52 protein-coding genes and 2 pseudogenes (1 of these 54 cut by a window edge) are annotated in these 52,575 nt (G+C 62.4%); 29 read left to right on the forward strand and 25 right to left on the reverse strand.

What is annotated here, in order from left to right:
• The 11 genes in view from RT282_RS14685 to RT282_RS14735 are tightly spaced (at most 50 nt apart) and all read left to right on the forward strand, a layout consistent with a single transcriptional unit that may run on beyond the window.
• Positions 1-589, forward strand: the 3' portion of a protein-coding gene (locus RT282_RS14685) for a lipid-transfer protein (protein ID WP_313315439.1). 599 nt of this gene lie to the left of the window's left edge; the window shows 589 of its 1,188 coding nt (coding positions 600-1,188); its start codon lies off the left edge, out of view; the stop codon is at positions 587-589.
• Between the two features lie 10 nt (positions 590-599).
• A complete protein-coding gene (locus RT282_RS14690) occupies positions 600-1,409 on the forward strand; it encodes an SDR family NAD(P)-dependent oxidoreductase (RefSeq protein WP_313315441.1) in 810 nt (269 codons plus the stop codon).
• Between the two features lie 37 nt (positions 1,410-1,446).
• Positions 1,447-2,643 carry an ABC transporter substrate-binding protein gene (locus tag RT282_RS14695; protein ID WP_313315443.1) on the forward strand — a complete coding sequence of 399 codons (1,197 nt, stop codon included), beginning with the start codon at positions 1,447-1,449 and terminating at the stop codon, positions 2,641-2,643.
• A gap of 50 nt (positions 2,644-2,693) precedes the next feature.
• Positions 2,694-3,551: a branched-chain amino acid ABC transporter permease gene (locus RT282_RS14700; protein WP_313315445.1), complete on the forward strand. Its 858-nt coding sequence runs from the start codon at positions 2,694-2,696 to the stop codon at positions 3,549-3,551.
• On the forward strand, positions 3,548-4,510 hold the full coding sequence (locus RT282_RS14705; RefSeq protein ID WP_313315448.1) for a branched-chain amino acid ABC transporter permease: 963 nt from the start codon (positions 3,548-3,550) through the stop codon (positions 4,508-4,510). Before RT282_RS14700 ends, RT282_RS14705 begins: the two co-directional genes overlap by 4 nt.
• Positions 4,507-5,259 carry an ABC transporter ATP-binding protein gene (locus RT282_RS14710; protein WP_313315451.1) on the forward strand — a complete coding sequence of 251 codons (753 nt, stop codon included), beginning with the start codon at positions 4,507-4,509 and terminating at the stop codon, positions 5,257-5,259. The genes RT282_RS14705 and RT282_RS14710 overlap by 4 nt, the downstream gene beginning before the upstream one ends.
• Entirely contained in the window at positions 5,256-5,963 is a 708-nt protein-coding gene (locus RT282_RS14715; RefSeq protein WP_313315454.1) for an ABC transporter ATP-binding protein, read from the forward strand. Before RT282_RS14710 ends, RT282_RS14715 begins: the two co-directional genes overlap by 4 nt.
• Before the next feature lie 41 nt (positions 5,964-6,004).
• Positions 6,005-6,598, forward strand: coding sequence for a carboxymuconolactone decarboxylase family protein (locus RT282_RS14720; protein ID WP_313315456.1), 594 nt, complete (start codon positions 6,005-6,007; stop codon positions 6,596-6,598).
• 45 nt (positions 6,599-6,643) lie between these two features.
• On the forward strand, positions 6,644-8,245 hold the full coding sequence (locus tag RT282_RS14725) for an AMP-binding protein (protein WP_313315459.1): 1,602 nt from the start codon (positions 6,644-6,646) through the stop codon (positions 8,243-8,245).
• A 15-nt stretch (positions 8,246-8,260) separates the two neighbouring features.
• Entirely contained in the window at positions 8,261-9,094 is an 834-nt protein-coding gene (locus RT282_RS14730) for an SDR family NAD(P)-dependent oxidoreductase (protein ID WP_313315461.1), read from the forward strand.
• 9 nt (positions 9,095-9,103) lie between these two features.
• Positions 9,104-10,153, forward strand: a complete 1,050-nt coding sequence (locus RT282_RS14735; protein WP_313315463.1) for an MBL fold metallo-hydrolase — start codon at positions 9,104-9,106, stop codon at positions 10,151-10,153.
• 147 nt (positions 10,154-10,300) lie between these two features.
• Here RT282_RS14735 and RT282_RS14740 read toward each other — a convergent pair whose 3' ends face one another.
• Both RT282_RS14740 and RT282_RS14745 read right to left on the reverse strand, forming a co-directional pair.
• The gene (locus tag RT282_RS14740; protein ID WP_313315465.1) at positions 10,301-10,555 is read right to left on the reverse strand and encodes a hypothetical protein; all 255 of its coding nucleotides are present in this window, start codon (positions 10,553-10,555) and stop codon (positions 10,301-10,303) included.
• A gap of 71 nt (positions 10,556-10,626) precedes the next feature.
• Positions 10,627-11,796, reverse strand: coding sequence for a hypothetical protein (locus RT282_RS14745; protein WP_313315468.1), 1,170 nt, complete (start codon positions 11,794-11,796; stop codon positions 10,627-10,629).
• Between the two features lie 104 nt (positions 11,797-11,900).
• Between RT282_RS14745 and yjjJ the strand changes: the two genes are divergently transcribed.
• Together yjjJ and RT282_RS14755 are read left to right on the forward strand one after the other, a co-directional pair.
• Positions 11,901-13,310 (forward strand): type II toxin-antitoxin system HipA family toxin YjjJ, encoded by a 1,410-nt coding sequence (gene yjjJ, locus RT282_RS14750; RefSeq protein ID WP_313315471.1) that lies wholly within the window; start codon positions 11,901-11,903, stop codon positions 13,308-13,310.
• A gap of 96 nt (positions 13,311-13,406) precedes the next feature.
• Positions 13,407-13,844 carry a hypothetical protein gene (locus tag RT282_RS14755; protein ID WP_313315474.1) on the forward strand — a complete coding sequence of 146 codons (438 nt, stop codon included), beginning with the start codon at positions 13,407-13,409 and terminating at the stop codon, positions 13,842-13,844.
• Positions 13,845-13,920: 76 nt separating this feature from the next.
• On the opposite strand, the gene RT282_RS14760 is transcribed toward RT282_RS14755, so the two are convergent.
• The 3 genes from RT282_RS14760 to RT282_RS14770 form a co-directional block, all read right to left on the reverse strand.
• Positions 13,921-14,679, reverse strand: a complete 759-nt coding sequence (locus RT282_RS14760; protein WP_313315476.1) for a DUF2786 domain-containing protein — start codon at positions 14,677-14,679, stop codon at positions 13,921-13,923.
• Positions 14,680-14,709: 30 nt separating this feature from the next.
• Entirely contained in the window at positions 14,710-15,138 is a 429-nt protein-coding gene (locus RT282_RS14765; protein ID WP_313315478.1) for a hypothetical protein, read from the reverse strand.
• 83 nt (positions 15,139-15,221) lie between these two features.
• Entirely contained in the window at positions 15,222-16,211 is a 990-nt protein-coding gene (locus RT282_RS14770; RefSeq protein ID WP_313315481.1) for a ParM/StbA family protein, read from the reverse strand.
• 746 nt (positions 16,212-16,957) lie between these two features.
• On the opposite strand from RT282_RS14770, the gene mobI reads away from it, so the two are divergent.
• From mobI to RT282_RS14790, 4 genes are all read left to right on the forward strand, one after another.
• Entirely contained in the window at positions 16,958-17,473 is a 516-nt protein-coding gene (gene mobI, locus RT282_RS14775) for a conjugative transfer protein MobI(A/C) (RefSeq protein ID WP_313315484.1), read from the forward strand.
• Between the two features lie 260 nt (positions 17,474-17,733).
• Positions 17,734-18,348 carry a hypothetical protein gene (locus RT282_RS14780; RefSeq protein ID WP_313315487.1) on the forward strand — a complete coding sequence of 205 codons (615 nt, stop codon included), beginning with the start codon at positions 17,734-17,736 and terminating at the stop codon, positions 18,346-18,348.
• A 54-nt stretch (positions 18,349-18,402) separates the two neighbouring features.
• Complete coding sequence (locus tag RT282_RS14785; protein WP_313315490.1) at positions 18,403-18,918, forward strand: hypothetical protein; 516 nt, start codon at positions 18,403-18,405, stop codon at positions 18,916-18,918.
• A 651-nt stretch (positions 18,919-19,569) separates the two neighbouring features.
• Positions 19,570-20,013 (forward strand): hypothetical protein, encoded by a 444-nt coding sequence (locus tag RT282_RS14790; protein WP_313315493.1) that lies wholly within the window; start codon positions 19,570-19,572, stop codon positions 20,011-20,013.
• Positions 20,014-20,241: 228 nt separating this feature from the next.
• On the opposite strand, the gene istB is transcribed toward RT282_RS14790, so the two are convergent.
• Complete coding sequence (istB, locus tag RT282_RS14795) at positions 20,242-21,057, reverse strand: IS21-like element helper ATPase IstB (RefSeq protein WP_313315500.1); 816 nt, start codon at positions 21,055-21,057, stop codon at positions 20,242-20,244.
• A pseudogene (istA, locus tag RT282_RS14800) lies at positions 21,050-22,573 on the reverse strand (IS21 family transposase). Before istA ends, istB begins: the two are co-directional and overlap by 8 nt.
• A 147-nt stretch (positions 22,574-22,720) precedes the next feature.
• On the opposite strand from istA, the pseudogene RT282_RS14805 reads away from it, so the two are divergent.
• A pseudogene (locus RT282_RS14805) lies at positions 22,721-22,915 on the forward strand (transposase); the annotation flags it as partial.
• A 343-nt stretch (positions 22,916-23,258) separates the two neighbouring features.
• Here the strand turns inward: RT282_RS14805 and RT282_RS14810 are convergent.
• The 8 genes from RT282_RS14810 to RT282_RS14845 form a co-directional block, all read right to left on the reverse strand.
• Positions 23,259-26,447, reverse strand: coding sequence for an efflux RND transporter permease subunit (locus RT282_RS14810; RefSeq protein WP_313315503.1), 3,189 nt, complete (start codon positions 26,445-26,447; stop codon positions 23,259-23,261).
• A complete protein-coding gene (locus tag RT282_RS14815; RefSeq protein WP_313315506.1) occupies positions 26,444-27,961 on the reverse strand; it encodes an efflux RND transporter periplasmic adaptor subunit in 1,518 nt (505 codons plus the stop codon). Before RT282_RS14815 ends, RT282_RS14810 begins: the two co-directional genes overlap by 4 nt.
• Positions 27,962-27,973: 12 nt before the next feature.
• Entirely contained in the window at positions 27,974-29,299 is a 1,326-nt protein-coding gene (locus RT282_RS14820; protein WP_313315509.1) for a TolC family protein, read from the reverse strand.
• Positions 29,300-29,374: 75 nt separating this feature from the next.
• Positions 29,375-29,830, reverse strand: a complete 456-nt coding sequence (locus tag RT282_RS14825; RefSeq protein WP_313315511.1) for a hypothetical protein — start codon at positions 29,828-29,830, stop codon at positions 29,375-29,377.
• A 280-nt stretch (positions 29,831-30,110) separates the two neighbouring features.
• Positions 30,111-30,350: a DUF2933 domain-containing protein gene (locus RT282_RS14830; RefSeq protein WP_313315513.1), complete on the reverse strand. Its 240-nt coding sequence runs from the start codon at positions 30,348-30,350 to the stop codon at positions 30,111-30,113.
• 226 nt (positions 30,351-30,576) lie between these two features.
• Positions 30,577-30,756: a DUF305 domain-containing protein gene (locus RT282_RS14835; protein WP_313315515.1), complete on the reverse strand. Its 180-nt coding sequence runs from the start codon at positions 30,754-30,756 to the stop codon at positions 30,577-30,579.
• On the reverse strand, positions 30,753-30,992 hold the full coding sequence (locus tag RT282_RS14840; protein ID WP_313315518.1) for a hypothetical protein: 240 nt from the start codon (positions 30,990-30,992) through the stop codon (positions 30,753-30,755). Before RT282_RS14840 ends, RT282_RS14835 begins: the two co-directional genes overlap by 4 nt.
• Before the next feature lie 31 nt (positions 30,993-31,023).
• A complete protein-coding gene (locus RT282_RS14845) occupies positions 31,024-31,365 on the reverse strand; it encodes a four-helix bundle copper-binding protein (protein WP_246331056.1) in 342 nt (113 codons plus the stop codon).
• 754 nt (positions 31,366-32,119) lie between these two features.
• Here RT282_RS14845 and RT282_RS14850 point away from each other — a divergent pair.
• Complete coding sequence (locus RT282_RS14850) at positions 32,120-32,635, forward strand: DUF4148 domain-containing protein (RefSeq protein WP_313315522.1); 516 nt, start codon at positions 32,120-32,122, stop codon at positions 32,633-32,635.
• A gap of 1,020 nt (positions 32,636-33,655) precedes the next feature.
• Here the strand turns inward: RT282_RS14850 and RT282_RS14855 are convergent.
• The 3 genes from RT282_RS14855 to RT282_RS14865 all read right to left on the reverse strand — a co-directional run bounded on the left by RT282_RS14855 (position 33,656) and on the right by RT282_RS14865 (position 36,995).
• Positions 33,656-34,711, reverse strand: coding sequence for a DMT family transporter (locus tag RT282_RS14855; protein WP_313315523.1), 1,056 nt, complete (start codon positions 34,709-34,711; stop codon positions 33,656-33,658).
• A gap of 221 nt (positions 34,712-34,932) precedes the next feature.
• Positions 34,933-36,312 carry a heavy metal sensor histidine kinase gene (locus tag RT282_RS14860; protein WP_313315525.1) on the reverse strand — a complete coding sequence of 460 codons (1,380 nt, stop codon included), beginning with the start codon at positions 36,310-36,312 and terminating at the stop codon, positions 34,933-34,935.
• Positions 36,309-36,995, reverse strand: a complete 687-nt coding sequence (locus RT282_RS14865; protein WP_313315527.1) for a heavy metal response regulator transcription factor — start codon at positions 36,993-36,995, stop codon at positions 36,309-36,311. Before RT282_RS14865 ends, RT282_RS14860 begins: the two co-directional genes overlap by 4 nt.
• Positions 36,996-37,140: 145 nt before the next feature.
• Here RT282_RS14865 and RT282_RS14870 point away from each other — a divergent pair, with 145 nt between their 5' ends.
• From RT282_RS14870 to RT282_RS14905, 8 genes are all read left to right on the forward strand, one after another.
• Positions 37,141-37,458, forward strand: coding sequence for a hypothetical protein (locus tag RT282_RS14870; protein WP_313315529.1), 318 nt, complete (start codon positions 37,141-37,143; stop codon positions 37,456-37,458).
• Complete coding sequence (locus tag RT282_RS14875; RefSeq protein ID WP_313315531.1) at positions 37,455-38,888, forward strand: TolC family protein; 1,434 nt, start codon at positions 37,455-37,457, stop codon at positions 38,886-38,888. The genes RT282_RS14870 and RT282_RS14875 overlap by 4 nt, the downstream gene beginning before the upstream one ends.
• An 18-nt stretch (positions 38,889-38,906) precedes the next feature.
• Entirely contained in the window at positions 38,907-40,319 is a 1,413-nt protein-coding gene (locus RT282_RS14880; protein WP_313315533.1) for a copper oxidase, read from the forward strand.
• Positions 40,320-40,354: 35 nt separating this feature from the next.
• A complete protein-coding gene (locus RT282_RS14885; RefSeq protein ID WP_313315536.1) occupies positions 40,355-40,834 on the forward strand; it encodes a cupredoxin family protein in 480 nt (159 codons plus the stop codon).
• Positions 40,835-40,873: 39 nt separating this feature from the next.
• Entirely contained in the window at positions 40,874-41,215 is a 342-nt protein-coding gene (locus RT282_RS14890) for a copper-binding protein (RefSeq protein ID WP_008905307.1), read from the forward strand.
• 163 nt (positions 41,216-41,378) lie between these two features.
• Entirely contained in the window at positions 41,379-42,554 is a 1,176-nt protein-coding gene (locus RT282_RS14895; protein WP_313315542.1) for an acetate/propionate family kinase, read from the forward strand.
• A gap of 17 nt (positions 42,555-42,571) precedes the next feature.
• Positions 42,572-44,980: a heavy metal translocating P-type ATPase gene (locus tag RT282_RS14900; protein WP_008905309.1), complete on the forward strand. Its 2,409-nt coding sequence runs from the start codon at positions 42,572-42,574 to the stop codon at positions 44,978-44,980.
• 20 nt (positions 44,981-45,000) lie between these two features.
• Positions 45,001-46,065 (forward strand): type II glyceraldehyde-3-phosphate dehydrogenase, encoded by a 1,065-nt coding sequence (locus tag RT282_RS14905; protein WP_034694474.1) that lies wholly within the window; start codon positions 45,001-45,003, stop codon positions 46,063-46,065.
• A gap of 199 nt (positions 46,066-46,264) precedes the next feature.
• Here RT282_RS14905 and RT282_RS14910 read toward each other — a convergent pair whose 3' ends face one another.
• The 4 genes from RT282_RS14910 to merT form a co-directional block, all read right to left on the reverse strand.
• Entirely contained in the window at positions 46,265-46,486 is a 222-nt protein-coding gene (locus RT282_RS14910) for a hypothetical protein (protein WP_008905311.1), read from the reverse strand.
• Positions 46,487-46,743: 257 nt separating this feature from the next.
• The gene (merA, locus tag RT282_RS14915; RefSeq protein WP_313315547.1) at positions 46,744-48,429 is read right to left on the reverse strand and encodes a mercury(II) reductase; all 1,686 of its coding nucleotides are present in this window, start codon (positions 48,427-48,429) and stop codon (positions 46,744-46,746) included.
• 70 nt (positions 48,430-48,499) lie between these two features.
• Positions 48,500-48,778: a mercury resistance system periplasmic binding protein MerP gene (gene merP, locus RT282_RS14920; RefSeq protein ID WP_008905313.1), complete on the reverse strand. Its 279-nt coding sequence runs from the start codon at positions 48,776-48,778 to the stop codon at positions 48,500-48,502.
• A 15-nt stretch (positions 48,779-48,793) separates the two neighbouring features.
• On the reverse strand, positions 48,794-49,144 hold the full coding sequence (merT, locus tag RT282_RS14925) for a mercuric ion transporter MerT (protein WP_008905314.1): 351 nt from the start codon (positions 49,142-49,144) through the stop codon (positions 48,794-48,796).
• A 74-nt stretch (positions 49,145-49,218) separates the two neighbouring features.
• Between merT and merR the strand changes: the two genes are divergently transcribed.
• Positions 49,219-49,674 (forward strand): Hg(II)-responsive transcriptional regulator, encoded by a 456-nt coding sequence (merR, locus tag RT282_RS14930; RefSeq protein ID WP_055394792.1) that lies wholly within the window; start codon positions 49,219-49,221, stop codon positions 49,672-49,674.
• Between the two features lie 48 nt (positions 49,675-49,722).
• On the forward strand, positions 49,723-50,016 hold the full coding sequence (locus tag RT282_RS14935; RefSeq protein WP_313315555.1) for a hypothetical protein: 294 nt from the start codon (positions 49,723-49,725) through the stop codon (positions 50,014-50,016).
• Positions 50,017-50,038: 22 nt separating this feature from the next.
• On the opposite strand, the gene RT282_RS14940 is transcribed toward RT282_RS14935, so the two are convergent.
• The 3 genes from RT282_RS14940 to RT282_RS14950 form a co-directional block, all read right to left on the reverse strand.
• Positions 50,039-51,229 (reverse strand): MFS transporter, encoded by a 1,191-nt coding sequence (locus RT282_RS14940; RefSeq protein ID WP_008905317.1) that lies wholly within the window; start codon positions 51,227-51,229, stop codon positions 50,039-50,041.
• Positions 51,226-51,885: a DUF6629 family protein gene (locus RT282_RS14945; RefSeq protein ID WP_008905318.1), complete on the reverse strand. Its 660-nt coding sequence runs from the start codon at positions 51,883-51,885 to the stop codon at positions 51,226-51,228. Before RT282_RS14945 ends, RT282_RS14940 begins: the two co-directional genes overlap by 4 nt.
• Before the next feature lie 247 nt (positions 51,886-52,132).
• Positions 52,133-52,575: IS3 family transposase (locus RT282_RS14950; protein WP_313315559.1), on the reverse strand; the 443-nt coding region annotated here is incomplete at its 5' end.

The following is a 52,575-nucleotide window of genomic DNA, read 5'->3' on the forward strand; positions in this document are numbered from 1 at the left end:
TTCGCCCCTGGTGCCCGGCGCCATGACCCGCCTAATGGCCTGCCCGCCGACCTGCGGCGCTGCCGCCGCCGTCTTCGTGAGCAAGAAGTTTGCCCAGAAGATGGGGCTAGCCGCCAAAGTGCAGGTGCTGGCCCAGTCGCTGGTGTCCGACCGCCCCGGTGCGTTCGCCGACAAGTCTGCGATTTCCGTCGTGGGCTTCGACATGACGCGTGAGGCCGCCCGCCAGGTCTACGAGGCGGCGAGCGTGGGGCCGCAGGACATCGACGTGTGCGAGCTGCACGACTGTTTTGCGCAGAACGAGCTACTCAGCTATGAGGGCCTGGGTTTCTGTGCCATTGGCGAAGGGCAGGCCTTCGTCGAATCGGACAGCAACACCTATGGCGGCGCGGTTGTCGTCAACCCCTCGGGCGGGCTGCTGTCCAAGGGCCATCCGCTGGGCGCGACCGGCCTGGCGCAGTGCTACGAGCTGACCCACCAACTGCGCGGCAGCGCCGAGGCACGTCAGGTTGAGGGTGCGCGCCTGGCCCTGCAGCACAACGCGGGCTTGGGCGGGGCCACCGTGGTGACCCTGTACGGGCGCGCGGATTGAGGGCGCGGTCATGGTGAAACGCCTGGAAGGCAAGGTGGCCCTGGTTACCGGTTGTGGATCGTCGGGGCCCGGCTGGGGCAACGGCAAGGCCATGGCCGTGTTGTTTGCCCGCGAAGGGGCGAAGGTCTATGGCTGCGACATCAACCTGGACGCGGCGCGTGAGACCGAGGCGATCGTGCAGGAAGAGGGCGGGGCCATGAGCGTGGCCCAGTGCGACGTGACCGACGCCGGCGCAGTGCAGGCGCTGGTCCAGGACTGCGTCGCTACCTACGGCGACATCGACATCCTGGTGAACAACGTCGGCACCGCCCGCCTGGGGGGGGTCGTCGAGCAGAGCCTGGAGGACTGGCGCTTGGTCTTCGATCTCAATCTCACTTCCATGTTCCTGACCTGCAAGCATGCAATCCCCTCCATGCTCCGGAAAGGCCGGGGGAGCATCGTCAACATCGGCTCGGTGGCCGGCGTGCGCGACAGCGGCGTGGCTTACGTGTCCTACAGCGCCTCGAAGGCCGCGGTACTCGGGTTCTCACGCAGCGTCGCCCTGGAATACGCCAAGCGGGGTATCCGCTCGAACGTGCTGATGCCCGGTCTGATGAACACGCCCATGGTCCGCCAGCCCGTGCTGTCGCTGGCGGACGGATACCGGGAGGCGTCGCTGGAGGAGACGATGGCCAAGCGGGACCGGCAGTGCCCCATGGGCCACATGGGAGAGGCATGGGACGTGGCCACCACGGCCCTGTGGCTGGCGAGTGACGAATCCAAGTACGTCACTTCCGCCGAAATCATGGTCGATGGCGGCATATCCGCCCGCATCGGCTGACCTGGAATGCATGGTGAACAACGACAGGAGACAAATCATGGGTAGCGTTGCGAAATGGTTCAAGAAGAGCATGGTGGTCGCCGCGGCGGCGGCCATGGGGCTGGTGTCCAACGGGTACGCCCAGTCCAAGCCCGAGAAGTTCAAGATCGGCGGCGTATTGGCGCTCTCCGGCCCCTATGGGCTGCTGGGTGAGGACATGCGCCGTGGCGTGCAGATCGCCGTCGAGGAGCGCGGCGGCAAGGTGCTGGGGGTACCCATCGAAGTCACCTGGGAGGACGACGAAACCAAGCCCCAGCCAGCCGTGCAGAAGGCCACCAGGCTGATCTCCGAGGGCTCGCACATGATCTTCGGTGCGATCAGTTCCGCCTCTACGCTGGCGATCATGAACGTAACCAAGCAGCGCAAGGTGCCCCACCTCGTCACCATCTCGGCGGACGACAAGATTACTGTGCCCGGCGGCTCCCGCTACACCTTCCGCACGTCGAACACCTTGGGCATGGAAAACCGCATGGCGCTTGCATACATGCAGGACAAGAAGCTCAAGAAGGTTTACGCCGTCACCGCCGACTACCAGGCCACCCGCGACGGCTACGAGTGGATCAAGCAGCAGGCAGCTGCCAGTGGCTTCCAGATCGTAGGCGAGGACTTCCCGCCACTGGGCAACCGCGACTATTCGTCCATCGTGGACAAGATCGCCAAGTCCGACGCTGACGGCGTGCTGCTGATGCTGACAGGTTCGGACGTGGTCACGCTGCTTAAGCAAGCCGGCCAGGTGAACTTGGGCAAGAGCAAGGTGATTTTCGGCCCTGTGGCTGCCGATGAAACCATGGCGGCGGCCGTGGGGCCGGCTTCGCTGGGCGTCAATTCCGGCTTGCGCTATGACCACACCATCGACACCGCCGCCAACCGCAAGTTCGTCGAGGCCTACCGTAAGAAGTTCGGCATCTTCCCCAGCATGACGGCCGGGGAGGCCTACGACGGCATGGCGTGGTGGCTGGACACGGTGGAAAAGACCGGCTCCTGGGACAAGGAAAAGTGGGTGGATGCTTTCGCCGCCAGCGTCCGCGAGAACTCCGTGGAAGGCAAGAAGACCATGCGAGCCTGCGACCACCAGGCCCTGCAGCCAGGCTTCTGGGGCGAGGTGGTGCAGGGCACCTCACCGGCTCCTGCGCTGACGATGAAGATCACCAAGATCTTTCCCGAAGAAAAGCTGTTCGAGGCCTGCAAGAACTGAAGACCGCAGCGGGGGGGGCTGCCTCGGCCTCCCGCGCTTGGTGAATTGCTATGTCAACTATCGTGATCGGCTTGAGTCTGGGTATGCTGCTGTTTCTGCTAGCGGCAGGCCTGACGCTCATCTTCGGCATGCTGGGCGTGATCAATTTCGCCCATGGTGCCATCTACATGTTGGGCGCCTACGTCTCTTATGAAACGGGGCGTCGCACGGGCTCGTTTCTCATGGGCGTGTTGGCCGCCACGCTCTTTACAGCCCTGGCGGGCGCAGTGATCGAGAAGCTGACGCTACGCCCGCTCTATGAGCGGCCGCACTTCTACCAGCTGATCCTGACCTTCGGCCTGATCCTGATCCTGAGCGACATAGTGCGCTTCGTCTGGGGCCCTGGCTACCAGGAAGTAGCGATTCCGCCGCTGTGGAACGGCACCGTGGACATGCTGGGCAGCACCATCCCGATATACCGGCTGTTCGTGATCGGAGTCGGAGTCATCGTCTCGGCAGGGCTGTACCTGGTGCTGGAGAGGAGTACGTTCGGCATGCTCGTGCGGGCCGCCAGCAGCGATGCGGAAATGGTGCGCATCCTGGGCCTGCCGGTGGGTGCGATCCGCATGGCCGTTTTCGCCACGGGCTGCGGCCTGTCGGGCATGGCGGGTGCGATCGCGGCACCCCTGTTCCCGATCGAGCTGAGCATGGCGACTAACACCATCATTGACTGCTTCATCGTCGTGATCCTGGGAGGGCTGGGGAACATCCGGGGGGCGATCGCCGCGTCAATGCTGATCGGCATGGTGCGCGCTCTGGGTTACGTGTATCTCCCCAGCTGGGTGGACATCATGATCTTCGTGCTACTGATCGGCACTCTTTTGACGCGCCCGCAGGGTCTGTTCTACCGCGCGGCGAGGACAGCATGAAACTCTCCCTGTTCGACATCTGCTTCGGCCTGCTGCTTGCAGCGGCGGGCATCCTGCTGCCCTTCATCCACCCAGGGGAGGCTCTGATCCAACTGGTCACCCTGGCGGCCATCTGGGCGATTTTCGCCATCGGCTTCGACTTCGTCTTTGGAGCCCTGGGCATGGTGTCTTTCGGGCACGCCACATTCCTGGGGGTGGGCGGCTACGCCGTGGCCCTGGCAACGCAGAAGTACGGGCTGCCGTTCTCTGCCGGCATGGGCCTGGCCATCATCGTAGGGGCGGCGTTCGCCCTGCTGTTCAGCTTCTTCGCCCTGCGGGTGTCCGGCATCTTCTTCGCGCTGGTGACCCTGGCGCTGTCCCAGCTGATCTTCATCCTGGCCGACAGCAAGCTGCGAGGCTTCACAGGCGGGTCGGACGGCATTTCGGGTGTGGAGCGTCCCGGCTTCCTGGGTATCGATTTCTACGACTTTGTCCACTACTACTGGTTCGTGCTGGGCGTGTATTTCCTGGTCATGCTGGCGGTGATCTCGCTGCGCAGCTCGCCGTTCGGCCGCGTGATCGCAGCGATCCGTGGCAACGAGACCCGCGCCGACCAGCTGGGCTTCAACGTTAACCGCTACAAGCAGATCACCTTCGTGATCTCGGGAGGCCTGAGCGGTCTGTCAGGGGCGCTGCTGGCCTCCCTGCTGATGTACATGAACCCGCAGATGCTGCATTGGACGACCTCGGGGGACGTGATCATCATGACCCTGCTGGGCGGCTCCGGATCCCTATGGGGTGCCACCGTCGGCGTGATCGCTTTTGAGGTGCTCAAGGAGTGGCTGAGCAGCTGGACTGAATACTGGTACGGCGTGCTGGGTTTGGTGTTCATCCTCGCAACCATCTTCTTCCCGCGAGGCATCGTCGGCGAACTGGAGAAGGGCTTTGCGGCGTGCCAGAAGAACCGAGGTGCCCGATGAGCCAGGCGGCATTGCGATGCGAGGGCGTGACCGTCAACTACGGTGCCCTGAAGGCGGTCAACGACGTCAGCCATGAATTCGAGGAGGGCCGCATCTACGGCCTGATCGGACCTAACGGCGCGGGCAAGACGACGCTGCTGAACGTGCTGGCCGGACGGCAGATGCGCCATTCCGGCAAGGTGTACTGCGGCGGCCGGGAAATCAGTCAGCACCCCGCCTACGAGCGGGCCCGCATGGGCATCGGGCGCAGCTTTCAGATCATCAAGATCTTCGGTGAGATGACTGTGGCCGAAAACCTGCTGGTCGCGGCCCAGTCGCGCAGGCCGGGGTTCCAGCCCTTCTGGATGAGCCGCCACTTCGACCGGCAGTTCCGCGAGCAACTGGATGCCATCCTGGAGCTGACGGGGTTGGAGGCCCACCGCGACGACGTCGCGGGCACGCTGCCCTATGGCCTGCAACGCTCGTTGGAATTGGGCGTGACCCTGCTGCCCGATCCCCGGATCCTGCTGCTGGACGAACCACTGGCCGGCATCGGCCATCACGAGATACAGGCCGCACTGGCCCTGATCCGCAAGGCCGCGCTGGGGCGCACGGTGCTATTGATCGAGCACAACATGGACGCAGTGATGTCGCTGTCTCAGGAAATCGTGGTCATGAGCAACGGCTCGGTTATCGCGTGTGGCGCTCCCGAGGACATTCGCAAGAACGAAGCGGTGCGGTCGATTTACCTTGGGGAGGACGGGCAGTGATCGAACTCGAGAAAGTCAGCGTCAAGTACGGCCAGGCCCTCGCTCTGGAAGAAATCTCCGTGCGGATCGACTTCCACGAAATCGTCGCCATCGTCGGACGCAACGGGGCGGGCAAGACCACGCTGCTCAAGACCCTAGTCGGCCTGATGCCACTGGTGGCCGGCCGACGCCTGCTGGGCGACCAAGACATTTCAGGTCTGGGCGTTGAGGCTATTGCCAAGCTCGGCGTGGCGCTGGTGCCGGATACGCGCCGCATCTTCCCCAACCTGACGGTGCTGGAGAACCTCAAGATCGGTGCGCTGGCCCACCAGCCGGGGCACTGGACTCTTGACCGGGTGCTGGACGTCTTCCAACGCCTGCGGGAGCGGCTGAACTTCGGCGGTGACCAGCTCTCTGGCGGCGAGCAGCAAATGCTGTCCATTGGGCGGGCTCTGTTGGGTAATCCGCGCATCCTGCTGCTCGACGAACCCACCGAGGGACTGGCGCCGGTCATCGTAGACCAATTGGTCCGGGTGTTCAGCGAGGTTCATCGCCAGGGAACCGGCATCGTGCTGGTGGAGCAGAACCTCAAGGTGCCCATGAAGCTGGCCCACCGCCAGTACGTGCTTGACCACGGCCAGGTCGCCTGGTCCGGCACAGCCCAGGAGTTGGACGCGCAGCGCGTCCACGTCGAGGGCCTCCTCACGACGGGTGCAGCGGCGTGACCGCGCCGTGCCCACGCAAACCCCAAAGCCAAGGCATGCCCATGAACGCCCACGCCGCCGCGCGCATCGCGCCCCTGCATGAAAACGATCCGCGCTCCAGCGACCCCGTGCTGGAGGAACTGGTGGATTTTGTCGGCTACCGCCCGAATGCGCTACTGACCATGGCGCGCAAGCCCGGCGTGGTGCCGGCGTTGCTCCAACTGCTGGGCGTGACGCTGCGCGGCGACGGGCTGCTCACGCAGGCGCTGCGCTTTCTAATCGCTGCAGAAACTGCGCGCGGCGCGCGCTGTCGCTATACGACGACGCACCTCGTTCATGCCGCCCACCACCTGGGCGTTGGCTGGGACAAGCTGGCCGCTCTGCCGTCCTACCCGGGCGACCCCCGGTACACCGAGCAGGAGCGCAAGGCACTAGCCATCGCCACCGCAGGCGGCAGCCTGCCGGTGTGCGAACCGGGCCAGGCCATGGAGCAGGCCCGGCAGGTCTTCACCGAGGAAGAAATCGTCGAGATCGTGTCCTGCGTGGCCATGGTCGGCTGGTTCAACCGCTGGAACGGCCTGATGGGTTCGGAACTGGAGCCCGTTCCCTCGGAGGCGCTGGCCCACGTTCCCTGGCTTCAGGATCTCGAAGTCTGAGCCTGCCGCGCATCGAAATTTCCTGCAATGGAGAAAGAGAAGGCCATGTACAGCCGCATCCACGAACCCCACTCTTGCACGCTGACCGATGCTCTGCGTGAGTGGGCCTCCAGCCGCCCCGGTGCGCCCTGGCTCGAAGACAGTCATGGCAACGCACTCACCACCGGACAAGCTTTCGAAGCCAGCCAGCGGTTTGCCGGCTTCCTGCACCGGTTGGGTGTGCAGCCCGAAGAGCGCGTCGGGGTCTTCATGTCCAACAGTTGCGCCATGGTGGCAACCACGTTCGGCATCGGCTACCTGCGAGCCACGGCGGTGATGCTTAACACCGAGCTGCGCTCCTCCTTCCTGCGCCACCAGTTGAATGACTGCCAGCTGGCCATCATCGTAGTAGACGCTGCGCTGGTCGAGCACATCGCCAGTCTGACGGATGAGCTGCCCCACCTGCGCACCCTGATCGTGGTGGGCGATGCACCTGTTGCCGTGCCCGGGCGCTGGCGCCAGGTGGCCTGGACGGATAGCAGCGCTTGCGCGCCGTGGGAAGGCCCCGCGCCCCGGCCCGAGGACATCTTCTGCATCATGTACACCTCCGGGACCACTGGGCCCAGCAAGGGCGTGCTGATGCCGCACTGTCACTGCGCCGTGATCGGGCTGGGGGCGATACGCAGCCTAGAGATCACCGAGGCCGACAAGTACTACATCTGCCTGCCCTTATTCCATGCCAACGGCCTGTTCATGCAGCTGGGGGCGACGGTGCTGGCGGGCATACCGGCCTTCCTCAAGCAGCGGTTCAGCGCCAGCACTTGGCTGGCCGACATCCGCCGCAGCGGCGCGACACTGACCAACCACCTAGGCACGACGGCCATGTTCGTCATCAACCAGCCGCCCACGGAGCAGGACCGCGACCACCGCCTGCGCGCCAGCCTGAGTGCGCCCAACCCGGCCCAGCACGAGGCCGTGTTCCGCGAGCGCTTCGGCGTGAAGGACGTTTTGTCCGGATTTGGCATGACCGAGGTCGGCATTCCTATCTGGGGACGCATCGGGCATGCGGCGCCGAACGCGGCCGGCTGGGCGCACGAGGACCGGTTTGAGATCTGTATCGCCGACCCCGAAACCGATGTGCCGGTGCCGGCCGGGCAGGTCGGCGAAATCCTGGTGCGGCCCAAGGTGCCCTTTGGCTTCATGGCAGGCTACCTGAATGTCCCGGCGAAGACGGTCGAGGCTTGGCGCAACCTCTGGTTCCACACAGGTGACGCCGGAACGCGGGATGAACAGGGGCTCATTACCTTCGTGGACCGCATCAAGGACTGCATCCGCCGCCGGGGCGAAAACATCTCGGCCACCGAGGTCGAGGCTGTGGTGGGCCAACTGCCTGGTATCCACGAGGTGGCGGCCTACGCCGTTCCGGCGCAGGGCGCGGGTGGGGAGGACGAGGTGATGCTCGCCCTGGTGCCCAGCGAGGGCGCGGTGCTGGATATGGCGGACGTCGTCCGCCAGGCCAGCGCTCAGTTGCCGCGCTTTGCCAAGCCGCGTTACCTGCGCCAGATGGACAGCCTGCCCAAGACGGCGACCGGCAAGATCCAGCGTGCCGTCCTGCGTCAGCAAGGCAGCGCTGGTGCCTACGATGCGGAGGCGGTACCCGCCCGGTAAACACAGGAAAACACCATGTCGGAAAAATTGCGCGGCAAGGTGGCCGTGGTCACAGGCTCGGGCCGGGGCATCGGCCGGGCAATGGCCCTCAAGCTCGCAGGCGATGGGGCCCGGCTCGTCCTCAACGATCTCGACGACGAGCCCACCATGGCCGTGCGCGATGAAATCATGGCACTGGGCGGCGAGGCCGTCGCCTGCTGCGGCAGCGTGGCTGACGCCGGCTTCGCCGATCGGCTGATCAGCACCTGTACCGGTGCATTCGGCGGGCTGGACATCCTCATAAACAACGCGGGCTACACCTGGGACAACGTCATCCAGAAGATGAGCGACGAGCAGTGGGACGCGATGCTCGACGTGCACCTGACCGCGCCGTTCCGCATCCTGCGGGCGGCGCGGCCGGTGATCCGCGCGCTGAGCCGCGCCGACGCCGAGGCCGGCCGCCGCGTGGTGCGCAAGGTGGTCAACGTCTCCTCGGTTTCAGGCGTCTTCGGCAACGCGGGGCAGGCCAACTACTCCGCCGCCAAGGCCGGTATCGTGGGCCTGACCATGACGCTGGCCAAGGAGTGGGGTCGCCTGAACACCACCGTCAACTGCGTGGCCTACGGCCTCATCCGGACACGCATGACGGAGGCCACCGCCAATGCCGATGCCGCTATCCAGGTCGAGGGGCGCGAGATCAAGGTGGGGGTGAATGTGGACCTGATGGCTGCGATGGAGCGTGGCATCCCGCTCGGCCGGGCCGGCACGCCCGAGGAGGCCGCTGGAGCTGCTTATCTGTTCTGCATTCCCGAGTCCGACTACGTGAGCGGCCAGACGCTGCTGTGCACGGGCGGTCTCACCGGCATCTGACCCCCCGCCATGGCAAAGCCCGACACCGCCACGCTGACTTACCCGTTCGAGCCGCCCGCGCCGCGCCAAACGGTTGAGGTCGCCACTGGCGTACGCTGGATCCGGCTGTCCATGCCGTTCCGGCTCAACCACATCAATGTCTGGGCCATCGACACGCACGATGGATGGGTGCTGGTAGACACCGGCCTGAACGACCCCGCCACCGTGGCCGACTGGCTGGCCCTCATGGCGCAGGGCCCGCTGGCCCGCCCCCTGCAGGGCGTGTACGCCACGCACATGCACCCCGACCACATCGGACTGGCCGGCTGGTTCACGCGCCGCGCCGGCGTGCCGCTGCACATGAGCCGGTTGGAATACCTGAGCTGCCGCGTGATGCACGCCGACACGAACCGCGAGGCGCCGCCAGACGGCGTGCTTTTCCACCGCCGTGCGGGTTGGTCGGATGCGGCCCTCGAGAGCTACCGCAGCCGCTTCGGTAGCTTCGGCAAGCACATCCACGCGCTGCCCGAGAGCTTTCGGCGCCTGCAGGATGGCAATCTGCTGCAACTCGGCCCGCACGGCTGGCGGGTCATCACCACCGGCGGCCATTCGCCGGAGCATGCCTGCCTGTACTGCCCTGGCCTGAAACTGCTGATAGCGGGCGACCAGGTGCTGCCACGCATCTCGTCGAACGTGTCGGTGTTCGCCACCGAGCCGCAGGCTAATCCGCTCAAGGAGTGGTATGAATCGCTGGACAAGTTGGCTCGCGAGGTGCCCCCCGACGTCCTGGTGCTGCCGTCGCACAACGAACCCTTCTACGGGCTGCACGAACGCCTGGGCTCGCTGCGCGCCGGGCAGGACCGGGCGCTGGAACGGTTGCGCCAGTCGCTGTCGGACGGGCCGCAGCGCATCGTGGATGTGTTCCCCGCCTTGTTCCACCGTGCCATAGGGGAGCAGGACGGGCAGCAACTGAGCCTCGCCACGGGCGAGGCCGTGGCTTGTATGAATTACCTCATCGCGGAAAGCGCCGTAGGGTGCACCGTGGATGGGAGCGGTGTCGCATGGTATGAGCTCAAGTAGTGAAGTCGCTCTGTCTTCAGCTGCAGCTACCTCATTCATTGCGAGAGCAGTCCACGCTGTTGTTTACGACTTTACATAGGCAGTGGCCTAGCTGAGCATTGCGAACAGCCGCATGGATGCTGGGTTGGTGTTTACGACTTTAATTTTTCAGAATAGCCGGTGCGCCACCGTGATGACCTGGCCTTCGCCTGCCACTACCGCGTAGATGTCCAACTCGCGCTCCAGCAAGGGCGCAAGCGGGCCTGCATAGGACTTCAACTGCTTGCGCGCGCGCTGGTCCAAAAACACTTTCTCCGCGCCCTTGCCTGCAGGCTCAGAGACGCCAAACCTCAGCAGTAGATCGATGAGCATGGGCGGGATGCAGCGCTGTTGGCTGCGAACGGCGGCGTGGTGCGTGAGCATGGGAAAGCCTCTTGGGGAGCGGTTGCAAACAAACGAGCGGGGTGCAGCGCCCTGTTGGCGCTGCCGAGCAATCAGCGCTGTGGCTGCTGCATCAACTGGGCGAGCTCTCGCTCGTACTGCGCGGCAAGCTCACGGGAGCGAAGCGCAGCGCTTTTCAAGGCCAGCAGCGCTGCGGGCAAGTCCAGCGCATCGCCTATTTGCTCCATGAAGATGCGGTCGGCGAAGTCGCTGTCCTTCAAGTCCAGGTAAGGCACCTGCGCCGCCTCGCTCCAGCCCACCAGTCCACTGCGAATGGCGTTCAGGCGCTCGCGCACTGCTTGTGCCTGGCTGCCTGCCAGCAAGAAGTGCAGCCGCGCATCGAGCCGCGTGGCCAGCTGCTGGCAGCGGTGGAACGTCTCGTTGTACAGATCTACGGACTCGCCCGTGCGGTCAATGTTGACCAGCGGGACGTACCGGCCCTTGCTGATGAGCCACTGCTTGGCATCCTCGCGCGCAATGAACGTGTTGCGCCCGCTGGTGTGCGTCTTCAAGGCATTGGCGCGCTTGGGGTTGGCCTGCGTGCGCAAACTGGCTTCGGGCATGCCAGACAGACGCTCCATCTGCATAAACGACAACCCTTCGTGCTGCAGCGGCAGGCTCCAGTCCATGAAAGTGTCATCTTCCTGAATGCCCTCCAGCGTGGCGCGCGCCTGCGCTGTCTGGCAGACCTCCACCAGTGCCTTGACCGCTTCAAGGCACGGCGCGTAGTTGTCCATTTCGGCGACGAAGTGCGAACCTGCCAAGTCCACCAAGATGCGCGAGACCCACGATGCGTTGCCCTCGCTGTTGAGCTCGGATGCCGAGCCCTTGACCGCACCCAGATAGGCAAAGTCGTACAACTCTTCCATGGTCTGTGCCAGCGAGGATGCGGACACATGGGCGTAGCTCAAGCCCAGGCCTTGCGCGTCCTCGATGTCCAGGTCCACATCGCCAATGTATTGCCCCATGCTGTCAGGAAGGCCCAGCAGTTGGGCCATCGCTGCCGAATTGGCGCTGCTGTTGCGACCAAGGACAAACTGGATTTGCCGCACCAGCAAGACGCTGACAGTAACGACGTGCCCATGCAGCTGCTCACGGGTCAAAGGGATGGGAAAGGCTTGGGGGGTAGAAAGTTCGGTCATGGCGGCGAGTGCTAGGTTGTTCATATCAACGGCGCGATTGTGCCAGAGATCACCGCTTGTTTTTATCGTTGATACAAACAATTAGTCATGGCGAGCTTTAGCCAGCTTGGCCTTCCTTTCTATCTATTCACCCGCTCAAGATTCGCCACAGGTACAGTGGCAAAAATCCGCTCAAGTATCTATTCATGCAACCATTCACGTTTGACTGGTTCGTCGCGTTTTTTTTGTTGTCCTCAACCAACACACACCGTCTTCATGCGTTAGAACAAGCGTTGCGTGCAGGCCCGCAGACGGCTCAAGCGCTGAGTCACCGCCTGGGTCAGGACAAGCCTGCCAGTCAGCCGACTGTCTCGCGCGCCCTCGCTGCAGCGGGCGCTCAGGTGGTGGCGATCGGCGCGGCGCGCTCAACGCGTTATGCCTGGGCCGACGCGGCGCGCGAGCACCTGCGCGCGGCGGTGTTCCGCGTCAGCGCCGAGGGCACGCTGCACGAGCTGGGCACGTTGGAGCCGGTGCTGCCAAGCGGCTTCGTCATGGTGCAGGCGGGCGGCAAGCGCATTCACAGCGACGGCCTGCCCTGGTGGCTCTACGACATGCGTCCGCAGGGCTACCTGGGCCGCGCGTACAACCAGCGCCACGGCGCGCGACTGCAGCTGCCCGCACGCTTGAACGAGTGGAGCGACCGCCACATCCTGCAGGCGCTGCTGCGCCACGGGGGCGATCTACCGGGCAACTTGCTGCTGGGCCTGGACGCGCACGATGCCTTCGTCAATGGACCGTCCCCGGCGCCTATCGCATTGGCCGAGCGCCCTGGCGCGTACGCGCAGCTGGCGCTGGCCGCGGCGCGCGGAGAGCTACCAGGCTCGTCGGTCGCGGGCGAGCAGCCCAAGTTCACGGCCTTCGCTGAGGTGCAGCCGGGACGCCGCGCGCACGTGCTGGTCAAGTTCACGGCCGCCACGCCGGGCCCTGTGAGCCAGCGCTGGCGAGATCTGCTGCTGGCAGAGCACGTGGCGCTGCAGTTGCTGCACTCGCACGGCATCCCCGCCTCCCACAGCGAACTGCTGGACCATGGCGGCCAGCGGTTCTTGCAGATCGAGCGATTTGACCGGGTGGGCGCGCGCGGGCGGCGCGCGCAGCATTCGCTGGCGGCGCTGGACGCCGAGTTCGTCGGCAGCGGCGAGCGCTGGCCGATCATCGTTCGCGCGTTGGCCCAGCAGCGTGTGGTGGTCCCTGAGTCGGTGCGCGCCACCGAGCTACTCTGGGCCTTTGGCACGCTGATCGGCAACACCGACATGCACACCGGCAACCTGGCGTTCGTGTCCGAGCACGGCAGGCCCTACCAGCTGGCCCCGGCCTACGACATGACGCCCATGGCATTCGCACCGACGGCAGGGGGAGAGGTGCTGGCCCGCACGCTCAGCCTGCAGGTGAGCGATCAGGTGCCTGGCGAGGTCTGGCGCCAGGCGCTACCCCTGGCGCAGGACTACGTGGCGCGCATGCAAGGCGAGCGGGCGCTGAGCGATGCATTCGCGCCATGCATGGAGCAGCTGCAGCTGCACGTGAGCGGCGCCGCGCAGCGCATTGCCCGATTGGCCTGAGGGACGCCGCACCCCAGCCTCGCCCTGTAACGAGATGCATCGGATTTGGATGCTTCTTGACCAGGATAAGAGCATAGCTATTGGGAGACTTCTCCCATGCACAGCTTCTCCACGGTGAACGACGCTCAAGCAGCTGGCTTTGTCTTCGCTGCCAAGCAAAAGGTGTATGTCACCTATCGCGGGTGCCTCATCGTCGGCGCAGATACGAGCGGCCCTCGCCCGATGGGCCTGTCTTTCGCCTTGCGTGTACAAATCAGCGAGGACTACACACGCAACTATCTGGGCGTTACGTCCGACCAGGTGTTCGGCGCCTCCGTGGGTGTTCGGCTCCTGAACACGGGCGGAAGGGCGCTGGGCGGCTTTGCGGCAGCGGGCGAGTCGGGCGGGGTGGTGCAGATGTTCGAGCCCAAGACGTTCTCCGAGGCGCTGCAGGACGCGCAGGGCTGGGCCGACCGGTGGTTCCGCTACAACCCCGACGCCCTCGAACGCTACCTGCTGCGCCGAGCGCAGAGCAGGCAGGCTGCGGCGCGCTGACGCCGGCCGCGAACCCACGCTGGCTGAGCTCTACGCGCGGCTGTCACCGCCTGCGCCAGGCCCAGCCACCGCGGGGTCACTGCAACGCCAGCAGCGCGCCCGTACTGCCCTGAACGGGCCGGTGCAGGCGCTCGCCTTGCGCAGCATCCCTGCCGGCCATGCGCGCCAGCTCGCTGCCGCGTGCGGGCTGGTTCCTGCGCACGAGCTCGTCGGGGGCGTCCTCGGTCACCTTGCCCTGGACATACGCGTCGATGGCGCGGCTCATCTCGTCGCTAAGGGCGAACTCACGCACCAGGCGCGCGATCTGCGCTACCCATCCCATCGCGAACTCGTTGCCCAGCAGCGTGGCCTGGCGCTTGCCTCCGGGCATCTCGGACAGCCCACCAAGCCGCTGGGCGATCCACGCGGCGCGCGCCCGCTTGCACCGCCTTACCAGCACCTGCGCCGTGTAGGCGGCGATCTCCACCTGCGCCTTCAGGCCGACGAAGATGTACCCGCCCTGGTTCAAGACGCGCCCGCGGCGGCCCATGCGCGCGCCTGTGTCCTTGGGCACGAGCGTGTTCACCATGAGCTTGCAGCCAAACGCCGAGCCGACGACCGAGGCCAAGGACGCTTCCCATTGCGCGGGCTTGTTGCGCGCCATCGTGCAGCTGTCCAGCCGCGCTTCGCCAATATCGGAGAGGTGGATTGCCTCGGCGCAAACGCCATGCTTGGCCATGAGCGCGTGGGCCTGGCGTAGCGCCGTGGCCGCCTCATTGGCATTGTCGGAGCTCGCCAGTGCCAGGCACTTCTTAATCTTGTCGAGGATCTTGGAGTCGGGTTGCGCAGACTGCATAGGGCTCAATGCAAGGGGGAGGAAAACCGATCAGCCGATGTTTCCCAGGAAACGGATGAAGCCTGGGCTCTTGGCTTTTTTCTCCAAGGTTGCCGGCGTTTCTTCGGCAAGAAAATCTGCGGGCGAATCGGCGGGAGATTCAGGGGGCAAATCCTGGGCGCTTTCTTGCGCAGTGCCACGCTGATTGCTGGAATGCGGCTCGGGCGCAGGCGAGGGCGCTGGCTTTTGGCGTTTGGGTTTGGCAGCGGGAGCCGCGGCAGATAGGGCGGGGCGCTCTGCAGTGGGAAGCAACGCAGCCTCAACCGAGGGGTATAAGCCAGCGCGGCTCACGCTTAGCCCCATGGTCGCCAAAGCACGCAGGCGCTCTGCGCGGGCTCGAGGACTGGTCTTGTTCATTTCCTCAAGCAGCTCTGGATTGGCGTCGGTCAAGACCACCACGATCCGTACGTCATTGCTCATGGAGCGGACTCCTTAAAGGATTTCCAGGAACGCAAATGGCCGGGAGACCCGGCCTTGCTGTGGATTGTTGCAATGATGGCAATTCAGGAATAGGCGCCCATCAGCCAAAACCCGCGGGCTGGCGAAAACACTGGCGCCTCCGGCATGACCACCTTGAGCTTGCTGAATGCTTCGCGCACTGCCTGCTCAAAGAACGTGGCGCCGCCGCCCACCATCACCACAATATCCGGCGACATGCTTTCCGTGCGAAGCGATTTTTGAATGGCGTCAGCCGTCACCGATGCCATGGCTTGGCTGGCGCGCTCGATATACGGCGCAATCTCCACGCGCTGGCCCATCACGAGAATGGAAGGCTTTTTACTACGCACGGCATTTTCCAGCGTTTCGGTGGTCGGAGTGCCGCCGTGGTCTTCGCCAATCAGGCGCGCCGCGTGCTCCAGCACCACAGAAGAAGCCTTCAGGCTCGTGCCACTGGATTGGCGTTGCAATTCGCCATTGGCCACCAAAACCCAGTCGAGCGAGAAAAAGCCCGGGTCCACGACCAGCACCCGAGCATCTTCCAGTAAAAAGCCATTCTTCTCTTCGTCCTGCTGGTTCATGTAGTCGATGAGCCCGCCCACTGGTTGGGCAATGACCTTGACCTTATTGACCTGCACGGAACGCTTGGGCGTGATCTGGTGCTTGCCCACGAACTTGCCTTCGAGCTCTGCCCGTTTGGCCGGGTCGTTGAATTGAGAAACGGGCAGGCCGGTGACCAATACATCGATTTCGTCCATGCCAGATACCAGCATGCCGGCATGCATCAGTGCTTTATACGAAGGCGTTTTGGAGTAATCCGCGTGCAAAGAGCGCTCCCACATTTGCGCGCGATCTGCACTCACGCCGGCAATGAAGGGCTCGCCATCCACCAGGACATGCAGAAAGTCCGATTGCGCGCCACCGTCGAACCGGCTGCCAAAGCGGTCTGCGGGCGCTGCACCTGCGGGCCGCAGGAGGGTCTGCGCCTCACCATCAGAAGGGCCAAAAGCCAGTTTGAGGTTGGAGTAACCGATGTCGATGCCAAGGATATTCACAAGGGTGCCTGTCTGAAAGAAAGGATTTAGAAAAAAGGGGGAGGGCGGCGCTGCAGGAGCGTCCAGGGCGATCCTCCCAGTGCACCGCTAGTGTACTGCTAGTGTACTGGAGAACGGCACGCTTGGATCAAAGTCGCTGCACCTTGTGTACCGCTAGTGCACCGCTAGTGACTTTCATCGGCAGGTGCCTCGGACCTCCTGGAGGCCTGCATGGGCGCGAAAACGGGGTGGGAAGCGCCACCAGCGAGGGCCTTAAGGGCGCGGGATCAACCCAGACGCTGGGCCTCCTTGCTTGGCTCGCGAGAAAACTCCGAATTTCTCGCTGTAGGCTAGCATAAGCAGCCGCTGACCCCGGTCTAGAGGCTGATGATAGCTCCATCCGGGCGTGAGAACGAACGTGTTTTCTTCTCTTTAGCTGCATATGCAGCTTTTACACCCCGTCTGGAGGCTGATGACGTGCTCGTCGGAGGCTCTTACGCCGCAAAAGACTGCTCAAACATGCCCACAGCGCAGATCGCTCTCGTCTCTTCGGCAGCATAAGCAGCCTCTGGGCACGGTCCAGCGGCCGTACAATTGTCCTGGCCGCCACCCCACCGATTCGCCGTGTTCGAAGGCTTCGCAGCTTGTCTTAGGCTGCATAAGCAGCCGCTGGATAGGGTCCAGTGGCTGACGAATCGTTGAAACCCATGCCGCATACAGCCTCTAGGGGGGGTTGAGCGGCTCAAAGCAAAGCAACCGCTATACCCATGGAACCACCCCACTACCTTGACGAAGCCATGGCCGCACTGCGCAAGTGGCAAGACCTCGTGTTCGCCGAGATGGAGGCACTCAGCACCAACTACCGCATGGAGTGCGAGAGGGTCAACGAGCAGGCGACCAGCTACAAGCAGCGAAGCGTGCTGCGACTGCAGACCTACCGACGCGTGGCCGGACAAGGCAAGAGCAACACCGATGGCAACCACCTGCAGGCCAAGTGGAACCGGGTGAGGTTCTTCAAGAGTGGCGGCAAACCAGTGCGGGAAATGCAGAGCATCAAAAAGTCAGAGGGGCAAGACTGTTACTCCATGACCCAACTAAAGGAATATGCCCAGGATTGGGAATGGCCAATTGTTGAAAAGCTGGAAAAGCAATTGGGATTGCTGCGCAGACAAGCATCCTTTATTGCGCAAGGCATCACGCAATTGCGTTACGCGAAGATGGCCGAGGACCGATACAACGAGCGCTACGTATATAACGACCCAGACGATAGCCCTTCTGAATAATGAGGCGCCTCCCTCGTCGCACCTGAACCCCAGATGGGCGCCCTGTGCGCTGTTCGCCGGCTGGCTGATGTACTGGGCATGCGTACAGTTAGGCGACATTCATACGTGGAACCACTAACAAGCTGATAGGGGTTTTTGCCCACTCCCATGGGGTTTGCCCGAAGTCTCCCTGCACCCCGGCTGTTAAAATTGGTTGCAAACAAGCCCCGCTTCCACGAATGGCTGCTGCTCCTGCATTGGCTGTACTCAAACCTGCTGACATGACCATTGATTCTCTTCCTCCCTACAGCAGCGCCGCTCAAGCCTTTATTGAGCGCGCCACCGCTGCTGCCCGCGGCTGGAAAGTCATCGGCTCCAATCAGCACGAGGTGGATGGCGAGCCCATGTACCTTTATGTGCATGATGTGGACAGCAGTTTTACCTGGATGGCCCGCGTCAACTTCGACGGGTTTATGGCGGCAGCTGCCAAAACCCGGGAAGACGGCGATGAAGTGCAGGCCACAGTGGCTGCACACCTGGGACTGGTGATTGCCGAACTGGTGGAAAAGCGTGCACAAGTTCCCACTCCGCGCAATACCGCTGCCATGGATGCGCTGATTTCTGGCGATCTTTCTGCTGGCCTACCCGGGCTGTTTCAACTCACCACTTTACAGGCTGGCGCTTCGAGCATGGTGTTTGAAGACGGCCTGCTATCAGTCGGCGGACACTTTGTTTTGCTGCGCTATTGCACGCCCCAGAATGTTCACCTGCGCACGCTCGTGCTTCCGCCAGAAGTGGCGGGCGGCAAAGGCATCATGGACACAGATACTCTGACCCAGGCGCTGTCCTCGATTATCCAGTTTGACCAGCAGCATCTGCGAGAACTTGGCGTTTGATTCGTGCCTTGTGCTTGAAGGCTGCCGTGGCCACTCGTTTGTTTTTGCCCTAACATGCATACTGATGCCCCGTATTCCACGGACCGCCTGAGAATGCTCATTGGCTGCATGCGCCAAAGCGGCCAAGCGGTTCCCGTCAACAGCCGCAAGCACGTCGGCTGGCACAGTCCAGAATATTTGTGGCGCGTGCAATTGCCCGCCGTATTTGGCACCCGGCAGGAGTATTTCTCCCCAACAACCTATGGCGGCGCGGAAGAGGCGCTGGTCGAAGCGCTTTTGTTCCGCGATCAGGCATTTGCCAGCGCTGGTCTTGAGCCACCAAACGCCGCTTCTCCCACGCATAGCCAGCAGGCCCGCGGCGTCACGCTCCCTGTTTCTGAATCCATAGACCCCAGACGTGGAGGCCTGTACATATCCGGTTATTGGATTGAAACCATCCACGGGAAAACGCGGCAACGCAGAGTCTCTCGCTCCGTGGAGAAGCACGGGTATGCACAGGCCCGCTCCGAAGTTGAAACGCTGGTGAGAAAGGGACTGGAACGAGAGGCCGATCGATTCAAGCTGTGGTGATGGACTGGGGCCATACGCACCCCTGGTGGATTTCAGGAATGCCTGAGCCAATGCAACATTTCTCGCCGCCCATGTGCCTGCATACCAGACGCAATGCGCACGCCCACCGCCAGCGCCTGGCTTCCCTGGCCCTGACCTGCACGGCTACAATGCGCTCCACCTGGCCCGTCGCCTTGCGCTGACACTGCCAAACCCAGCTGAGGAATAGCAGCAACACAGCCAGTCCGCTGGCACGAACATCTTAGGGATTCGCTCCCGCTTCAAAACGGCCTTCACAGGCCTTCTGCGCCGCAGCAGGGCCATGCGCACTGCCCAGGCAGCTCAAAGCAGATAGCAGCCGTGCTGTCTGCCACCCATCCCCTGTGGTCGCACCCTCTGCGCACAGCCGCTTGGCCTGTGCATGCCTTTGGCGGCTGGCGTACTGAACCTCCCCGTAGGGCTAGTCGTCTTTCCCAAGCTCCGATCTCCAGGCTTCGGAAAGCACGATTCCTGTCCCGCTCGGCGTAACGCTTTGCGGATCTTGAAAGCGGTAGCTGGCCGCGCCCTCGGGCACATCAGCATCCACCATGGCCACCCGGCCTTTTTTGAAACCCTGACGGGCACCTGTTGCCCCACGGGGCCGGGGTCCGTCTCTTCCACAGGAGATAGACCATGCACAACCAACTCGACGCCAAAGACCAGGCATTGCTGGCGGGCGCCGTTGCTGCTCGCGACCTGCAACCGGGGCCGCGCATCGGCGACTACGTGCTGTTCGCAACCGGGCAGCTGGAGCGCTTCAGCCACGACTGGGACGACGCGCTGCAAACGTCTCCGGGCGGATCGTTTTACCTATCCAGCCTGGGCGAGGGAAGTCTCAGTTGCGGCGCGCTCAATCCGCCCACGCCGAAGAGCCGCCTGCAGCTGAGCGAAGCGAGCCTGCCGGGAGCCTTCTGGTTCTTCCACCACGGCCTGGCCGGGGCTGGGCGCGGCATGCACTTCGAGATCGCCTGCAGGGTCTTCAAGACCGACGCGCCGTACACGGGCTTTCTGAGCAAGGACTTCCAGTCCAGCCGCATCGAGGAGCTCAAGACGCACTTGGAGGCACAGCTGGCATAGGCGCCTCAGGCAGGCCTTCCCCGGCCTGCAAGCGCTGCAGCCAGGCCCCGGGCCTGACTCGGCAGCGACAACCCCTGGCGCCACCGGTCACCACCGGTAGCGCTCAAAAGCTCCACCAACCCCCGCGGTGTTGGCGCCGATTGAATCTTGACAGTGTGTGCCGATCCAACTTTGATAGGGGGCGTGTAGCCAGTATCTGCTAGGCTGGCTGTGGATAACTATAGCCTCCTACTGGGCTTGCACCTCCAGACTGGTTTCTGTTTTTCTATTCATTTCTCTGGATTTGATCTTTCCCTTTGCCTCCTTGGAGCTGTGGCGGAAGCGGTAGGACTCATTGCCGGTTTCAACGATGTGGCAGTGATGGGTGAGCCGGTCCAGCAGTGCCGTGGTCATCTTGGCATCACCGAAGACAGCGGACCACTCGGCAAACGTCAGGTTGGTGGTGATCAGAACGCTGGTGTGCTCATAGAGTTTGGACAGCAGATGGAACAGCAATGCTCCACCGGCCTGGCTGAATGGCAGGTATCCAAGTTCATCCAGAATGACCAGGTCCATGCGCATCAAGCTCATGGCTATGCGCCCCGGATTTCCCTTGGCCTTCTCTTGCTCCAACGCATTGACCAGATCCACCGTCGAGTAGAACCGGACACGTTTGGAATGGTGCGTCAGCCCATTGATTCCCAGCGCCGTTGCCAAGTGGGTTTTGCCGGTGCCAGGACCACCAATCCGGACAACGTTCTGCGCATCGTCGGTGAAGCTCAGGTCCGCCAACCTCTTGATCAGCACCTTGTCCACGGGTGAGACCTCGAAGTCGAAGCCAGCAAGATCCCGGTGAATCGGGAAGCGTGCTGCTTTCATCTGGTGGGCAATCGAGCGCATATGCCGATCCACGTCTTCCGCTTGAAGCAGGTGCTCTATCAGCCAGCGCGAGCTCTGAATCGAGGAGCCGCCATCCTGCTCCATAAGGTCAGCCCAGGCACTGACCATGCCATTCAGGCGCAGTGCCTTGAGCCCGCTTTGCACATCGCGTTTGGATTCAGACATGGATGACCCCTTGGTTATCGTTGTGGGTAGGGCGCAAACGGTCGTAGCGCGCGGTATCGGCCAGCGGGAGGTTGGTCAGTTGCAATGTGGTTTTGGCATGCTCCGGCCTGGGTGGCGCATTCAGCCTAGCCAGCACATTGCGCACATGCTCAGCACTGACACTTCCATTGGGCGTGGCACCTTCAAGGACAAGATCAACCGCCACCAGTACTGCGTCCAAGCCCGCCTGCGGCACGCTCGCCAGCACCTGTGCCATGGTGCGGTCACCGCCAGGGTGCCTCAGAAGGGATTTGCGCAAGCGCTGCAAGGGCTCAGGCAAGTCCAGGAACGGCGCACCGTTGCGCAGTGCGCCGGGCTTGCGCTGCACGAGTTCAATGTAGTGCTGCCAGTCATAGGTGACTTGGCCACTGCCCGGCGTGCGGGCGTGGCTGGCGATGATGGTTTGCGCGCAGGCAATGTCCACCCGATTGGGGTACAGACGCGTGCTGACCAGGTGCCCAGCCCATTCGCAAGGAACGGAGTAGCGATTGCGCGCCACCGCCACCAGACATGTACTACTCACCCGCGCGGGCTTCTCCACATACCCATCAAACAGCACAGGCATGGACATGAGGTGGGGGCGCTCCAACTCCAACATCTCTGCCACCGTGAACTGCTTGTGGATCGGATGCACGGAGTCGGACCACACCGAGCGACACCGCTCGCCCAGCCATGCATTGAGTTCGGCAAACGATCCGAAGCGCCTGCTGGCGGCCTCGATCCAGATCCGCCTGCGACTGTCCTGCACGTTCTTCTCCACCACCCCTTTCTCCCAGCCCGAGGCGACGTTGCAGAAGTCCGGATCAAACAGGTAGTGGCTGCACATGGCCGAGAAGCGTGCGTTGACGATGCGCCCCTTGCCTTTCTTGACCTTGTCCACCGCCGTCTTCATGTTGTCGTAGATGCCACGCCTGGCAACGCCTCCCAATGCATGGAAGGAGCGGGTATGGGCATCGAACAGCATCTCATGGCCCTGCCCAGGGTACGCAACAAGCCAGAAGGCACGACTGGCGCAGAGCTTCAGATGGGCCACTTGCAGTTTGTAGAACACTCCACCAACCAGCAGTCCTTCCTCGCTCCAGTCGAACTGGAAGGCCTCGCCCAACTCGAAGCTCAGCGGCACAAAGGCCTTGGCGGGATCCTTGGCGCTATCCACCCGCCATGCTCGAATGAAGTCAGTCACGGCGCTATAGCCACCCCGGTATCCCTGAGCCTGGATCTGGGCAAACAGCGCCTTGCCACTGCGCCTTGCGTTCTTGGCCCGGTGCGCATCCGTGCGCAGGGCCTGCTCCAGCACCGCCACAAATGGCGTGAGCTTGCCATCAGCCTTCTTGCGCTCGTACTTCGGGGGTATGTCTCCGGGGGCCTTGAGTCACTTCTTGACCGTGTTTCTGGCCAGTCCCGTTCTTCTGCAAATCTCTCCGTCAGAGAGTTGGTCGCGCCACTTCATGCGCCTGACCTTGCCAATCATGTCCATGGTGATCACCTCTTACATCCCTGCTGAAAAATTCAGCAGGGCAGTTGAACACCCCTGTCAATTTTGGATCGGCACCAGACCTTTCAGACTGTCAGTTTTCGGTCGGCGACAACACAAAGATGCTTTGGATTCTAAGTAGAGCCTTGCTTGGCCACCACGGCGCTGCAGAGCACCATTGGTTCGGGCGCGACTTCACCTTCGGCAGTCAGCTGCGCGCCCTGGTTGGGCCTGGTGCCCGGCCAATATTGCTCGGGCGGCAAGCAGCACCTGGGGCGCATCACCAAGGCGGATTGTGACCCGGACCTGCGTAGCTCACTGGTGCACGGTGCCCGCGCGGCACTGGCAGCTGGTGCGGGACGCCCGCCTTCTGCTTCTGCTTCGGGTCGGGTCAAGTCGCTCGCTTCGGCGCAATGAGTCGATCTCGGCGGCCGAACTGGCGGTGTTGAGTAGCCGGTCATGGCGATTCAGCGGTCGTTTGACTCTTACATCCTCATTTCAGCTGACTGCGGCGGCCGACATTCAGACGTGCTGGTCACCGACAGCAACCAGACTAAGGCAGACTGATCGGTCAAACACAATGCTGTAGCGGCCAGCGCCTCGCCTGTCAGCTGGTAGATCGTGTTACCCGCAACCTCAGCGGGAATGAGCGCGCTCATTGGACTGCGAGCGGCCAGGTTGGACGGCTTCACCCCCTGTGCCGCGAAGTAGACGCAGGCCGTTGCCAACCACCAGCAGGCTCGCACCCATGCCTTCGCGCTCTTGGCTTTCGCATCAGCACATAGGCCGCAGGAATCACGAACAAGGAAAGCAGCGGCGCAGTTACCATGCCTCCCAGCATGGGAGCGGCGATGCGGCTCATGACCTCAGAGCCTGTTCCGCTGCTCCATACAATCGGCACTAAGCCCGCCAGGATCACCGCCACGGTCATGGCCTTGGGTCGTACGCGCAGCACGGCACCCTCTCGGATCGCGTCCAGCAACTCGTCCAGCGTGGGCGGTCTGCCGTCTGGACATTTCTCTGCCAGTGCTTGTTTGAGGTAGATGAGCATGACCACGCCGAACTCCGCTGCCACCCCCGCGAGAGCAATGAAGCCCACGCCCGTGGCAATCGACAGGTTGTAGTTCATCAGGTAGAGGAACCAGATGCCGCCCGTGAGCGCAAACGGCAGCGTCGCCATGATCAGTCCTGCCTCACCCAGACGCGAGAAGGTCAAGTACAGCAGCACGAAGATGATCAGCAGCGTTGCGGGCACCACCACCTTGAGGCGTGCATTGGCGCGTTCGAGGTATTCGAACTGACCCGAGTAAGCAATGCTGACACCAGGTTCGAGCTTGATCTGGCGACTCACGGCGTCGCGCAGGTCATTTGCCACGGACGCCAGATCGCGCCCTCGCACATCGACGTACACCCATCCCGATGGCCGCGCGTTCTCGCTCTTGAGCATGGGTGGTCCGTCGGTGATGGCGATGCGGGCGACCGTGCCCAGCGTGATCTGCTGGCCCATCGGGGTGGTGATGGGCAACTGGGCCAGCCGTTCCGGAGAGTCTCGCCACTCGCGTGGGTAGCGCACGTTGATGGGGAAGCGCGCCAAGCCCTCGACCGTTTCCGAGACGTTTTCACCCCCGACCGCCCCGGAGATCACCGCCTGCACATCGGACACGTTCAGCCCGTAGCGCCCTGCGGCCTTACGATCGATGGTGACATCGACATAGCGTCCCCCGGTCAGGCGCTCGGCCAATGAAGAAGACACCCCCGGAATGCCTTTGGCGACCTGCTCGACCTGCGCTGCGATCCCATCGATCACCTGCAGGTCGTTGCCAGTCACCTTGACCCCGATCGGACTCTTGATGCCCGTGGCCAGCATATCGATCCGGTTGCGAATGGGAGGGATCCAGATGTTGGACAGGCCGGGAATCTTGACGGCCTTGTCCAACTCCTCGATCAGGCCCTCGGGCGTCATTCCCGGCCGCCACTGGTCACGGGGTTTGAGCATCACCGTGGTCTCGAACATTTCCAGCGGAGCCGGATCGGTGGCGGTCTCCGCCCGGCCAGCCTTACCGAAGACGCGTTCGACTTCGGGCACCGTCTTGATCATTCGGTTGCTCAGTTGCAGCATTTCGGTCGCCCGCTGAGCAGACATGCCGGGGAGCGCTGACGGCATGTACAGCAAATCTCCTTCATCTATCCTCGGCAGGAACTCGCCACCCAATTGAGACATCGGCCAGATGGTGGTCGTTAGAGCCAGCACGGCGATGACCAAGGTGGATTTCGGGCGGTGCAAAACCCACTCCAGGGAAGGCCGGTAAACAGAAATCAGCGCCCGCGTAATAGGGTTCTTCTGCTCGTCAGGGATACGGCCCCGTATCCAGTAGCCCATGAGGACCGGGATCAGTGTGACGGAAAGACCCGCTGCTGCAGCCATCGCGTAGGTCTTGGTGAAAGCCAGCGGCCCGAACAGGCGACCTTCCTGCGCTTCCAGCGTAAAGACTGGCACGAAAGACAACGTGATGATGAGCAGGGAGAAGAACAGCGCGGGGCCTACCTCTTCGGCAGCACCGGTGATCACCTTCCAGCGCTCTTCTCCCACCAGGTTGCGGTCCGGGTTCTTGTGCTGCCAGAGTTCCAGCTTCTTATGGGCGTTCTCTATCATCACCACCGCTGCATCGACCATGGCTCCCACGGCAATCGCTATACCGCCCAGAGACATCATGTTGGCGTTGATGCCTTGATAACGCATCACCAGAAAGGCTGCCATGATGCCCAGCGGCAGTGAAATGATCGCGACCAGCGCGGACCGCAGATGCCACAGGAACACCACGCAGACCAGCGCCACCACAATGAACTCCTCCACAAGTTTGGTGGTGAGGTTCTGGATCGCGCGCTCAATGAGTGCGCTACGGTCGTAGGTGGTGATGATCTCCACGCCCTTGGGTAAGCTGCTTTGCAACTCGCTGAGCTTTGCTTTGACGGCTTTGATGGTTTCCTGGGCATTCTTGCCCGAGCGGAGAATCACCACGCCACCGGCCACTTCGCCCTCACCGTCGAGCTCGGCGATGCCGCGCCGCATCTCCGGCCCGATCTGGATCGTCGCGACATCGCCCAGGCGCACGGGGATCCCAGCGCGCGACACCAGCGGGATAGCGCGAAAATCATCCAGCGTTTTCAGATAGCCGCTGGCGCGCACCATGTACTCGGCCCCGGATAATTCCAGCACCGATCCACCCGTTTCCTGGTTGGCGCCCATGATGGCCTCTCGCACCTGCCCCTGGGTGAGCCCTTGCGCCGCCAGCTTGATTGGATCGAGCACGACTTGGTATTGCTTGACCATGCCGCCGACCGACGCCACTTCCGCGACGTTAGGCAGGCTCTTGAGTTCGAACTTCAAGAACCAGTCCTGCAGGGCGCGAAGCTGAGCCAGGTCGTTTTTGCCGGTGCGGTCCACCAGGGCGTACTGGAAAATCCACCCTACACCCGTAGCGTCTGGACCCAATGACGACTTGGCCGTAGCGGGTAGTCTTCCCTGCACCTGGTTCATGTATTCCAGCACCCGCGAACGCGCCCAGTACAGGTCCGTGCCATCCTCGAACAGGATGTAGACGAAAGAGTCGCCAAAGAACGAAAAGCCCCGCACCGTCTTCGCACCGGGGACGGACAGCATGGTGGTGGACAAGGGGTATGTGACCTGGTTCTCCACAATCTGCGGTGCCTGACCGGGATAGGAGGTGCGGATGATGACTTGGACATCCGAGAGGTCCGGTAGCGCATCCACGGGGGTGCTGCGCACGCCCCACACACCCCAGGCCGTAAGCATCACGGTGGCCAGGATCACCAGAAACCGGTTCGCCACCGACCAGCGGATCAATCGCGCGATCATGGCTTGATCCTTTCCACGGCGGTGATCACGAAGTCCTTGCCTTGCTGCTGGAAGGTGAATTTGACCTGCTGCTCGGGTTTCAAAGCCTTGGCCAGATCAGGTGTCGCCAGCTTGAACGGCATGGTCATGCCGGGCCACTTCAGTTCGGGGACAGCCTCGTGGGTGAGGGTCACCTCGGTCGGCGTCACTTCGTCAACCACCCCTCGCACAGTAAAACTCTTAGGCGCTGATGCAACAGGGTTCGATGCGCCCTGTTCGCCGGCGGCTTGCGCGCCGCTGGCTTGGGGTTGTGCGGGCATGATCCCCCGGAGACTGGCTTCTGAATCAATCAGGAACTGCGCCGAGGCGACCACCTGCTGTCCTGCGGTCAGCCCGCCTTGAACGACGAGGCGGTCGTCGATCTCGGCGCCGAGCTGAACCTGGACTGGGTTGTATCTGCCGGGGCCATCCACAACGTAGACCAGCGCACGCTTGCCCGTGCGGATCACCGCTTCGCTAGGAACCAACAGCGCGAGTCGCGTGCGCCCGGTCAGGACAATCTGCCCAGACATGCCCGCCTTCAGGCGCTGGTTCGGGTTGGGAAGCTCCAGGCGGACTCGCACCGTGCGGGTTTCCCGGTTGGCCTCTGGGAGGATGCTCACGACACGGGCTTTGAGGGTTTCGCCCGGAAATGCGGCCAGGCGCACCTGTGCGTCTTGCCCCAGTTGCAAGGGACCGCTTTGTGCTTCGGGAACGGCGGCTTCGATCCAGACACTGGCCAGTCCGTTCACGCGCACCAGGCTGGCGCCTGCGGAGACCGTCATGCCCTGGCGCACCATGAGTTCGGCCACCATGCCACTCTGGGGGAAGGTCACTGTGTAGCGGCCTTGGGGTTCGCCCGTGCGGTCCACTTGGGCCACGAGCGATGCTGGCATGCCCAAGAGAGACAGCCGCTGGCGTGCTGCCGCTGTCAGCGAATCATCCTTGAGGGCTCGGACCGCGAGGTATTCGCGCTGCGCAGCAACCCATTCGGGCAGCAGCAGGTCCGCCAATGGTGCGCCGGCGGCCACAACGTCGCCCGGGGCCCTGGCATACACGCGCTCCACAAATCCAGCCGAACGCGCCTGAACAATGCTCACGTCCCGGTCATTGAGCTGGACCGTACCCAGCACGTCCACGTCGGACCCGATGTCACGCTGTTCAACCGTGGCGGTACGAAGACCCAGTGCCTGCACCGCCTGCGCGGAGACATTCAAACCGGCGCCTGTTTGTGTGTCCTCATCTGCGTACTTGGGGACCAGGGCCATGTCCATGTAGGGGGACTTTCCGGGCTTGTCGAACTTCTGCGTCGGCACCATGGGGTCGTACCAGTACAGCACCTTTCGCCCGGTCTTCGCAGCTTCTGCCGATGGCGCGCTGTCGCCAGGTGCGTGGCCGCTTGTGAAGCGCCATTGAGAGACACCCCACCCAAGGGCGATCCCTGCAGCAACCAGTGCCACGGCCACAACAGACTTCTTGAAAACGGTATTTTTCATGTGCTTTCCCCTTCAGTCGGCGATCAGGCTGTTCAGCCGGGCAATCACGACGTCCCGCTGTGCCTGCAACTCAATGAGACGCCAGTGGGTCTCCAGCACCTGAGCCCGCGCAGACAGCACAGCGCTCAAGTCGCCCTTGGCTGCCTGATAGTTGCCAAGCGCAAGTTCGGCCCTGCCCTGCGCCAGGCTGATGCCTGCCGATTGCAGCCGTTCGATCTGACTGTTCAGTGCCGCCAGATCTGAGGCACTGTCCTCAAGTTCTTGCAGGTGCCTGCGGGTCACGTCTTCCTGCTCGGCCTCCAGGCGCTGCAGCTCCAATTGCTTAGCCTTGATCTGGGGCGCCTGGCGCCGCTCCTGTTGCCAGGGGAGGTCAAAGGTCACCTGAAAGGACACCATGTCGCCCCATTGGCGAGCACGGCGGCTGTAGGCAATCTCCCAGGACCAGTCGCCCCGGGACTCGGCCTGGGCTCCGCGCGACTCGGCCAAAGCCATGGCCTGCATGGCAGGGTACTGGGCGAGCTCTGCATGGCGATGTAACTCTGAGCGCAGCTGCTCCGGAGCCCGCCTCAACGGCCCGGGTGCTCCTTGCAGCGCCTCGTCGGCACGGGCACCTACCCAGCGCCGCAACATGGCCCTGGCCTTGGATCGATCTCGCTGCAGATCGTCCCTGCGGTCCGACAAGGCGAGTGCCTCTTGCCTAGCCGCGAGGAGATCGCTCGCCTGGGCCGTACCACCCGCGATACGGGCTGGCAGGCTGTCTTGCAGGCGCTGGTTCTGGACCAGCAGATCGGTAAGTACCTGGTCTCGCTGTTCGATGGCTTGGGCCATGATCCAGGCCTGGCTTAGCTCCTGGCGGATCTGAAGACGCTGGACCCCCAGGGCGGCGCGTTCGCGCTCCACCTTGGCCTGGGCACTGGCGATCTGCGCGTCGCGTTTGGCCCGGTTGGGCACTTCTTGCATCAGCGCCAGGCGCTGCATGGTCATGGATTCGCGCGTGAGGCTGAAGCGATCCATACCGCTGATGGGGAGATTCTCGACACCGACCGAGAGCTTGGGATCTGGCAGGGTTCCCGCCGACTTCTGAGTGCTGCTGGCCGCGTCAATCTGCAGTTGCTGGGCCGTGACCCGGGGACTGCGCTGCTCTGCCAGATCCAACGCCTCAGCAAAGCCAAGGGCGTGCGCCTGGCTACCTGCCAAGCCGATGCCGACAAGCAGAAGTCCGAGCGCGCTTAGCCGCGGATTGTTTAGGCTGCGCGCCTGAATGCGCCACGAAACGGGGGAAATGCGCCGGTGCGCGGACAGGCGCCCGCATGGAGCGCCGATGGAGACGATGGGCATGATGGTCCTCGAAATGATGGGGCACGAAGTCAAACTTGCGCACACGCTGCAGGGCAGCACGCACGTCGTGCACCATCAATTCCGAAAGACCTGGTGTGTCAGATAGATGGGAGGAGAGCCCGCTCGTCTGTCCAACTCTGCGTAGACAGCCCGAGGGTCGATACCCTGCTGTGAATCCAGCACAGCGGGCACTACATAGACGATCCAGATGGCATGCGCAGAGATTGCGTGCAGATCGAGACCTTGCAAGGAGGGGGCAGACTGGCTGTCGCCGTCGCAATGGGCCCGGCACAGTTGCGGATCCTGCTCATCCATCGTCCCAGCCATCGCGTGGCATTCGGGCATGGAAGGCATGCCTACAGCCTCCTCTATAGCCATGCCCGCTTTTTGCATCGCTACGGCATGGGCTGCGGAATCCACCTTGGGGCAGGCGTACGCGGCCAGTGCTACCTGCATTAGAAGCAATGCCGCCACCAAGACGCTGGCAACCCAGCGTCTCTGGCGCGATACGGTGCTTCTGGTGAAGATCATGATGCGAATAATATCTAGGGCTGCGCCCACGGACTTAACCTAGATCAAAACCATGCGCGCCGAACAATCTTATCCCTTGCGCAGCCGTAGGGCCGTGGGAATCACCGATGCCGTCTGCGAAAGCAGCGGATCCGCATTAAAGCCCTCCCTTCGCCTCCCCTCGCACTTTTAAGTGTAAAAATTGATAGATGGGGACTTTCTTGCAGTGCGGTGCACTGAGATTGGTCCAACACGTGCATCCCGCGGACAGGATCCTTGTTAGCTTGAGCGTTGCGTGCTCTCACTTGTCGATCGAGCCACTGCCATGCGAGCCGTGTCCCCCATGCCCGTGGAAGAGATGCATCAAAGGACATGCGAGCAAGAGCAGATACGGCCAGTAGCCTGCGATGTGTGACCAGTGTTCTCTGAGCAGGAAGAACCCTGCGATGAGCGCAAGCATGACTACGGCGCTCCGCACGTTCTTGGTCCCTGTGGCGGTGTTAGCCGCATCCGAATGCGCCGTGGTGTGGTCATGGTTCATGGTGTTCTCCTAAAAGGCCCACCGAGATTGTGATGAACCTTGCGGAAACGATAAGGCCTAACACGGAGGGAATGTCAAGCCTGAACATGCGCAGACTACGACTTGTCTTACCTGGACTTCGTGGATTTACTGCAACAAGACCTCAGACGCAATGCTGACGTTGCACCGCCCTGCATCTTGGAGGCACCGCCCAAGATGCAGGGCGGTTTTTATGTTGAACACAACACTATTTGGACGCTGCTGGGGGCGTCGTGCCGCTGCGGGCCAGAAACGCATCCAGCACGGCGATTTCCTTTTTCTGCGCTGCAATGATCTCCTTGGCCATCTTGAGCATTTGAGGATCCTTACCGTCGCGCAACTGGCCCTGGGCCATGTCGATCGCACCCTGGTGGTGGATACGCATCATTTGGCGAAGTCCACATCCGGGTTTCCGGACATCGGCACAGAGGCCATTTTTTTGTTGCCCTCTTCCATCATTGACTTCATGTCCATCTTTCCAGCTGGCATGGACGAGTCTGTGCCAGCGCTTTTCATGCCGCTGTGGGGAGCGGCTTGCGCATGCAAAACCAAGGGTGTGCCCAATGCACCGACAAGAAATGCCGTGGCAGAAAACGTGATCAGGGCGAGTGGTGATCTCTTCATGATGGCCTCCGGGATGTGCTGTCAGTAGCGTTCAGGTTGCCCGCGCCATAGCGGCACATTCCTGGGCGCATTTGTGGCATGCAGTGGCGCAAGCCTTGCAATGCTCGGCCTGGTGCTTTTCGCATTCGTTGCCGCAGGCGCTGCAGATTTCGGCGCACAACGCGCAGATAGCCTTGGCGTGTTCGCTGTTGCGTGCCATGGCATTGGCAGCAAAGCTGCACACTGCCGCGCAGTCCACATCCAGTGCGATACAGCGCGCCATCATCTTGACGTCCTCTTCCTTGAGGCAAGCTGCAAAGCACATATTGCAAGCCGCCGCGCATGACTGGCAAGCCTCAATGCATGACATGTATTGGTTTTGAGTATGGTTCATTGAATCTCCGTAAGGTACGTTGAAGGGCCCGTTAGACGAGCTGTGTCCTGCGCACTTGGATGCGAGGAGCAGTCATCTTTTGCCGTTCGAGACGCGGGTACTGTAGGCCGGCACCGCCGATTGACCTGGCATCGAGAGATATACGCCTGCTCCTGGTCGAAGATTACAAAGAGCTGTCAGGGCCGTAATCAGAACGTCACATATGTGCGAGCAATCGCTGGGCCAAGCGTGAACAGCATGTCAATTCTGGTGATGACCGTCTGTAGCGGCTTGCCAAAGCACTGTTGCTTCGTCGCGGCAATTGCGCGCCTGCACTCTGAAGCTCCGCTGGATTTGATAGAGACGCTCCCCACGCAACAGCGTCGGCGATTGGGTGCGTGTATCGCCACTTGCTGTCAAAAGCGTAATCCGGAAGTCACCTCCATGTGGGGCGGTGATTTCTAGACTCCTCTCCGTGGTGCATAAAAACGCCACCTGGATGGACCATATCGGGCATCTGGCGCCACAGGAGACCACCATGCAAGTTAGTACCCCAAGCTGCCAAGACGCGCCGACAAGTCCTGGATGTGTTGCAGGAGGTCAAGCGCAACTCTGATATCAGCGAAGCCATGCGCGACCTGGATGGCGAAGCGCATTGGGCCGCTGCCCTTTAACTGCCCTGAACCACCTCAACGATCGCCTTCAACCGAGTGCCTCTCCTAGACCGGCATGCGCTTGCAATCTCCCACCGTTTAGCCAAGAAGGAAAATTCATCATGAAAATCAAGTCCACCCTCATCGTTCTCTCTCTCTTCGCCGCCCCCGCATTCGCGTCTGACCAAGGTGTTAGCAAGACGCGTGAACAAGTACGGGCTGAACTGGCGCAAGCAATGCGAAGTGGCGACATGCTCGCCTCTGGTGAGTCGGGTCTGACGCTCAAACAGATCAACCCCGGTGCGTACCCTGTAGACGCCTCCGCGCAGGTCACAAAAACACGCGAGCAAGTGCGCACGGAGCTGGAGCAAGCGATCCGCACCGGCGATATCCTTGCGGGCGGTGAATCAAGCGCCAAGCTGAATGAGCTGACTCCTGGTCGTTATCCTGCAGTGGCCACCGCTCCTTCCAAGACCCGCGGTCAAGTCAAGAGTGAACTGGCGCGCGCTATTCGCGAAGGGGAGATTGTCGCGGGCGAAGACGGCCGCAAGCTCAACGAGATCTATCCCGACCGCTACCATGCCGCGCAGCATGCAGCGGCCAACGCGGGGCAGATCCCTACGACTCCCCGCTTCTGACGTTGCCTCCCGCTCAACCCGAAGCTATCTAATGCCCAGCAGTGGAAACCTACAGAAGCAGGCTTTCGGCACCAAAGCCGAGTGCGCGTTGGTGTCGAGCAGCTGGGTGGGGTGGCCTCAGTTCGATTCTTTTCGGCATAGGCAATAAATGAACTTCTGAACGGTGCCGAACGGCGTGTGGTGTTCTTCATGCTCTTGCTGCAAAAGCGTGAACGGAGCTCCGAACTCTGCATGCAAGCCGTTGGCGCTATAGCGCATGACTGGCAAACCGCTGCACTTCTCCGGACCATCCTCAGCAAATGTCGCCACGATCACATGACCGCCCGGCTTGACGGCGCGCAGAACCGCCAGAACGTAGGCTGCCCGCTCCTGCGGCAGGTGAGGAAATGAAAAACTGCTCTGTCATGCCACACGTCGTAGGCATGTCGTGGAAAATCAACGCCAGTTATATCCCCTACAAGCCAGGATACGCTGGCCCAGTCGGGACCGTGACGCGGCCAATGCGGCCTCGGAGAGGTCAAGGGCCGTGACCTTCGTGTACCCCTCATCGAGCAGATCGTCAACGAGAGTCGAAGCACCTCGTCCGACAACGATGATGCTTGCGTCGTTGACGACGGAAGTCTGCCGAATGAGCTGAACGGATTGCCGGGCGTGGTCCTGGAACCAACTCACACCGGAGGTCTCCTTCGTGGTGTAGTCCTGCTCCTAATGATCCTTTGGATTGCATGCACATCTCCAGTGCGAGTGCCGCATAGTTGCTTTCAAGGAAATATATCGGCTTGCTTCGTCGCATTACGCGAGAGGCTCCGACACGACACTGCGGCGACTGACGCTTGGAGTGCTCGATAAACGGTCGCATACACACTGGGCGCTCGAGCTCGCAAAACGTTAGTCAGCAAGGACTCCCCCGTGTGCCTTGACGTAGTGCCAGCTGCAGCACCGCGATGCTGGGGCCGTGTGGACATGGGATTGGGCACCAGCGCGCCATGGTTGAAACATGCCCCGCCATGAATAGCGCAGCTAGTGCCTGTGCTGATGGTGCGCATCGGGTGCGTGCGCGTGTGCGTGTGTCATCGGATCGTGCGCATGCCGATGGCTATGGCTGCCTTCAGGCATCACGTCGTGCGCGTGTAAATGGTGCCCGTCGTCATGGCGGTGGGCGTGCTCATGTTGTAACGCTTCGTGGGTGTGTTCGTGTCCGTGGCTCTCGGCCAGGTGAAGCACCACCCCCGCCAGCATGAACAAGCCACCCAGCAGCAGCAACCATCCCGCAGAGCGCTCCCCAAGCCCGAAGGCCACTGCCGCACCAATGAAAGGCGCGAAGGCGAACACCGAACCCGTCCGCGCCGCGCCGAATGCCCGTTGTGCCAGAAGATAAAAGCGCAGGCTCAGCCCGTAGCCTGTGGCTCCAATGGCAAGAAGCCCCAGTGCTGCAGTCCAGGAAGGCAAGGGCTCCCCTGTCAAGACGGCCAACGCTGCTGTTGCGGTAGCACCCAGGGTTGCCTTGGCCATCACCACCTGGCTCGGGTCATGCTCAGCCAGTCCTCGCGACAAGGTGTTGTCCACACCCCAGGCCATCGTAGCCACCAGCACTGCAAGCAGCCCAAGCAGCTGTACTCCGCCTTGCAGGCCCTGGTCCAGGACGAGAGCCATACCACCCGCGAGCAGCAAAAGCATGGCAGCCCATACGCGGCGGTCCATGGTTTCGCTGTAGAGCCACAACGCCAGCGTGGCTGTGAACAGCGCTTCCAAGGTGAGCATGAGCGATGCACTGGCTCCGCTGGTGTGCTGAAGGCCCCAGGCCAGGGCTACCGGCCCCAGCGCGGCGCCAAACCCCGCCATGGCAAGAAGTCGCGGGGTGTCAGATTTCTTGAGGCGTGCTTCGTGCGCAGCAGTCCGTAATGACAACGCTCCCACTACAGCGGCTCCCGCGTACAGCAGCGCCGCCGTCGTGAATGCCCCTAGCCCTGCGCCAAAACGCTGCACCAGAGGGGTGCTGATACCGAACAATGCTGCCGCCAGCAGGGCCAACAGACCGCCTCGCAGTGCCGGCAGATGCAGAAATTCGCGCGACAAGGGGGCGCTACTTGAACGTGAAGGGGACAGCGATTGTCGTCTTGTTGTGCATCAAGCGCATTGATAGCTCCCTTCATCTCTATCCAGCGTGTATGCCCAGAACAACTTGTACGACGCCAAGACGTACGGAGCGGAATCTCTTGGGCGCTGATCCCAGCTCGGACCTAACTTTCGGCAATCAACGTGGGTACCGGGAAAAACTTGCATCGGTCGTAAGATGTTCACCTGGGTGTACGGGGGAAGTACATCGAAAAGCAGGTCTTGCCGTTGGCAGAATTCGCAGTGATGCGGCCACGGTGCGCATGAACGATGGCCTGGGTGATGGACAGGCCAAGGCCCGCTCCATCAGAGTCCAGTTGCTTACGCGACTTGTCGGCCCGGAAGAAGCGGTCAAACAGGCGGGGGATCATCTGCTCGTCGATGGTAGGTCCATTGTTGATGACGTCCACCGTGGTTCCATGCAGGTCGCCCTTGATACTGACAACAACGTTCTCACCTGGCGGCGTGTACCGGATGGCGTTGGACAGAAGATTGCTCAGGGCTCGCCGGAGCATCAACCGGTCACCAGAGAGCTCCCCCTCTCCAGCCAGCGTCAGCCGCACCTGCTGTTCTTCAGCAAGTGCCTCATAGAAATCAAATAACGCCCGCGCCTCATCGTGAACCGCGATGATTTCTGGCCTGGGAAGAATGAGCCCGTGATCGGCCTTCGCCAAGAACAACATGTCGGCGATCATGCGAGCCAAGCGTTGGTACTCCTCGGCGTTAGAGGCAAGAATTTCTTGGTACTCCGTTGTAGAACGGGCCTGACTGAGCGTTACCTGCGTCTGAGTCATCAAATTATTGATGGGCGTACGCAACTCGTGGGCGAGGTCCGACGAAAACTCGGAGAGGCGGTCGAACTCCTCTTTAAGGCGCCGGAGCATTTCATTCAGGGTCGTGGCAAGGTCTGCCATCTCCACCGGAAACTCCTGGCTTGGCATGCCCTCGTCCAGCCGCTGAGCCGTAATGGACATTGCCCGGGACCGCATGGCCCGAAGGGGTGCCAGACCCTTCTTGGCGGCCCACCAGCCAAGGAACCCTGCCACCAGCGTTGCCAAAGTCACGTAACCCACGAGCACGCGAATCAGGCCATACATGAAGTGCTTGTGGTGAGCAATGTCGAGGGCCACCCATACCTGTAATGGTGGATCGGAGGATCCCGGCAACGGCACGGATTCGGACATCCCTCGATATTCACCCGACTTGGTTTGCCATGAAGCAACCCCCAAGCGCGCTGTTTGGGTCAGGGCGATCAGGTCCTTTGGAAACTGGAAGTCTGTGGTCGAGTAAAGCGATTCCGCGCCGCGAAGCACACTGACGTAGAGACCCTTATGGCTATGCAAAACATCATCCAGCCGTGTTTGCAGATCTTGTGGCGACTTGGATTTGCTGATGACTTCACGCGTCAGGTGGATTTTGTCGCGCAGGGCATCTCGGTCGAGTTCTACGAAATGCCTGTCAATGGAAACGGCGACAAGGGTCCCCAGGCAAATGAGCACCAGCCCAGATGCCAAGGTAAAAAGAACCGTCAACCGTGTCGTCAGCGAGTACCGGGCTTTCACGCGCCCTCCTGCGGGGCCTCAAGCACGTACCCCATGCCCCGCACCGTCTGGATCAGCTTGATGTCGTAGGCGTCATCGATCTTGGCACGAAGCCTGCGCATGGCCACCTCGATCACATTGGTGTCGCTGTCAAAGTTCATGTCCCACACTTGGGAAGCGATCAACGAGCGCGGAAGAACTTCCCCGTGGCGGCGCATCAGCAACTCAAGCAGTCCAAATTCCTTGGCCGTCAGGTCGATCCGTTTCCCGGCGCGGCTGACACGTCTTCGCAGAAGGTCCAATTCCAGATTGGCCACCTGCAGCACGGTCACCTCCGTGCCATTGCGCCCACGCCGCAGGATCGTTCGCACGCGCGCCAGCAGTTCGGCGAAAGAAAAAGGTTTGACCAGATAGTCATCGGCTCCCAGTTCCAGTCCCTTCACTCGGTCTTGCACTTGGTCCTTCGCCGTGAGGAACAGGACGGCCATCTCCAGACCGAGGCGGCGCAGATTGGTGAGAACCTGCCATCCGTCCATCCCCGGAAGCATCACATCAAGGATCACCAGGTCATAGTCGCCATCCTGGGCCAGATGCAGCCCGTCCACTCCGTTGTGGACCAGATCGGCATTGAAACCAGCCTCGCGCAACCCTTGGCGCAGGTACTCGCCGGTTTTGATTTCATCTTCCACGATCAATATTTTCACGGGAACTCCCAGGCACTGCGCGTGGTTGCAAGTGTGCCCGCAGATCGCTGGCTTTCTTCTAGATGACAAAGATGTAATGAAACTGTTATGTCCGCGGCAGGCATCGGCCCAGACAATGCGATGCATCAAAACAGATGGTGAATCTATGAACAATCGCTGGCTTTCACGACCTACCGCAAGCTTCTGGCTGGCCGCCGCGGTATTGGTTCCATCGCTGTCACTGGCGCAAATGCCTGAGGGTGAAACCGCGAAGGTGGACTATCAGTTTTCGTACCGATCTGCACTGTCGGGCTACGAAGCCTACAAGGAGCAGTCCGTCCAGCCTTGGAAGGCGGCCAACGACAAGGTGGGTGAGATCGGAGGATGGCGCGCCTATGCCAAGGAAATGCGCCAGACAGCACCCGCTACCGATCAGGACCAGCCCGCCCAGGGTCATGACGCACACCACGGGGGCAAACAATGAGCCGCCTCTTGCACTTGCCCCGCGCCAAGTTAGTGATCGCCGTGGCCGCTGTTGCGGTGTTGTCCGGATGCGCCAGCGTGAATCTGGAGCAGAGCCTCTCCAGCGCCAATGCAGCGACAAGCAGTTTCACGGACGGCCAGCTCACCGTGGCCCGGGATCAGAGCGAGCGTGAGGCCTTGCGCCAGCGTGCTTCGGATCTGCTGAGCAAGCCACTGGGGCAGAAGGAAGCTGTGCAACTTGCATTGGTCAACAGCCCGTCCATGCAGGCCATCGTGGCCCAAAACTGGGCGGACGCGTCGACGGCAGCGCAGTCCGGACGCATCGCCAACCCCATTTTGAGCCTGGAACGCGTGCGCTTGGGCAGCGAGACGGAGATCGGACGCCTCCTTTCCTTTGGACTGCTGGACCTGCTGACCTTGCCCACGCGCAAAGGCGTCGCCGAGCGGCGCATCCAGCAGGCTCAATTGCGCCTGAGCAGTGATGTGGTGGACCAAGTCACACAGGTGCGACAGTCCTGGGTACGCGCCGTCGCGGCGCAACAAATCCTGACCTACACACAGCAAGTTTTCGCCAGCGCCCAGGCCAGCGCCGAATTGGCCAAGCGCATGCAGGCGGTGGGCAATTTCAACAAGCTCGATCGTGTACGCCAGCAAGCGTTCTATGCCGACACAGCAACTCAGCTGGCAAGCGCGCAGCACCAGGTCACGGCGGCCCGTGAGGAACTTGTCCGATTGCTGGGCCTGGACGACGGTCAAGCCAAACAACTCAGGTTGCCAGAGCGTCTGCCCGCGCTTCCCAACGAGCCTTTGTCGCCCTTGGACGCAGGCCGCGAGGCGTCCAAGGGTCGGCTGGACCTGCAGATCGCGAAGGCAAACTATGACGCAGCTGCCCGCGCACAGGGCTGGAACACGATTACGACGTTCACGGATATCGAGTTGGGAGTCCGGCGCGACTCGGTCTTCGACGCTGCTGAGAACACCCACTCCACGCGGCGTGGTTTCGAGATCAGCCTGCAGCTGCCCATCTTTGACTGGGGTGGCATGCGGCGCAGCGCTATGAACGCGCAGACCCTGGCAGCAGCCAACCGCTTGGAGGCTACTGCCCGCGCGGCGGGGTCGAACCTCCGTGAGAGCTACTCCGCGTACCGCACAGCGTATGACATCGCGCGCCACCACCGCGACGAGGTGATCCCACTGAGAAAAATCATCTCCGAAGAAAACCAGCTTCGCTACAACGGGATGCTGATCAGCGTCTTCGAGTTGCTGGCCGACTCCCGCGACCAGGTGAACTCGGTGATGGCGGCGTTGAACGCTGAGCAACAGTTCTGGCAGGCGGACGCCGCACTTCAGGCCTCTCTCATCGGCAAGCCCACCAGTGCCGGTGTCTCGGTCGGCGGCGCAGCCGCTGCGGAGTCTGGCGCAGGTCACTGATCCCCAAAGGAAATCTAAATGAGTTCGAGAAGAGACTTTTTTCGCTTTGCTGGCATTGCCGGCGGGGCCGTGGCTGCAGCAAGTGTGAGCCGGGTGGCGATGGCGGCTTTGCCGGAGCCGGTTTTTCAGACAGGTCCCGACACCATGGCGCCGCTGGTTCCCAATTCCGGGCGCCCGTACAACCCAGTGGTCACGCTCAACGGGTGGACGCTGCCTTGGCGCATGAACCAAGGCGTCAAGGAATTCCATCTCGTAGCAGAGCCTGTGGTGCGCGAAATGGCCCCTGGCTTCAAAGCCCATCTTTGGGGTTACAACGGCCAGAGCCCTGGCCCGACCATAGAGGTTGTAGAGGGTGATCGCGTACGTATCTTCGTGACCAACAAGCTGCCCGAGCACACCAGCGTTCACTGGCACGGGCAGCGATTGCCCAATGGCATGGACGGAGTAACTGGCCTCACACAGCCCGCTATTCCAGCCGGGAAGACCTTTGTCTACGAGTTCGTGGCACGCCGACCAGGCACTTTCATGTACCACCCACATGGCGACGAAATGGTGCAGCTGGCCATGGGCATGATGGGTTTCTGGATCACCCACCCGAAGGCAAAGCACCCGCTCATAGACGAAGTGCAGCGGGACTTCTGCTTCCTTTTAAGTGCCTATGACATTGAGCCGGGCGCGGCCACGCCCAAGGTCGCAGAGATGACAGACTTCAACATTTGGGCTTGGAACAGTCGCATCTTCCCCGGTATTGACTCGCTGAATGTGCGTCTGAACGACAAGGTGCGCATTCGCATGGGCAATCTGACGATGACCAACCATCCGATGCATCTGCATGGGCACGAATTCCTGATCACGGGTACTGATGGAGGCCCTACCCCCAAAAGCACCCGCATGTATGAGGTAACAACCGATATTGCCGTGGGCCAGATGCGCCAAGTCGAGTTTCTGGCCGACGAGGAAGGCGATTGGGCGTTTCATTGCCACAAGAGCCACCACACGATGAACGCCATGGGGCACGACATTCCCACCTTGATCGGGGTCGACCACCGTGGCATAGGAAAGAAAATCAACAGCCTCATCCCGGATTACATGGTGATGGGCGAGCGTGGGATGGGGGACATGGCCGAAATGGAAATGCCAATTCCTGACAACACGATTCCGATGATGACCGGCGAAGGCCCCTTCGGCTCGGTAGAGATGGGCGGAATGTTCAGCGTCGTCAAGGTCCGTCGAGACCAAAAGCCGGGCGATTACACCAACCCCGGTTGGTACAAACATCCAGAGGGAACGGTTGCTTACGAGTACACCGGTCCTGTGGCCGAGCCGGCCCGCTTCAAGGCAGAAGGTGGCCAATCCATGCCGCGCAAGAACAGGTCCGCATCGGACACGGTTGTCAAAGTCAAAAAGCCTTCGTCCCACGGCGGTCACTAACAACGGATTCCACAATTTCACTCCACGAGGTACTCATGAAACGCACTCTCTCTCTGATCGCCGCTTCCGCCCTCACCGCCTTATCTTTCAGCAGCTTTGCAGCCGGAAGCCACGGTGGCGGTCACGGCAGCGCGGAATCCGCCATTGGTCAGCCCGGTAAGGCCGGCAAGGTCAGCCGCACCATCAATGTCGATATGGCCGACACCATGCGCTTCACGCCTGCAGCAATTTCCGTCAAACAGGGCGAGACCATCAAGTTCGTGATCAAGAACAGCGGCCAGGTCAAACACGAGTTCAGCCTGGGCACCGACGACGAGTTGAAAGAACATTACGAGACCATGAAAAAATTCCCGGATATGGAGCATGACGAGCCCAGCAAGGTATCGCTCGCGCCGGGCAAGCAAGGCCAGATCATCTGGCACTTCACGAAGGCTGGCGAAGTGAAGTTTGCCTGCCTCTACCCCGGCCATTTCGACGCAGGCATGAAGGGCCAGGTCACGGTGGTCAAAAAGTAAACGCGGAACACCTCCACGCTATTAGGACAAGGAATTCACATGAAAAACGCAAACAACCTTTTGATCGGCGCCGTGTTGTCGCTGACCACCCTCTTGCCGCTGTCGGCCATGGCACAGGCCACGGTTGACGCCAGCAAGCCCGCTGCTCTGGCTGCAGCCTCCATGACGGATGGAGAGGTGCGCAAGATCGATAAGGACGCTGGAAAAATCACCATCAAGCACGGTGACATCAAGCACCTAGAGATGCCGGGGATGACCATGGTGTTTAACGCCAAGGACAAGTTACTACTCGACAAGGTACAGGTCGGCGACAAAATCCGTTTCATGGTGGTCAGCGAGGGAGGAAAGATGTTCGTGACGTCCATCGAGCCTGCCAAGTAGCACGAAAATTGCGTGCAGCGTCTTTCTGAAATGAGGCGCTCTTCGGCATTCAGCAACGCGACGGGCCAGGCCGAGGCAAGCAGCGCCCAGCAGGTGGGCGCCACTTGAGCTAAATCAAGCGAGACCGAACGCGCAGTGTCAAGATGGTTTGGAGAACAAGAACATGACCCTGCTTGCACTGAACGCCGGCTCGACCAGCACTAAACTGGCACTGTACGAGCGCGACCTGCACCAGCTCTGGAGTGCCAGTGTGTCCGGACTTGCCTCGCCGAATGCGCGACTGCTGACCCGCGAACCTGGCGGGGATGCCGACACGCAGGAACTTGGACCCCTGCAATTCCGCTCCGCGACCGAACTATTGTTGGGCGAACTGGCGCAGCGCTGGCCGACGTTGCAGATAGAGGCTGTCGGACATAGAGTGGTTCACGGAGGCGACCTGCCGGTTGACAGCGTAACGATCGATGCACCGACTTTGGCCGCGATCACTCACTGGTCGTCGCTGGCGCCTCTTCATCAGCACCTGAACGTTGCAGCGATCAATGCAGCACGGCAGGCATTCCCGGGGGCGTTGCATGTTGCATGCTTCGACACGGGTTTTCACCGGACTCTCCCTGCGCGTGCGAGCCTCGTTGCTGTGCCGGAGCGCTTTAGATCGCTCGGAGTGCGCCGCTACGGCTTCCACGGCCTCTCATACGAGTCCGTGTTGCAACAACTGGCGGCCAGCGGCGAGCCGGTCTTCTCCGAGCGTGTCATTGCCGCGCACCTTGGTGGCGGTTCCTCACTGTGCGCCATTGCCCAGGGACGTAGTGTGGAAACGAGCATGGGCGTGACCCCGCTCAGCGGCGTCCCGATGACCACGCGCTGCGGCGATCTTGATCCCGGTGCGCTGCTGTTCCTGCTGCAGTCCGGCGAGACGGATGTCCGGCAGTTGCAAGCCGCCCTCTACGAAGAGTCGGGGCTCAAGGCCCTGACCGGCACCTCAGGCGACATGAAGTTGCTGCTCGACATTTCGGCACACTCGAGCGAGGCTCGCAAGGCGGTCGACTACTTCTGCTATCAGGTACGCAGGCATATGGGTGCGCTGGCAGCCGCTATGGAGGGCGTCGACCGGATCGTCTTCACGGGCGGAATCGGCGCCAACGCAGCGTTCGTCCGGCAAGCAGTGTGCGACGGCCTGCGCTTCCTGGGTGTCGAGCTCGATGCCAAAGCCAACCTGGCCAACGCCTCTAGCGTTCACACCTCACACAGCGGAATAAAGGTGAACGTGCTCGAGACCGACGAGGAATCCATCCTTGCCCGCAAGGCCGCTGCCCACGTGGACGGGTCGGGCGGCCATTAAAAGAAGGGACCATAAAGATGATTCAATCCGCAACCTTCGAGGTCGGCAATCTGCTGTCCCCGCTTTCTGCCCGCGGCGTCGAGAAGCGGCTCGCCGCGATCCCAGGCGTGGTGTCGGTGTCCGTAAACCCGGTGCCCGCGAGCGCCACTGTCTCGTTCGATCCGGCGCGGGTCACCCGTGAGCGGATCCGCACGACCATCGAGGACTGCGGCCACCATTGCGCCGGCGAACTGACGCCCAGGCACGTGTGCGAAGCAGCTCCGGACCCAGCAGCCCATGCCGCGCATGCCAATACCGGCCATGGTGCGCACGCGCAGCACGGCGGAAACGCGGCCGCGGATGCGAAGACCGCCAAAACCGGCGGAGAGCATCAAGACATGATGCACGAGATGGGCCACGGGAGCGGGCAGTCGATGGACGACATGGTCCGCGACATGCGCAACCGGTTCTTTGTGGCCCTGTTGTTCGCCGTACCGGTGTTCCTCTACTCCCCGATGGGGGCCATGGTCGGGGACTTCACCGTGCCGTTTGGCATGGACCGCAAGGTGTTCCTGTTCCTGGTCGCGTCGGCGGCGATCATCTATCCCGGCTGGCCGTTCTATGTGTCGGCCTGGCGGGCATTGCGCAATGGCGTGACCAATATGGCGACGCTGGTGGTTCTTTCGGTTGGCACAGGCTACCTCTTCAGCATCGGCGCCACCTTCTTCTACGAGGGCGAAGTGTTCTACGAGGCAGTAGCCACCCTGCTGGTGTTCATCCTGCTCGGGCATTGGCTGGAAATGCGCGCGCGTGCCGGTGCTTCCGACGCGATCCGTTCGCTGATGAACCTGGCGCCGCCCATGGCCACCGTGTTCCGCGACGGTGAGGAACAGAAGGTGCCGACGTCCGAGGTGGTCCTGGGAGACATCGTCGTGGTAAAGCCCGGCGACAGAGTGCCGGTTGACGGGGTCGTCATGGAAGGCGGCTCGCAAGTCGACGAGTCCATGCTGACCGGTGAATCCATGCCAGTGAAGAAGGGCACCGGCGACGAAGTGATAGGCGCGACCATCAACAAGAGCGGTAGCTTCCGCTACAAGGCGACCAAAGTCGGCGCGGACACGGCCCTGGCCCAGATCGTCAAGCTGGTCCAGGAGGCACAGAACTCCAAGGCTCCAGGGCAATTGCTCGCCGATCGGGCTTCGCAGTGGCTGGTGCTCGCAGCGATCGGCATCGGGCTCGCGACCTTCATCGTCTGGTACTGGGTGCTCGGGCAGCCGCTGCTGTTCGCAGTGACGCTAACCATCACGGTATTCGTCATAGCCTGTCCCGACGCACTGGGGCTCGCGACGCCCATGGCCGTGATGGTCGGTACCGGCCTCGGAGCCATGAACGGCATCCTGTTTAAGAACGCTGCGGCCCTAGAGAACGCCACCAAGCTGACCGTCGTGGTGTTCGACAAGACCGGCACCTTGACGGTGGGCCAGCCGGACGTGGTCGACCTCGTGAGCGCCCCGGGCACCGATACCTCCACCCTGCTGGCAACCGCGGCGGCCGTGGAGAAGTTTTCGGAACATCCGCTGGCATTGGCGATCCTGAAGAAGTCGGCCGATCTGCCTGTGGAGCACACGGTGGCGTTCACCAACATCGACGGTCAGGGTGCCCGGGCCGAACTGGCGGGTGACACGGTGCTGCTGGGCAACCGGCTGCTGATGGAAAGCCACGGGGTGGATCTGGCCGGCTTGTCGCAGGAAGCGGCGCGCCTGCAGGGCGCGGGCCGCACCGTGGTACACGTGGCGCGTGCCGGCCGGTTGCTGGGCCTGATCGCCATTGCCGACGCTGTGCGACCGAGTTCCCGGGACACCATCCAGGCGCTCCACAAGCGTGGCGTGAAGGTCGCCATGCTGACGGGGGACAACCAGGCCACCGCCGATCGCATCGGGCAGGAACTGGGCATCGACATCGTGCTCGCCGATGTTCTGCCCGGACAGAAGGCCGACAAGATCAGGGAACTTCAGTCGCAGGGACATAAGGTGGCGATGGTCGGCGACGGCATCAACGACGCTCCGGCATTGACGCAGGCGGACGTGGGTTTCGCCATCGGCGCCGGCACTGACGTGGCGATGGAAAGCGCACAAGTGGTGCTGATGAAGAGCGACCCCTTCGACGTGGTGGGTGCGATCGAGCTGTCGCGCGCCACGCTGCGCAAGATGCACCAGAACCTCTGGTGGGCGGTGGGCTACAACACCGTCGCCTTCCCTCTGGCGGCCGGCGTCTTCTACCCCTTCACCCTGTCGCCGGAAGTGGCGGCGCTGTCCATGTCGGGCAGCTCGGCCATCGTGGCCATCAATGCGCTGCTGCTCAAGCGCACCCGCCTGACCGGCATCCACAGATCACGCCCGGAGCAAGATGCCTCCTCTGGTGGCGCGCTGCCCGGCGCTGCAGGTTGAACCCGAGAGGAAAGGCACCCATGAGAATCCGAACGCCCGAAACCCGTATCCGCGTGGCCGTAGTCGGCTATGGCGTCATTGGAAAGCGAGTGGCTGACGCAGTCGCATTGCAGACGGACATGCAGCTGGCTGGCGTGGCAGACGTCGCCACCGACTGGCGGCTGCAGGTGGCCGCCGCTCTGGGTTTGCCGATCTTCGCCGGCGATGCCGCCTCCCTTGCATCTATGCGCTCGGTCGGGCTTCCGGTGGTGGATACCCTGGAAAACCTCCTACAGCAGGCCGACGTGGTGGTGGACTGCACTCCAAAGAAGGTGGCGGCGGGCAACGTCCCCCGCTACCGCAGCGCCGGCATCCGCTTCATCCTGCAGGGCGGTGAGAAGCATGAAATGGCGGGCCATTCCTTCGTGGCCGAGAGCAACTACGCGCAGGCGCTGGGACATGTCGCTACCCGCGTGGTCTCCTGCAACACCACCTCCATCGTGCGCACGCTGGGTGCGCTGCGCCGGGCCGGCCTGCTGCTGCAGGCGCGCGGCACGCTGATGCGGCGCGCGACCGACCCTGTGGACGGTCACCGTGGCGGGCTAATGAACACGCTGGTGCCGGAGGAAAAGGTGCCCAGCCACCAGGGGCCGGACGCCAAGACGGTCGACCCCGCGCTGGACGTGGTGACCATGGCGGTAGCGGTGCCACAGACCCTGGCTCACGTGCATTGCTGGAATGTGCGCATGACGCGTGCCGCCTCGCTGGACGAGGTTCTTGCAGCCTTTCGCACGTCCAGCCGCATCGCCCTCTTGCGCAGCAGCGACGGCCTGGGTGCGATCAACGTGGTCAAGGAAATGATGGGCGACCTCGGGCGGCCGCGGGCCGACCTGTACGAGGTCGGCTTGTGGGAGGACCTGGTGACACTCCAGGGCGATGAGCTGTTCTTCACGTACATGGTGGACAACCAGGCAATAGTCATCCCGGAAACGATCGACGCCGTCCGCGCGCTGGCCTGCACGCAGCCCGATGGGGCGACGTCGATCGCGGCAACGGACCGCAGCCTGGGCATTCCCCTACCGGCCAGCGTCCGATCGGGGAGCTGAGTCTCAAGACGGTTGGCCCCGGGGGTGCGCCGAATCGCGGCAGCCGCGACCGCTGAACATGACCCGGGGTAATCGTCCAGCGGCTAGGCAGCATCCCTGCGCAGTTTCTGTCGCTTTCTCCTGCCAACCGGCATGCGATTGCGGTTGACGTGTCGCTGCCCGCCTGTACCCGGTCGGGATTGGTACTGCTTTCTTCTCGTTAACGCGACGGCGTGGCGGCGGACGCCGCGGCGCGTTCCTTGTCGCGCTTGGTCACGACCATGGCGTTGGTTGCTCGATCGACCTTGACCATGCCCAGCTTGGGGTGCAGCCCGTAGTAGGTGCCGCTCCTGGACGCCGGGTCGGCGCGAGTGTCGGTGGCGGCGGACGCAACGCCCGCGAAGAGTGCGGCGCCCAGAAGGGTCACTGCGAGCTTGTTCACGTTGGTTCCTTTCGCCAGGGGCTCGAGCCGAACACCATGCGCGGCTTTGATTGCGACCTCTGATGACATCAATTCTGAAGACCACCCTCGGCCGGCCACTGACCGAACCATTACGAACTTGTCATGCGGCGTCGCAGCGCGCCGAAACCCGATGCAAATCCTCCTTGTCGAAAGACGAAACGCGTGCCGCCGATTGCTTGAGGCCGCCTTCGGCGAGCTGGTGTACGAATTCTCCACGATAAGTCACTGGTACAACTTCATCCCGCGCAGCAGGACAGTTGCGAGAGGTCCTTGGTGAATGTCTGCGCGGCGAGCTTCAGGCCCTCGACCATCGTCAGGTAGGGGAACAGCTGGTCGGCCAGATCGTGCACCGTCATGCCGGCCCTTATGGCCAACGCCGCGCTCTGGATCAGTTCCCCCGCATCTGGCGCGACCGCCTGAACACCGATCAAGCGCCCGGTCCGCGCTTGGGCCACCAGCTTGATAAAACCGCGGGCGTCGAAATTGACCACTGCCCGCGGCACGTTGTCCAAGGTCAAGGTGCGACTGTCGGTCTCGAACCCGTCGTGATGCGCTTTCGCCTCGCTGTAGCCCACGGTGGCAATCTGCGGGTCGGTGAACACCACGGCCGGCATTGCGGTCAGGTCGAGCGCCGCATCGCCGCCGGTCATGTTGATCGCGGCACGGGTGCCGGCCGCTGCCGCCACATAGACGAACTGAGGCTGGTCGGTGCAGTCACCGGCTGCGTAGATGTTCGGGTTGCTCGTACGCATGCCCTTGTCGATAACGATGGCACCTTGCGCATTGACGACAACACCCGCTGCTTCCAAGGCCAGGCTGCGCGTGTTCGGTGCCCGGCCGGTGGCGATCAGCAACTTGTCGGCGCGCAATTCACCGTGTCCGGTGGTCAGCACGAATTCGCCGTCCACATGGGCGACCTGGCTGGCTTGCGTGTTTTCCAGCACCTCGATGCCCTCGGCCCGGAAAGCGGCTGTCACGGCCTCGCCGATGGCCGGGTCTTCCCGGAAGCACAAGGTGTTGCGCGCCAGGGCCGTCACTTTGCTGCCCAGCCGGGCAAAGGCTTGCGCCAGTTCCAGCGCCACCACCGACGAGCCGATCACGGCCAGGCGTTCGGGAATGGCGTCGCTGACCAGCGCCTCGGTGGAAGTCCAGTAGGGTGAGTCTTTCAAGCCTGGAATCGGCGGCACGGCCGGACTGGCCCCCGTGGCGACCAGGCAGCGGTCGAACATCACGACGCGCTCGCCACCCTCGTTCAAACGGACGACAAGGCTCTGGTCGTCCTTGAAACGCGCTTCACCGTGCAGCACGGTGATGGCTGAATTGCCGTCCAGGATGCCTTCGTACTTGGCATGGCGGAGTTCATCGACACGTGCCTGCTGCTGGGCCAGTAGTTTGCTACGATCAATCGCAGGCACGGTCGCTTCGACCCCGCCATCGAACGGGCTTTCGCGACGCAGATGGGCGATGTGAGCGGCGCGGATCATGATCTTCGACGGCACACAGCCGATATTGACGCAGGTGCCGCCGATGGTCCCGCGCTCGATCAGCGTGACGTGCGCGCCTTGCTCGACGGCTTTCAGCGCAGCAGCCATCGCGGCTCCACCGCTGCCGATCACAGCTACTTGCAACAGACGTTCGTTGCCAATGTGCTTATCGGCGGCCCCCTTCCAGCCGCGCACCTTGTCGAGCAATCCGGCTCGGTTGTCTGTCGGTGGCGCATCGGCAAGCGTTGCCTGGTAGCCCAGTCCTGCCACAGCGGCAGTCAGCGCGTCCGATGACGTGCCCGGCAGGGTGGCGAGTTTCGCTGTGCCCTTCGGATAGGACACCAGCGCCGACTGCACGCCGGGCACTTTCTCCAGCGCGCCTTTGAGGTGCGCCGCGCACGAGTCGCAGGTCATGCCGGTGATTTTTAGTTGGGTCATGCAACAACTCCTATTTATCATGATCGCCGCAGGTTCAAGGTTCAAGGTTCAAGGTTCAAGGTTCAGTGGCTCACTGCTTGACGCTTGACGGATATCCCGCGTCTCCGGTTGCCTTTGTCAGCTTCTGCACGCTGGTCTTGGCATCATCGAACGTGACGACCGCGTCGCGTGTCTCGAAGGTCACGTTAATTTTGCTGACGCCTTCGACTTTGGAAATCGCCTTCTTGACGGTGATCGGGCAGGCGGAGCAGGTCATGCCCGGTACGGACAGCGTGACAGTCTGAGTGGCGGCCCACACCGGGGCAACAACGGCAGCGAGGACGAGGGCGGCAAACAGTTTTTTTCTCATGAAGAACTCCTGTGATTAATAGAAAAATGGCATGACGTACGGAAATCCCATCGCGACCAGGACCAGCGCGGCCACGATCCAGAAAATGAGCTTGTAAGTAGCTCGCACTTGGGGAATCGCGCAGACCTCACCCGGTGTGCAGGCTTGCGCCGGGCGGTAGATGCGCTGCCAAGCGAAGAACAGCGCCACCAACGCTGCGCCGATGAAAAACGGGCGATACGGCTCCAGCACTGTTAGGTTGCCGATCCATGCCCCGCTAAATCCCAAGGCGACCAGAACCAGCGGTCCGAGGCAACAAGCAGAGGCGAGGCTGGCGGCCAGCCCTCCAGCGAAGAGCGCGCCGCGCGCGTTTTGTGGCTCAGACATGCGTCTTGTCCTTTTCGAATTGAATGGGATAGGGCGTAACCTTAGGTCCGTAGTCATGTACGGAGTCAAGCGAAATGGCAAACAATTTGGAGTGTCTGACTATCGGCGTTTTTGCCAAGGCTGCCGGGGTCAACGTGGAGACCATCCGCTTCTATCAGCGGAAGGGCTTGTTGCCGGAGCCCGACAAGCCCTATGGCAGCATCCGCCGCTATGGTGAGGCGGATGTAACGCGCGTGCGGTTCGTGAAATCAGCCCAGCGGCTGGGTTTCAGTCTGGATGAAATCGCCGAGCTGCTGCGGCTGGAGGATGGGACCCATTGCGAGGAAGCCAGCAGTCTGGCCGAGCACAAGCTCAAGAACGTGCGCGAGAAAATGGCTGACCTGGCGCGCATGGAGGCCGTGCTGTCTGACTTGGTGTGTGCATGCCATGCGCGAAACGGCAACGTTTCCTGCCCGTTGATTGCGTCACTGCAAGACGGAACGAACCTCGCGATGTCAGTGCGGGGTGGTCACGGGGTGACTGCGCCTTAGCGTGCTTCGTTTTCCGAATTCTGAGACGACCCGATCATGCGCCCGCTGGTGGAAGCCGCCCTGCACGTGAACCCCGGCGGCCTTCTGCTAGCCGGCCCCAACCCGGTGGATGCACTCACGTTCTTCGCCCTGAACGTGTCCGGGCCTGCCTCCGGGCCAAGTGATGGGCTCCGGCACCGTTCGACTCGGCGCGGCTGCGGTCCGAACTGTCGGCGGCACTGCGGCGTCGTCGCGAGGAACGTCCATACCTACGTGCTCGGCGAGCATGGCGGCAGCGAAGTCGTGGTCTGGTCCGCGGCCACCTTGATCCGTGCCGCCATGCAGGCCGCAGGAATGGCTTGAGCCGTTCGGCGGCTGCCTCGCCTCAGCCTGCCGAGGAACTGCCGTCCACGCCTTCAGGCTTCGCCCAAGCGATTACGGCGCCGACGGCAAGCATGGCTCCAGCCAGCAGGAAGGGCGCGGGTGCCACCGCGGAGAACAGGACTCCGGTCAGCGCGGCACCGCCTGCCTGACCCAGGTTGCCGGCTGCAGCCTGCCTGCCCATCGCGCGCCCCTGTCGAAGCCCTGCTGCGGAGGAAATCCTGACGGCGAGTGCGGGGATCAGCACACCGAGGGCACTGGCCGCCAATACGAAAGCGACGGCGGGACTCCAAGGCGCCCGCCAGGACAGCAGGCCCACACCGACCGCCATCACTGCAAGGGAAATCCACACGAGCCTGTGCTCGCCGATCCAGCGTTCCAGCACTGGGTAGCCTACCAGTTGCATTGCGACCATGAGCACGCTGCACAAGGCAAAGTAAGGCCCCACAGGGCCGCCCTGGAGTGTCAGGCCGACTTCGGCTACCGTGATTCCGAACACCACTGCTGCGGTCAACAGGAGCGCCCGGCGCATCCGGCCCAAGGACACACTCGAATTCGCGATGGCCGGCCCCAACCCTGCGGCGTCCTCAGCACCCTGTACTCGTGGCAGGCGGGCGGCCAGCACTGCGGCCAGCAGGCACACGGATGCCACCAGGTCAAGCCCTGAAACCCGGTTGCCGAGCGCAGACGCTGCGCTGCCAGCCACGGGCCCGAGCAGGAAGCCGAGCGCCGTGGCCGAGGCCACCCAGGCGAAGCGGCGCTGGCGGCGCTCCGGTGCCGTTGTCTCCGCCACATAGGCTAGCACTGCCGGCATCACGGCGGCCGCGACCAGCCCGGCGCCGATGCGCGCGGCGTAGACACCTGCAAGTGAACTGACCGTACCGAGGAGTGACAAGGCGATGGCGGAGCCGGCGAGTCCGATGGCAATCACCCAACGGCGATCCAGAAAGTCGGATACGGCGCCCCAAACCGGCGAGCACGCGAACAACGCCACGGTGTAGGCGCCAGTCAGCCACCCGGTGTGGCGGGCGGCCACGTCGGCACCGCCACCCCGCACCCGCGGCACCAGCTCCGGAAGCACCGGCAAGGTCACGCCATACGACATGGACACGGCGAGCCCTGCGACAAGCAGCAGCACGAAGTGAATATCGCTGAACTGGCGCGCGGAAGCCGCCGCTGGACGGCGAACAGTCATCGAGCGTTCTCCACCAAGGCCGAGGTTTCGCCTCGCGCGGCGATCAGGTGCAGTGCAACAACGATGCTCATTGCCGCCGCGAAGAAGCACCAGACGGAGATGAACCAGTGGGCGTAGAAGGCGTACGCCGCTACGGCCGACCCTAGGCAAAGCACCCCGAACAGTCTGACCCAGCGGTGGCTTGAAAGAATCAGGCTTACGGTCGTCGCCGTCAGATAAAGGCCCATGGAGGCTGCGATGTAGAAATGCGGGGATGCGTAGTCGATGTGGCCTCCAACCGGGGTGGCGACGATGGGGTAGGCAAACATCGCGTACAGCAGATATGCCCCGACCCCGAGCCCGGCGAGGCAGACGGCGGCCAGGAAGCGTCGGCGGTTGCGGTCAGGCTCGATCAGCCATGCCGCAACAGGCACGTACACGGGCCAGAGCACGTGCGAGAAGAAGGAATACAGCTGCGTCGCCGCCGCTGTCACCGCGTCAATGCCCCAGCCGAAGCTGAGCCAGACCACGCCTTCGGTAAGCTGCTGGATAGCAAACAGCAGTGGGATCGCTGCGTAAGCCCGCTCTCCACCGGTGCGGGCCATGTGCGTGGTCACTATGCCCACGCCCATAAGGAAAGTGCCGGCTGTCAGGCTGGCGGTCGCCGAAAAGCACATCGATCAGGAACTCCGTGAAATCGTGGGGCGGCTGCGCACCATGCCAACGATCTGGGTCAGCCACGCCAAGTGGTCCCTAGATCCAAATTGTTTTTACAAGCGGGGCCCGGCGTGCGTGGCCGAACGAGGGGCTGCGCGCGATGATAATTGCAGTGCTTGAGTCCTGCTCTCGTGACGTTAACCGACAGTGCGGCGCAATCTGGACAAAGACAGTCGACACTTCACCATCTGAATCGCCCCGGATTCCCTAGACACTTTTGAGCCGTTGGTAATGGCGTCGTTCGAACTCTACCGGCGAAGTATCTCCGGCAGTGGCGTGGCGCCGCTTTGGGTTGTAGAACATCTCGATGTAGTTGAAGACGTCGGCCTTGGCGGCATCGCGCGTTAGATAGATCTGGCGGCGGATACGTTCGCGCTTGAGCAACTGGAAGAAACTCTCGGCCACGGCGTTGTCGTGGCAGTTGCCCCGGCGGCTCATGCTGGAGATCAGCTTGTGGTCGCGTAGGAAGTCCTGCCAGTCATGCCCAGTGAATTGACTGCCTTGGTCCGAATGCACCGTGACTGGCTGCTCGGGTCGACGACGCCACAAGGCCATTACCAGCGCATCGAGCACCAGCCCGGTATCGATGCGGCTACCCATTGACCAGCCGACCACCTGACGCGAGAACAGATCGACCACCACGGCCAGGT

Origin of the sequence: Pulveribacter sp., assembly GCF_032079985.1 — a bacterium.
In the GTDB taxonomy this organism is placed as follows: domain Bacteria; phylum Pseudomonadota; class Gammaproteobacteria; order Burkholderiales; family Burkholderiaceae_C; genus Melaminivora.

Bases quoted from the DNA above. Each gene is read 5' to 3' on its own strand.
- RT282_RS14690 (WP_313315441.1), top strand. From the start codon at position 600: ATGGTGAAACGCCTGGAAGGCAAGGTGGCCCTGGTTACCGGTTGTGGA.
- RT282_RS14695 (WP_313315443.1), top strand. From the start codon at position 1,447: ATGGGTAGCGTTGCGAAATGGTTCAAGAAGAGCATGGTGGTCGCCGCG.
- RT282_RS14700 (WP_313315445.1), top strand. From the start codon at position 2,694: ATGTCAACTATCGTGATCGGCTTGAGTCTGGGTATGCTGCTGTTTCTG.
- RT282_RS14705 (WP_313315448.1), top strand. From the start codon at position 3,548: ATGAAACTCTCCCTGTTCGACATCTGCTTCGGCCTGCTGCTTGCAGCG.
- RT282_RS14710 (WP_313315451.1), top strand. From the start codon at position 4,507: ATGAGCCAGGCGGCATTGCGATGCGAGGGCGTGACCGTCAACTACGGT.
- RT282_RS14720 (WP_313315456.1), top strand. From the start codon at position 6,005: ATGAACGCCCACGCCGCCGCGCGCATCGCGCCCCTGCATGAAAACGAT.
- RT282_RS14725 (WP_313315459.1), top strand. From the start codon at position 6,644: ATGTACAGCCGCATCCACGAACCCCACTCTTGCACGCTGACCGATGCT.
- RT282_RS14730 (WP_313315461.1), top strand. From the start codon at position 8,261: ATGTCGGAAAAATTGCGCGGCAAGGTGGCCGTGGTCACAGGCTCGGGC.
- RT282_RS14735 (WP_313315463.1), top strand. From the start codon at position 9,104: ATGGCAAAGCCCGACACCGCCACGCTGACTTACCCGTTCGAGCCGCCC.
- RT282_RS14740 (WP_313315465.1), bottom strand. From the start codon at position 10,555: ATGCTCACGCACCACGCCGCCGTTCGCAGCCAACAGCGCTGCATCCCG.
- yjjJ (WP_313315471.1), top strand. From the start codon at position 11,901: ATGCAACCATTCACGTTTGACTGGTTCGTCGCGTTTTTTTTGTTGTCC.
- RT282_RS14755 (WP_313315474.1), top strand. From the start codon at position 13,407: ATGCACAGCTTCTCCACGGTGAACGACGCTCAAGCAGCTGGCTTTGTC.
- RT282_RS14760 (WP_313315476.1), bottom strand. From the start codon at position 14,679: ATGCAGTCTGCGCAACCCGACTCCAAGATCCTCGACAAGATTAAGAAG.
- RT282_RS14765 (WP_313315478.1), bottom strand. From the start codon at position 15,138: ATGAGCAATGACGTACGGATCGTGGTGGTCTTGACCGACGCCAATCCA.
- mobI (WP_313315484.1), top strand. From the start codon at position 16,958: ATGGAACCACCCCACTACCTTGACGAAGCCATGGCCGCACTGCGCAAG.
- RT282_RS14780 (WP_313315487.1), top strand. From the start codon at position 17,734: ATGACCATTGATTCTCTTCCTCCCTACAGCAGCGCCGCTCAAGCCTTT.
- RT282_RS14785 (WP_313315490.1), top strand. From the start codon at position 18,403: ATGCATACTGATGCCCCGTATTCCACGGACCGCCTGAGAATGCTCATT.
- RT282_RS14790 (WP_313315493.1), top strand. From the start codon at position 19,570: ATGCACAACCAACTCGACGCCAAAGACCAGGCATTGCTGGCGGGCGCC.
- istB (WP_313315500.1), bottom strand. From the start codon at position 21,057: ATGTCTGAATCCAAACGCGATGTGCAAAGCGGGCTCAAGGCACTGCGC.
- RT282_RS14810 (WP_313315503.1), bottom strand. From the start codon at position 26,447: ATGATCGCGCGATTGATCCGCTGGTCGGTGGCGAACCGGTTTCTGGTG.
- RT282_RS14815 (WP_313315506.1), bottom strand. From the start codon at position 27,961: ATGAAAAATACCGTTTTCAAGAAGTCTGTTGTGGCCGTGGCACTGGTT.
- RT282_RS14820 (WP_313315509.1), bottom strand. From the start codon at position 29,299: ATGCCCATCGTCTCCATCGGCGCTCCATGCGGGCGCCTGTCCGCGCAC.
- RT282_RS14825 (WP_313315511.1), bottom strand. From the start codon at position 29,830: ATGATCTTCACCAGAAGCACCGTATCGCGCCAGAGACGCTGGGTTGCC.
- RT282_RS14830 (WP_313315513.1), bottom strand. From the start codon at position 30,350: ATGAACCATGACCACACCACGGCGCATTCGGATGCGGCTAACACCGCC.
- RT282_RS14835 (WP_313315515.1), bottom strand. From the start codon at position 30,756: ATGATGCGTATCCACCACCAGGGTGCGATCGACATGGCCCAGGGCCAG.
- RT282_RS14840 (WP_313315518.1), bottom strand. From the start codon at position 30,992: ATGAAGAGATCACCACTCGCCCTGATCACGTTTTCTGCCACGGCATTT.
- RT282_RS14845 (WP_246331056.1), bottom strand. From the start codon at position 31,365: ATGAACCATACTCAAAACCAATACATGTCATGCATTGAGGCTTGCCAG.
- RT282_RS14850 (WP_313315522.1), top strand. From the start codon at position 32,120: ATGAAAATCAAGTCCACCCTCATCGTTCTCTCTCTCTTCGCCGCCCCC.
- RT282_RS14870 (WP_313315529.1), top strand. From the start codon at position 37,141: ATGAACAATCGCTGGCTTTCACGACCTACCGCAAGCTTCTGGCTGGCC.
- RT282_RS14875 (WP_313315531.1), top strand. From the start codon at position 37,455: ATGAGCCGCCTCTTGCACTTGCCCCGCGCCAAGTTAGTGATCGCCGTG.
- RT282_RS14880 (WP_313315533.1), top strand. From the start codon at position 38,907: ATGAGTTCGAGAAGAGACTTTTTTCGCTTTGCTGGCATTGCCGGCGGG.
- RT282_RS14885 (WP_313315536.1), top strand. From the start codon at position 40,355: ATGAAACGCACTCTCTCTCTGATCGCCGCTTCCGCCCTCACCGCCTTA.
- RT282_RS14890 (WP_008905307.1), top strand. From the start codon at position 40,874: ATGAAAAACGCAAACAACCTTTTGATCGGCGCCGTGTTGTCGCTGACC.
- RT282_RS14895 (WP_313315542.1), top strand. From the start codon at position 41,379: ATGACCCTGCTTGCACTGAACGCCGGCTCGACCAGCACTAAACTGGCA.
- RT282_RS14900 (WP_008905309.1), top strand. From the start codon at position 42,572: ATGATTCAATCCGCAACCTTCGAGGTCGGCAATCTGCTGTCCCCGCTT.
- RT282_RS14905 (WP_034694474.1), top strand. From the start codon at position 45,001: ATGAGAATCCGAACGCCCGAAACCCGTATCCGCGTGGCCGTAGTCGGC.
- merA (WP_313315547.1), bottom strand. From the start codon at position 48,429: ATGACCCAACTAAAAATCACCGGCATGACCTGCGACTCGTGCGCGGCG.
- merP (WP_008905313.1), bottom strand. From the start codon at position 48,778: ATGAGAAAAAAACTGTTTGCCGCCCTCGTCCTCGCTGCCGTTGTTGCC.
- merT (WP_008905314.1), bottom strand. From the start codon at position 49,144: ATGTCTGAGCCACAAAACGCGCGCGGCGCGCTCTTCGCTGGAGGGCTG.
- merR (WP_055394792.1), top strand. From the start codon at position 49,219: ATGGCAAACAATTTGGAGTGTCTGACTATCGGCGTTTTTGCCAAGGCT.
- RT282_RS14940 (WP_008905317.1), bottom strand. From the start codon at position 51,229: ATGACTGTTCGCCGTCCAGCGGCGGCTTCCGCGCGCCAGTTCAGCGAT.
- RT282_RS14945 (WP_008905318.1), bottom strand. From the start codon at position 51,885: ATGTGCTTTTCGGCGACCGCCAGCCTGACAGCCGGCACTTTCCTTATG.